This window comes from Kitasatospora sp. NPDC089509, from assembly GCF_044749365.1.
In the GTDB taxonomy this organism is placed as follows: domain Bacteria; phylum Actinomycetota; class Actinomycetes; order Streptomycetales; family Streptomycetaceae; genus Kitasatospora.
Genome location: NZ_JBIVHS010000001.1, coordinates 57,672 through 115,342 on the forward strand (window position 1 = coordinate 57,672; position 57,671 = coordinate 115,342).

The following is a 57,671-nucleotide window of genomic DNA, read 5'->3' on the forward strand; positions in this document are numbered from 1 at the left end:
CGGATCGCCGCCGCGGACCGCCCGCTGGTCGGCCGCCCGCTGCCCAACCTCCGGGCGTACGTCCTGGACGACCGGCTCCAGCCGGTGCCACCCGGCGTCAGCGGCCAGCTCCACCTGGCCGGCGCCCAGGTCGCCCGCGGCTACGCCGGCCGCCCCGGGCTGACCGCCGCCCGGTTCACCGCCGACCCGTACGGGCCGCCCGGCACCCGGATGTACCGCACCGGCGACCTGGCCCGCTGGACCGCCGACGGCCGGCTGGAGTACCTCGGCCGCGCCGACGACCAGGTCAAGGTGCGCGGCCACCGGATCGAGCCCGGCGAGATCGAGGCCGCGCTGCTCGACCTGCCCGGGGTCGCCGCGGCCGCCGTCGCCGCCTGGCCGGACGCCCACGGCCACACCCGGCTGGCCGCCTACCTGGTGCCCGCCGAGGAGGCGGAGCTCCCCGCCGCCGAACTGCGGGCCGCACTGCGCCGGGTGCTGCCCGACCACCTGGTGCCCTCCTCCTTCACCACCCTGGCGGCCCTGCCGCTCACCACCAGCGGCAAACTGGACCGCCGCGCCCTGCCCGCGCCCCGACGGGGGGAGGGCGAGGCCGAGTTCGTCGCCCCGCGGACCCCGGCGGAGCGGACCCTGGCCGAGATCTGGGCCGAGGTGCTGGGCGTGCCGAGGGTCGGCGTCACCGACAACTTCTTCGCGCTCGGCGGCGACTCCATCCTGAGCATCCAGGCCGTCTCCCGGGCCCGCGCGGCCGGCCTGCGGATCGGCTCCCAGGACGTCTTCCGCCACCAGACCGTCGCCGACCTGGCCGCCGCCGCCCGCCCGGAGACCGGCCCCGCCGCCGCGTCGCAGCGGATCGACGGACCGGCCCCGCTCACCCCGGTCCAGGAGTGGTTCCTCGCCACCCACGGCCCGCTGCGCCACTACGCCCTGTCGATGCTGCTCGACCTGCCGCGCCAACTCGACGAGGCCGCCCTGGAATCGGCGCTGCGGGCCCTGCTCACCGCCCACCCGGCGCTGCGCACCCGCTTCACCCGGGACGGGGACGGGGACGGCTGGCGGCAGGAGCCGGTCGACACCCCGCCCACCGGGCTGCTCGACAGAGCCGACCCGGCCCGCGACCGGGCCGAGACCGCCGACGCCGCCCGCGCCGAACTGGACCCGGCCGCCGGCATCCTGCTGCGCGCCGTGCTGTTCCCGCGCACCGAGGACGAACGTCCGCAACTCCTGCTGGCCGCCCACCACCTGGCGGTGGACAGCGTCTCCTGGCGGGTGCTGCTCGCCGACCTGGAACGCGCCTACCGGCAGGCCGAGGCCGGCGCCGAACCCCGACTGGAGGCCGAGCACACCCCGTTCACCACCTGGGCGCACCGACTCGCCGCCCACGTCCGGTCCGGCGGCCTCGACCGGGACCTGCCGTACTGGACGGAGGCCACCCGGCAGCCGGTCCACCCGTTGCCCGTCGACCACCCCGGCACCCCGACCGCCGGCTCCGTCCGCACCCTGCGCACCCGGCTGGACCGGGCCGCCACCGAGGCCCTGCTGCGCAAGGTCCCCGAGGCCTACCGCACCCAGGTCAACGACGTGCTGCTCAGCGCCCTCGGCCGGGCCCTCGCGGACTGGACCGGCACCGGGCGGGTGACCGTCACCCTGGAGGGCCACGGCCGCGAGGAGCTGTTCGACGGCCCCGACCTGGCCCGGACCGTCGGCTGGTTCACCACCCAGTACCCGGTCACCCTCACCCCGGCCGGCCCGGCCGACGCCCCCGACTGGGCCGCCACCCTCAAGCAGGTCAAGGAGCAGCTGCGGGCCGTCCCGCACCGCGGCCTGGGCTACGAGGCGCTGGCCCGGCTGCGCGACGGCGACCCGGCCGCCCGCGCCCTGCGCGAGCTCCCGCAGCCCCAGGTCTGCTTCAACTACCACGGCCAGTGGACCGCCCCCGCGAGCGGCGACTTCGCCCCCGCCGGGCCGGCCCCCGGCCGCGACCACGCCCCCGACGAACCGCTCGACCACCTGCTGGACATCTCCGCCGTGGTCGCCGACGGCGAACTCGAACTGACCTGGCACTACAGCGAACAGGTGCACCGGACCGCCACCGTCCAGGCCCTCGCCGAGGCCGTCGACCACGCCCTGACCGCCGTCATCGCGCACTGCACCGCCCCCGGCACCGGCGGCCGCACCCCCGCCGACTTCCCGCTCGCCGGGCTCGACCAGGCCGCGCTGGACCGGATCGTCGGCGACGGCCGGGACGTCGAGGACCTGCTGCCGCTCACCCCGCTCCAGGAGGGCATGCTCTTCCACCGCCTGGTCGGCGGCCCCGACGACGTCTACCTGGACCAGGCCGCCCTGCTGCTGGAGGGCGTGACCGACCCGCAGGCGCTCGCCCTCGCCTGGCAGCGGGTCGCCGACCGCACCCCCGCGCTGCGCACCTCGGTGCTCTGGGAATCCGTCCCCGCCCCGCTCCAGCTGGTGCGCCGGGGCGTGCGGCTGCCCGTCACCCACCACGACCTGCGGGCGCTCGACCCGGAACAGCGCGCCGACCGGCTGGACCGGCTGCGCGCCGAGGACCTCGCCGCCGGACTGGACATCGCCGTCGCGCCGCTGACCAGGCTCACCATGGTCCAACTGCCGGACGCCCGAATGCAGTTGCTCTGGACCTCGCACCACCTGATCCTGGACGGCTGGAGCCTGGCCCAGGTGCTCACCGAGGTGTTCGAGGAGTACGCCGCGCTCACCACCGGCGCCGCGCCCACCCCGGCGGTGCGCCGCCCCTTCGGCGACTACGTGCGCTGGCTGGCCGGGCAGGACACCGAGGCCGCCCGGGCGCACTGGCGGGCCGTGCTGGCCGGCTTCGCCGGTGCCACCCCGCTGCCCGTCGACCGCCCCCGGCGCGAATCGCACCGGGCCCGCTCGGCCGACAGCCACCGGGCCGGCCTGTCCGAGGAGGTGTCCGAGCGCCTCGCCGACACTGCCCGCCGGGCCGGACTGACCCTGGGCACCGTGGTGCAGGGCGCCTGGGCGCTGCTGCTCTCCCGGTACGCGGGCGAGCCGGACGTGCTGTTCGGCACCACGGTCTCCGGCCGCCCCGAGGAACTGCCCGGGGTCGAGTCGATGATCGGCATGTTCATCAACACCCTGCCCACCCGGGTCCGGGTGGAGAGCGGCCGCACCGCCGCCGACTGGCTGCGCGCGCTCCAGGAGGACCAGGCCGGGGCCCGGCGGCACGCCGCCGTCTCGCTCGCCGAACTCACCGGCTACAGCGGGGTGCCGTCCGGCGGCGCGCTGTTCGACAGCATCCTCGCCTTCGAGAACTACCCCTTCGACGACGCCCGCGCGGCCGGCACCGGGGTGCGCCTGGTCGAGGTCGGCTCGCGGGACGCCACCAACTTCCCGCTGGTGCTGCGCGCCTACCAGGGGGAACGCCTCGGCTTCGACCTCGCCTACGACCCGGAGCTGTTCGACGCCGGAACCGTCCGCGAACTCGCCGGGCGGCTCTGCCTGCTGCTCACCGACCTCGCCCGGGGACTGGACCGCCCGCTGCGCGCGCTGGCCTGGACCACCGTCGAGGAGCGCCGGCGGCTGCTGGCCGAGCACAACGGCACCGCCCAGGGCCGGCCCGACCGCACCCTGGTCGACCTGTTCGAGGCGCAGGCCGCCCGCACCCCGCACGCCCGGGCCGTCACCTGCGGCGCGGAACACCTCGACTACGCCACCCTGGACGACCGGGCCACCCGGCTCGCCCACCGGCTGGCCGGGCTGGGCGCCGGGCCGGAGCGGTTCGTCGCCCTCGCGCTGCCCCGGACGGCCGAGCTGGTGGTGGCCGTTCTCGCCGTCCTCAAGACCGGTGCGGCCTACCTGCCGCTCGACCCGAAGCTGCCCGCCGAACGCCGCGCCGAACTGCTCGCCGACGCCGCCCCGGTGGCCCTGGTGACGTTCTCGGACGAGCCCGCCTCCGTCCCCGTGCTGTCGCCGACCGACTCCGAGCCGACCGACCTCGGCGCGCTCGGCCCCGGCGCGCTCGGCCCCGGCCACCGCCCGCTGCCCGACAGCCCCGCCTACGCCATCTACACCTCCGGCTCCACCGGCCGCCCCAAGGGCGTCGTCGTCCCGCACGCCAATGTGGTCCGGCTGTTCGAACAGACTCGGGAACTCTTCGACTTCGGCCCCCAGGACGTCTGGACGCTGTTCCACTCCTACACCTTCGACTTCTCGGTTTGGGAGCTGTGGGGCCCGCTGCTGCACGGCGGCCGACTGGTCGTGGTGCCCGAGGACACCGCCCGCTCCCCGGAGGAGTTCCTGCGGCTGCTCGCCGACGAGGGCGTCACCGTGCTCAACCAGACCCCGTCCGCGTTCCACCCGCTGGTCCGCGCCGACGCCGAACACCCCGAGCTGTCACGGCGGTTGGCGCTGCGCACGGTGGTCTTCGGCGGCGAGGCACTGGACGCCACCCGGCTCACCGACTGGTACGCCCGGCACCCGCAGGACGCGCCGCGGCTGGTGAACATGTACGGCATCACCGAGACCACCGTGCACGTCACCCACGCCGAACTCGGCCCGGCCACCGCCGCCGCGGGCGGCCCGGCCCCGATCGGCGACGGCCTGGCCGACCTGCGGCTCTACCTGCTGGACGGCGACCTCGCGCCCGTCCCGGCGGGCGCGGTCGGCGAACTGTACGTGGCGGGGGAGGGCCTGGCCCGCGGCTACCTCGACCGCCCCGGACTGACCGCCGGCCGCTTCCTCGCCGACCCGTACGGGCCGCCCGGCACCCGGATGTACCGCACCGGCGACCGGGCCCGCCGCCGGGCCGACGGCACCCTGCACTACCTGGGCCGGGCCGACCAGCAGGTCAAGATCCGCGGCTTCCGGATCGAACCCGGCGAGATCGAGGCCGCCCTGCTCACCCACCCCGGTGTCGGCCAGGCCGCCGTCGGCGTGCACCAGGACCCGGCCGGCACCCGCCGGCTGGTCGCCCACGTCGTCGCCGCGGAGGGGACGGCCGAGCCGCCGTCCGCCGCCGAGCTGCGCGCCCACCTGGAACGGCTGCTGCCCGCCTACCTGGTGCCCGCCGCGTACGTCCCGATGCCGGCCCTGCCGCTCACCCCCAACGGCAAGCTCGACCGGCGCGCGCTGCCCGCGCCCGGCCCCCAGGGCTACGCGACCGCGGCCGGCCGCGACCGCACCGCCCCGCACACTCCGGCCGAGCAGCTGGTCGCCGCCGCCTGGGCGGAGGTGCTGGACACCGCCGAGGTCGCCGCCGAGGACGACTTCTTCGCCCTCGGCGGCGACTCCATCCTCGCCGTCCGCGCCACCGCCCGGCTGCGCGCCGCCTTCGGACGGGCCGACCTGACCCCCCGACTACTGTTCGACCACCCCGTGCTGGCCGACCTGGCCGCCGCCCTCGGGACGCCCGCGGCGGCCCCCGGCGCGGCCGTCATCCCGGTGGTCGACGACCCGGACGCCAAACCGCCGCTCTCCTACGCCCAGCAGCGGCTCTGGTTCCTGGACCGCTTCGCGCCCGGCGACACCGCGTACACCACGCTGTCCGTACTGCGACTGCGCGGAACGCTCAACCGGGACGCGCTGGGCGCGGCCCTGGACGGCCTGGTCGCGCGGCACGAGGCGCTGCGGACCACCTTCGCCGAGCGGGACGGCCGGGCCCGGCAGGTGGTGCACCCGCCGTACCCGGTCGAACTGCCCGTCACCGACCTCGACCCGGCCGACCTGGACGCCCTGCTGGAACGGACCGCCGACACCCCCTTCGACCTGGCCGCCGGCCCGCTGCTGCGCGCCCGGCTGGTCCGCACCGGGGAGCGGGAGCACGTGCTCGTCCTGGCGGTGCACCACATCGCCACCGACGGCTGGTCGATCGGCGTGCTCGGCCGCGACCTCGCCGAACTGTACCGGGCCGCCGTCACCGGCCACTGCCCCGAACTGCCCGAACTCCCGGTCCGCTACACCGACTTCGCCGCCTGGCAGCGCGCCCGCGGCGACCGGGCCGAGGCCGAACTCGACCACTGGCGCGAGCTGCTGGCCGACCTTCCGCCGCTGGAACTGCCCACCGACCGCCCCCGCCCGGCCGTCCGCGGCACCGACGGCGCGCTGGTCACCTTCACCCTGCCCGCCGAGCTGACCGCCCGGCTGCGCGAGCGCGGCCGGGAGGCCGACGGCACCCTCTACACCGTGCTGCTGGCGGCCTGCCAGGTGCTGCTGGCCCGCTGGTCCGGGCAGCAGGACCTCGCGGTCGGCACCGTCACCTCGGGCCGCGACCAGGGCGAACTCCACGACGTGGTCGGGATGTTCGTCAACACCCTGGTGCTGCGCGGCCGGGTCCGCCCGGACCTGCCGTTCCGCGCGCTGCTGGCCGAGGCCCGGGACACCGTGCTGGACGCGCTCGCCCACCAGGAGGTGCCCTTCGAACGGCTGGTGGACGCCCTCCAGCCGGAACGCGACACCAGCCGCACCCCGCTGTTCCAGGTCATGGTGGCCCTGCACAACCTCGGCGCCGAGCCGCCCCGGCTGCCCGGCCTGGAGGCGGAGCCGGTCACCCCGCCGATCCGCCACGCCACCTTCGACCTCTCCTTCGACTTCGTCGAGACCGACGGCGGCCTGACCGGCCACCTGGAGTACAGCACCGGGCTGTTCGACGCCCGCACCGCCGAGCAGCTCGCCGCCCGGCTGACCGTGCTGCTGACGGCCGTCGCCGACGGCCCGGACACCCCGGTCGGCGCGCTGCCGCTGATGACCGCCGAGGAACGGGACCGGGCCGTACGGCTGGGCCGCGGCGAACCGCTGCCCGCGGAACCGGACACCGTGTTCCCCGCCCTGTTCGAGGCCCAGGCCGCCCGCACCCCGCAGGCCACCGCCCTGGTCGCCCGGGACGCCACCCTCGACTTCGCCGCCCTCAACGCCCGGGCCAACCGGCTCGCCCGCCACCTGGTCGCCCTCGGCGCCGGCCCGGAACGGCTGGTCGCCGTCCGGCTGCCGCGCACCGCCGACCTGGTGGTGGCGCTGTTCGCAGTGCTCAAGGCGGGCGCCGCCCTGCTCTTCGTCGACCCGGAGCTGCCCGAGGAGCGCGCCGCGCTGCTGCTCGACGACGCCCGGCCGCACACCGTGCTCACCGAGCAGGACCTGCCCGGGGTGCCCTGGGCGACCCTGCCCGGGCACGACCTGACCGACGCCGAGCGGACCGCCCCGCTGCGGCCGGAGCACACCGCCTACGTCATCTTCACCTCCGGCTCGACCGGCCGCCCCAAGGGCGTCGCCGTCGAGCACCGCCAGCTGGTCCACCTCTGCCGCGACCACCGGCACGGCCTGGTCGCCCCGCACACCGCCGAGGGCGAGCGGCTGAGGATCGCGCTCAGCGCCTCCTTCTCCTTCGACACCAGCTGGGAGGGCCCGCTGCTGCTCGCCCTCGGCCAGGAACTCCACCTGGTCGACGAGGACGTCCGGCTGGACCCGCAGGCCTTCTGCGCCCTGGTCGCCGACCGCCGGCTGGACCTGGTCAACGTCACCCCGTCCTTCCTGCGCGAACTCACCGCCGCCGGGCTGCTCGCCCCCGGCCGCCACCACCCGCGGCTGCTGCTGGTCGGCGGCGAAGCCGTCCCCGCCGCCACCTGGCGGCAACTGGCTTCGGCGAAGCAGGAGTTCGGCGTCACCGCCTACAACGTGTACGGCCCCACCGAGACCACCGTGGACGCCACCTGGGCCCGCTGCGCGGACCACCCCGCCGGCCCGGTCATCGGCCGCCCCGGCCGGGGTCTGACCGCCCACCTGCTGGACGGCGCGCTGCGTCCGGTGCCGCCCGGGATGCCCGGGGAGCTCTACCTGGCCGGCCCGCAGGTCGCCCGGGGCTACCTCCACCGCCCCGGACTGACCGCCGCCCGCTTCCTCGCCGACCCCTACGGCCCGCCCGGCGCCCGGATGTACCGCACCGGGGACCGCGCCCGCTGGACCGCCGCCGGACAGCTGGAGTTCCTCGGCCGGGCCGACGACCAGGTCAAGATCCGCGGCTTCCGGATCGAGCCCGGCGAGGTGGAGGCCGCACTGCTGGCCCACCCGGACCTCGCCGACTGCGCGGTGGCCGCCCGCGAACACGCCGGGCGCACCCTGCTGGTCGGCTACCCGGTGCCGGCCGCCGACCGGGTGCCGCCCGCCGAGGAACTGCGGGCCTGGCTGCGCCGCACCCTGCCCGACCACCTGGTGCCCACCGCCTTCGTCCCGCTGGCCCGGATCCCGCGCACCGCCGGCGGCAAGACCGACCGGCGCGCGCTGCCCGCCCCGCCCGCCCAGCCCGACCGCGCCACCCCGTACGTCGCCCCGCGGCCCGGCACCGAGCAGCGGCTCGCCGCGATCTGGGCCGAGGTCCTCGGGGTGGCGCGGGTCGGCGCCCGCGACAACTTCTTCGCCCTCGGCGGCGACTCCATCCTGAGCATCCAGATCGTCTCCCGGGCCCGGGCCGCCGGGTTGGCGCTGACCACCAAGGACGTCTTCCGGCACCAGAGTGTCGCCGAACTCGCGCTCGTCACAAGGGAAGTGGCGGAACATCAGGAGGAGGCGGAGCCCGACCGGGCGCCGCTCACCCCGATCCAGCGCTGGTACCTGGACGCCCGCCGCCCCGGCGAACCGCTGCGCTTCAGCATGACCCAGCGCCTGGAACTGGCCCCCGACACCGACCCGACCGCCCTGGGCGCGGCCGTTCTCGCCCTGGTGCACCGGCACCCGGCGCTGCGCACCCGCTTCGGCCGGGACGGGTCCGACTGGTACCAGGAGGTCCAGGAGCAGCTGCCCGACGACCTGTTCACGGTGAGCAGCCCGGACCCCGCCGCCCTGGAGGCCGAGGTGCAGCGCGCCACGGACGCGGCCCAGCGCTCCCTCGACCCCGTCCGGGGCCGGCTGATCCGCGCCCTGTTCTTCGACGCCGGCCCGCAGCGGCCCGGCCAACTCGTGCTCACCGTCCACCACCTGGCCGTAGACGGGGTCTCCTGGCGGATCCTGCTGGCCGAGCTGGAGACCGGCTACCGCACCGCCCGGACCGGAGCCGCGATCGAACTGCCGCCGGAGGGCACCTCCTACGCCCGCTGGGCCGCCCGGCTGAGCCGGCACACCCGCGCGGGCGCCCTGGACGGCGACACCGGGTACTGGACCCGCACCGGCGCGGCCCCGGCCGGCCTGCCCACCGACCGCCCCTCGGCCACGACCCCCGGCGCCACCGGCCAGGCCGACGCGGCCACCGTCACCGTCACCCTGGACGAGCCGACCACCGAGGCCCTGCTGCGCGCCGTGCCCGCCGCCTACCGCACCCAGGTCAACGACGTCCTGCTCAGCGCCCTGGGCCGCACCCTGGCCCGCTGGTGCGGCCGGGACACCGTGCTGATCGGCGTGGAGGGGCACGGCCGCGAGGAGATCCTCGACGGACTCGACCTCTCCCGCACGGTCGGCTGGTTCACCGCCGAGTTCCCGCTCGCCCTGCGCGTCGACCCGGCGGCCGGCTGGCACGACACCCTGCGCGCCGTCAAGGAGCAGCTGCGCGCCGTCCCGCTGCGCGGCCTCAGCCACGGCGCGCTGCGCCACCTCCACCCGGACGGCCCGCTCGCCGGGGCGGCCGTCCCGCGGATCGGCTTCAACTACCACGGCCGCTTCGACACCGCCGCCGGCGCCGACGGCCTGGTCCGCGGCCCGCTGCCGCCGGCCGGACGCGACACCGACCCGGACGAGCCGCGCCCCTACCTGCTGGAGGTCACCGGCGCGGTCCAGGACGGCCGGCTCGAACTGGGCTGGACCTACTCCCCGGCGATCCACGACGAGGCCACCGTGCGCGGCCTCGCCGAGGGGATGCGCACCGCCCTGCGCGAACTGGCCGAGCACTGCGCCCGCCCCGACGCGGGCGGCCGCACCCCCTCCGACTTCCCGCTGGCCGGGCTGGACCAGACGCGGCTGGACCGGCTGGTCGGTGACGGCAGCGCCGTCGAGGACGTGCTGCCGCTGACCCCGCTGCAGTCCGGCATGCTCTTCCACGGCCTGGTGGACACCGACGGCGCCTACGTCGACCGGATCGCGGTCCGGCTGGCCGGCGTCGCCGACCCGCAGGCCTTCGCCGCCGCCTGGCAGCGGGTCGCCGACCGCACCCCGGCGCTGCGCTCCGCCGTCCACTGGCGCGGGCTGCCGCACCCCGTCCAACTGGTCGCCCGGCACGCCGCCCTGCCCGTCCGCCACCTCGACCTGCGCCACCTCGACCCGCGCACGGCGGCGCCGGAGCAGCTGGCCGCCGAGACCGAGCGGCTGCTCGCCGAGGAACGCGCCACCCCGCTGGAGCTCACCACCGCGCCGCTCACCCGGCTCGCCCTGGCCGCACTGCCGGGCGAGGAGGTGCTGCTGCTCTGGTCCACCCACCACCTGATCCTGGACGGCTGGAGCACCGGCCAGCTGCTCACCGAGGTGTGCGAGGAGTACGCCGCGCTGACCGGCGGCCCGCAGGCACCCCGACCGGTCCGGCGGCCGTTCGCCGACTTCCTCGGCTGGCTGCGCGAGCAGGACACGGCGGCCGCCGAGGCCCACTGGAGCACCGAACTCGCCGGGTTCACCGCCCGCACCCCGCTGCCGTACGACCGCCGGCCGGCCGAGGCCCACCGGGCCCGCTCCACCGCCGCCGTCCACCGCGAACTGGACGAACCGCTCTCCGCCCGGCTGCGCGAGCACGCCGCCGCCGCCGGACTGACCGTCAACACCGTGGTGGAGGGCGCCTGGGCGCTGCTGCTCGCCCGGCACGGCGGCGGCGAGGACGTGGTCTTCGGCACCACCGTGTCCGGACGCCCGGCCGAACTGCCCGGCGTCGAGGCGATGATCGGCCTGTTCATCAACACCGTCCCCACCCGGGTGCGGCTTTCCCCCGGCGGCGTGCTGCCCTGGCTGCGGGAGCTCCAGGACCGGCAGAGCGAGGCCCGCCGGTTCGACCACCTGGCCCTGCCCCGGATCCAGGCGCTCGGCGAACTCCCGGCCGGGGAGCCGCTGTTCGACAGCATGCTGGTGTTCGAGAACTACCCCGTCGACGAGTCGGCGGCGGACCGGACCGGGGTCCGGGTGGTCGAGGTGCGCGCCGACGACGCCACCACCTACCCCTGGTGCCTGCGCGCCCACCTGGGCGACCGGCTCGGCTTCGACCTGGCCTACGACCCCGCGCTGTTCGACCCGCGCACCGCCCGGGACGCCGCCGACCGGCTCACCCTGCTGCTGACCGGCCTCACCGAGGCCCTGGCCGACGGCCGCGCGCTGGACGCGCTGGACCCGCTCACCCCGGCCGACCGCGCCCTGCTCGCCGACTGGCGGGCCACCGCCCGCCCGGCCGACCCGCGCAGCCCGCTGACCGTCTTCGCCGAGCAGGCCCGGCGCACCCCCGACGCCCCCGCCGTCCGCGAGGGCGACCGCACCCTGACCTACCGCCAGCTCGACGCCTGGTCCGACCGGCTCGCCGCCCGACTGCTGGCCGAGGGCCCGGCCCCCGAACAGCCGGTCGCGCTGGAGCTGGAACGCTCGGCCGAACTGGTCGTCGCCCAGCTGGCCGTGCTCAAGGCGGGCGGCGCCTACCTGCCCGTCGACCTGCGCGCCCCCGAGGAGCGCCGCCGCACCCTGATCGACCGCGCGGGCGCGGTACGGCGGCTCACCGCCGAGGAGATCACCACCGCCCGCACCGACCCGGCGCCCCGCGAGCTGCCGCCCGCCGACCCGGACCGGCTGGCGTACGTGATGTACACCTCCGGCTCCACCGGCGAGCCCAAGGCGGTGGCCGTCCGGCACCGCGACATCGCCTCGCTCGGCACCGACAGCCGGTTCGCCGACGGCCGCTGCGCCCGGGTGCTACTGCACTCCCCGGTCGCCTTCGACGCCGCCACCTTCGAGGTCTGGGCCCCGCTGCTGACCGGCGGCTGCGTCCTGGTCGCCCCCGCCGGACCGGTGGACGCCGCTCTGCTGCGCCGCCTCGCCGGACCGGACGGGCCGACCGCGCTGTGGCTCACCGCCGGACTCTTCCGGCTGCTCGCCCAGGACGCCCCGGACTGCTTCGCCGGCCTGCGCACGCTGTGGACCGGCGGGGACGTGGTGCCCGCCGCCGCCGTCCGCCGGGTGCTGACCGCCTGCCCCGGGCTGACCGTGGTGGACGGCTACGGCCCCACCGAGACCACCACCTTCGCCACCGCCTTCGAACTCGCCGACCCGGCCGCGGTGCCCGACACCGTGCCGATCGGCCGACCGCTGGACGACCGGCGCGTCCACGTCCTGGACCGGCGGCTGCGGCCCGTCCCGCCGGGCTGCGCGGGCGAGCTCTACCTGGCCGGCGAGGGCGTGGCCCGCGGCTACCTCGGCCGCCCCGGCGCCACCGCCGCCCGCTTCCTGGCCGACCCGGACGGCCCGCCCGGCGCCCGGATGTACCGCACCGGGGACCTCGCCCGGCGCCGCCCCGACGGCACCGTGGAGTTCCTCGGCCGGGCCGACGACCAGGTGAAGATCCGCGGCTTCCGGGTCGAACCGGCCGAGGTGGAGGCCGCGCTCGCCGCCCACCCCGGGGTCACCGACGTCGCCGTGGTCGCCCGGACGGACGGGCCCGGCGCCCGGCGGCTGGTCGCCTACCTGGTGGGCGCCGACGGCGCCGTCGACCCCGCGGAACTGCGGGCCTTCGCGGTGCGCACCCTGCCCGACTACCTCGTCCCCGCCGCCTTCGTCCCGCTGGCCGCCCTCCCGCTCAGCCGCAACGGCAAGGTCGACCGGGCCGCCCTCCCCGCCCCGGAGCAGGAGCCCGCCGCCGGACCCGCCGAACGGGTCGAACCGCGCACCGACGCCGAGCGCCGCACCGCCGAGGTCTTCGGCGAGGTGCTGGGCATCCGCCCGCCCGGAGTGACCGCCGGCTTCTTCCAGCTCGGCGGCGACTCCATCCTCAGCATCCGGCTCGCCGGCCGCCTCACCGAGGCCTTCGGCACCGAGCTCACCCCCCGCGCGGTGTTCGACCACCCGACCCCGGCCGGACTGGCCGTGCTGCTCACCGCCCGGACGGCGGACCCGGCCCGCCCGGCCGTCGTCCCGGTCCCCCGGGACACCGCCGCACCGATGTCCTACGCCCAGCAACGCCTGTGGTTCCTGGAGGAGTTCGCGCCCGGCGGCGCCGAGTACGTGACCGCCCTCGCGCTGCGGCTGCGCGGCCCGCTGGACGCCGACGCCCTCGGCGCGGCCCTGCTCGCCCTGGTGGACCGGCACGAGTCGCTGCGCACCACCTTCGAGAGCGTCGACGGGCAGGGCGTCCAACGCGTCCACCCGCCGCGGGAGCTGCCGCTGCCGCGCCACGACCTCGCCGAACTCCCGGAGCAGGAAAGGGATCCGGAACTGCGCCGGCTGCTCGCCGCCGAACGCGCCCGCCCCTTCGACCTGCGCCGCGGCCCGCTGCTGCGCCCCGCGCTGCTCCGACTCGCCGAGGACGACCACGTCCTGGCGCTGACCCTGCACCACATCATCACCGACGGCTGGTCGACCGCCGTGCTGCTCACCGACCTGGCCCACCTCTACCGCGCCGAACTCGACCCCGCAGAACCGCCGTTGGCGCCGCTGCCGGTGCAGTACGCCGACTACGCCCACTGGCAGCGCCGTTCCGACGCCGAGGAACAACTCGACTACTGGAAGCAGCAGTTGGCGGGCGTCGAAGCGCTCCGGCTGCCGCTCGACCGCCCCCGCCCGGCGGTGCGCACCAGCAACGGCGGCACCGTCCGGCTGGAGCTGCCCGCCGCCACCGCCCGGCGGCTGGCCCGGGTCGGCCGGGACCGGGACACCACCCTGTTCACCACCCTGGTCGCCGCCGCCCAGGCCTACCTGGCCCGGCTCAGCGGCGACCAGGACATCGCCGTCGGCACCGTCACCGCCGGCCGCGAACGCCCGGAGACCCAGCAGCTGATCGGCTTCTTCGTCAACACCCTGGTGCTGCGCTCCCGGGTCGACCCCCGGCAGCCCTTCACCGACCTGCTCGCCGAGGTCCGGCAGACCGTCCGGGACGCCTTCGCCCACCAGGACGTGCCCTTCGAGCGGGTGGTCGACGAGGTGCAGCCGGTCCGCGACACCAGCCGCAGCCCGCTGTTCCAGACCCTGGTGGTGCTGCAGAACACCCCGGCGGCCGAACTCGACCTGCCCGGCCTGGCGGTGACGGACGTCGAGACCGACACCACCCGGACCGCCTTCGACCTGGTGCTGGAGTTCGCCCGGGGCGACGACGACGCCCTGCACGGCCTGCTCACCTACAACACCGACCTGTTCGAACCGGCCACCGCCGCCCGGATGGCCGAGCAGCTCGCCACCCTGCTGACCGCCGTCGCCGACGGCCCGGACCGCGCCGTCGGCACCCTCCCGCTGGCCGCCGCCGACCGGCTCGCCGCCGAACTCGACCGGGCCCGCGGCGACTTCCCGCCGGTTCCCGAGAGCACCCTGCCCGAGCTGTTCGAACGGCAGGCCGCCCGCACCCCCGACGCCCCGGCCCTGCTCGACGCCGACCGCACCCTGAGCTACGCCGAACTGGACCGGGCGGCCAACCGGCTCGCCCACCGGCTGGTCCGCCGCGGCATCGGGCCGGAGCGGCTGGTCGCCCTCGCCCTGCCCCGCTCGGCCGCCGCCGTGGTCGCCCAACTCGCCGTCGCCAAGGCCGGCGGCGCCTTCCTCCCGGTGGACCCGGACTACCCGGCCGCCCGCCGGGAGTTCATGGTCCGCGACGCGGGCGCCGCCGTGCTGCTGGACGACCCCGACCAGGTGTGGTCCGCCGACGGCCCGGACACCCCGCCCGCCCGCGCCCTCACCCCCGCCCACCCGGCGTACGTGGTCTACACCTCCGGCTCCACCGGCACCCCCAAGGGCGTCCTGGTCACCCACGCCGGACTCGCCGCCTTCGCGGCCGCCGCCGCCGACCGGTACGCGGTCGGCCCCGGCGACCGGGTGCTCCAGTTCGCCTCGCCCAGCTTCGACGCCTCCGTCCTGGAACTGTGCATCTCCGTGCTCAGCGGCGCCGCGCTGGTCACCGGCGAGGAGGGGCCGCTGGTCGGCGAACGGCTCGCCGAAGCCCTCGCCGGACGGCGGATCAGCCACGCGCTGATCCCGCCGGCCGCCCTCGCCACCCTGGACCGGGAGACCGCGGCCGAACTGCCCGGGCTGCGCACCCTGGTGGTCGGCGCCGAGGCCTGCCCGGCCGACCTGGTCGACACCTGGGCCCCCGGCCGCCGCATGGTCAACTCCTACGGGCCCACCGAGGCCACCGTGGTCGCCACCTGGACCGGCCCGCTGGCCGCCGGCACCGGCGCCGCCCCCGCCATCGGCCGCCCCAGCGGCGCCACCCGCGCCTACCTGCTGGACGCCGCGCTACGGCCCGTCCCGCCCGGCGTCACCGGCGAACTCCACCTGGCCGGCCCCGGCCTGGCCCGCGGCTACCACGGCCGCCCCGGCCTGACCGCCCAGCGCTTCCTGCCCGACCCCTACGGCGCCCCCGGCGACCGGATGTACCGCACCGGGGACCTCGCCCGCCGCGACGCCGACGGCCAACTCCGGTACTGCGGACGGGCCGACGAGCAGATCAAACTGCGCGGCTTCCGGATCGAACCCGGCGAGATCGAGAGCGCGCTGCGCCGCAGCCCGCTGGTCCGCGACGCCGTCGTGACCGTCCGCACCGACGCCCCCGGCGGCGGCCGGCTGGTCGCCCACGTGGTCTACACCGACCCGGCCACCGGCGCCGACGACCCCGCCGCCACCGCCCTGGAACTGCGCGCCCAACTCGCCGAAGCACTGCCGCCGCACCTCGTCCCGGCGGTGTTCGTCCCGCTGGAGCGGCTGCCGCTCACCCCGAACGGCAAGACCGACCGGCGCGCCCTGCCCGACCCCGGACCGGTCCAGGCCGCGGCCGGCCCGCACCGCCCGCCGCAGAACGACACCGAACGACGGATCGCCCGGATCTGGGCCGACGTCCTCGGCCTCGAACAGGTCGGCGCCGACGACAACTTCTTCCTGCTCGGCGGCGACTCCATCCTCAGCATGCAGGTGGTCTCCCGACTGCGCCGGGACGGCCTGCACCTGGCCACCCGGGACCTCTTCACCCACCAGACCGTCGCCGAACTCGCCACCGTGGTGCGCAGCGCCCCCGAACGCGCCGACGACGGCCCGGTCACCGGGGCGGTGCCGCTCACCCCGATCCAGGAGTGGTTCCTCACCACCCCGCGCGCCGCCCACCACCACTTCAACCAGTCCGCGCTGCTCGAACTCGCCCCCGACCCCGACCACACCGCCCTGCGCGCCGCCCTGGACGCCCTGCTGGAGCACCACGACGCCCTGCGCATGCGGTTCACCCGGGACGCCTCCGGCTGGCGGCAGTTCAACCCGCCGCCGACCCCCGGCGAGGACCTGCTCGTCCACCACGACCTGACCGGCCAGTCCGCCGAATCCGCCGACGCGGCCCTCGCCAAGGCCGCCGACGACCTGCACGGCGGCTTCGACCTGGCCGCCGGACCGCTGCTGCGGGCCGCCCTGTTCACCGGCGAGCCGGACCGCCCGCCGCTGCTCCTGCTGGTCGCCCACCACCTGGTGATCGACGCCGTCTCCTGGCGGGTGCTCCGGGACGACCTGGAGAGCGCCTACCAGCAGGCCCGCGAGGGCGGCCCGATCACCCTGGGGGAGCGCGGCACCTCCTTCCGGGACTGGGCGCAGCGGCTCGCCGGGCACGTCGCCGAGGGCGGGCTCGACCACGAACTGCCCCACTGGGAAGAGGCGGTGACCGCCCACGCCGAACTCCCCGGCCACCCCGGCGAAGCGGCGGGCGCCGAGACCGCGACCGTCACCGTGGAACTCGACGAGGCCGACACCGAGGCCCTGCTGCGCGCCGCCCCCGCCGCCTACCGCACCCGGGTCAACGACGTGCTGCTCGCCGCCCTCGCCCTGGCGCTGGCCCGCTGGACCGGGCAGGACCGGATCCGGCTGGACCTGGAGGGCCACGGCCGCGAGGACCTGCTGGAGGGCGTCGACCTGTCCCGCACGGTCGGCTGGTTCACCACCGTCTTCCCGGTCGCCCTGGACGTCCCCGACCCCGAGCGGCTCGACCCCGACCGGGACTGGCGCGCCCTGGTGAAGGCGATCCGCCGCCAGCTGCGCGCGGTGCCCGGCAACGGGCTCGGCTTCGGCGCGCTGCGCACCTTCGGCCCGCCCGAGGTCCGCGAGCGGCTCGCCGCCGGCGCCCACGGCCAGGTGGTCTTCAACTACCTCGGCCAGTGGGACGCCCGGCCGGACACCCCCGGCGACGGCCTGGTCCGGGCCGAACTCGGCTCCTGCGGCCAGGACCACGACCCCCGGGACGGCGGCTCCCACCCGCTGGAGGTGGTGGGCGCGGCCCAGGGCGGCCGGCTCGCCTTCACCTGGCACCACCGCCCCGCCCTCCACGACCCGGCCGCCGTGCGCCGGGCCGCGGCGGACTTCGCCGAGGCGCTGCGCCAACTCGCCCGGCACGCCCGGCAGGCCCGCTGACTCGCTGACCCACCCGCCCCATCCGTCACGAGACCGACCCATCCATCACGAGAAGGAGCAAGTCCATGGACGAGAACACCCGCTACCAGGTGCTGCGCAATGACGAGGAGCAGTACTCGCTCTGGCCGGTCGACCTGGAGGTGCCCGCGGGCTGGCAGTCCGTCGGCCACGAGGGCACCGAGGCCGAGTGCTCCGCCTACGTCGACGAGGTGTGGACCGACATGCGCCCGCGCAGCCTGCGCGAGCGGATGGAGAACGCCGGCGCCTGACCCGGCATGCCTGGCCGCGGCCGCCTGACCACGGCCGCCTGACACCGGACCCCGGACACCGGACCCCGGGACCCCGCACCACCCCAGGTACTTCCCCGAGTACGTCCCCGAAGGAGCCGCCGTGACCCCCGTGTTGCGCACCGAACGCCTGGAGTTCATCCCGTACAGACCCGAGGACGAGGACGCCTTCGTCGGCCTGCTCCGCAACGCGGAGGTGTGCCGCTGGATGGGCCAGGACCTGGTGCCGGAACCGGAGCTGCGCACCCTGTTCCGCGCCATCCTCAGCGAGATCTACCCCCAGCAGCTCTTCGACATCTGGGGCCTGTGGCTGGACGGCGCCTACGCGGGCCACGCGGAGGTGAAGCCGACCGGGAACGTGGACGGCCACGAACTGGTCGCCGCCCTCGTCCCGGAGTGCTGGGGCCGGGGCCTGGGCACCGAGGTGGTCCGCGGCCTGATCCGTTACGCCGGGGACGAACTGGGCCTCAAGGAGGTCTACGGCCTGGTCGGCGCCGAGAACCGGGCGAGCCTGGCGCTGTGCGAGCGGCTGGGCTTCCGCCACCTGCGCGACTCGGTCGGCGAGGACGGCACGGTGGCCAAGGTGGTGGTGGTCTCCACCGCCGAGGCGGGCTGACACCGGCCGGCCCCCGGCGCGTGCGAGCGCGCCGGGGGCCGGTTCGGGTCCGGCACACCCTACGTCGGGCCGTTGCCGACCGTCTTGCAGCTGGGGCCGCCCACGCCGGCCCCGAGCGGGGTGCCGCTGCCGTAGTACCAGTCGCTGTGCCCCTGGCAGATGTTGCCGTTCCAGGAGAGGTAGAAGCCGGCCTGGTAGACCTCGCTGCTGGTGCTGTAGACGCTCTGGCTGCCGGCGTCCCACCAGGTGGCACCGGCCGGGCGGCCGGTGTGCATGCCCGGGTCGTTCGACGCGCCGCTGACGATCCAGACCTGGCTGTTGCCGTCCGCGACCTGCGAGACCCACAGGTCCTTGAAGTGGAACTCGGCGTAGGCCCGCTTCTGGCAGAAGTCGAATCCCTGGTAGAAGGTGCCGAGGTCGTACCCGCCGGTGGTGACGACCTCCATCACGGGACCGACGGTCTCGGTACAGGTGCCCGCCTGCGCAGCGGGCGCCACGGCCAGGCCGACCATCGACCCGGCTGTGAGGGCGGCTGCCGTCAGCGCCGCCCTGATCCTCAACTTCATTTCCCCGCCTAGGTGTTGAAGCTGTAATCGGAGCTTCATGATGGCGGTGCTAGGTCACGTCGGGCAAGGCTCGTGACGATCGCCCCCGGGGCAGTCGCAGTGCCAGCAGCCCGCCGGCCGCCGCGGTGGCGGCCGTGGCCAGGGCGACCGGGGTGAGGGCCGAGCCCGGGGCGGTGCGGCCGGCCACCGTGGTGGCGAGGGCGATGCCCAGCGCCGGGCCGATGTTCATCACCGTCTGCTGGAGGCCGCCCGCGACCCCGGACTGGGCGGCGGGCGCGGCCTGGACGATGGCCGAGGTGGCGGTGGCCATCACCGCGCCCAGACCGCAGCCGAGCAGCAGGAAGCAGCAGCCGATCGCGGTGTCGCCGGAGGCCGGGTCGAGCCGGGCGGTGAGCAGGATGCCCGCCGTGATCAGCGCCATCCCCGCCAGCACGGTCCGGCGCACCCCGTGACGCTTCGCCAGCCAGGCCGAGGCGGGCGCGGCGAGGATCATCGTCAGCGCGAGCGGCGCCGCCCGCAGGGCGCTGCGCAGCGGGTCGAGCCCGAGGACGTCCTGGAGGAAGTAGGTGGCCGGGAAGAGCACGCCGAGCACCGCCGCCGAGGCCGCGAGGAGGACGCCGAGGGCGGGTCCCACGGTGGGGGAGCGCAGCAGGGAGGCGGGCAGCAGTGGATGGTCGGTGCGCCGCTCGTGCCGGGCCAGGGCGAGGGCGGCCAGCGCGGCGACGGCGAGGACCAGGGCGGTGCCGGGCGTCCAGCCGTCGGTGGGCAGGGTGACCAGGGTGTGCACCAGGGCGACCAGGGCCAGGGCGAGCAGCCCCGCGCCCGGCAGGTCCAGGCCGGTGGCGGTCCGGGCGGGTGGCGTGGCGGGCACCGCGAGGGCGGCGAGCAGGGCAGCCGCGGCGGGCAGCAGGCCGAGCAGGAAGACCGCCCGCCAGCCCAGGTGGGTGGTGAGCGCGCCGCCGACCAGCGGTCCGGCGGCGGCGGCCAGGCCGATCGCGGCGGTGCGGGCGGCGATCGCGCCGGGCAGCCGGTCGGCGGGCCGGCCGGCCCGCAGCAGGCCGAGGGTGGCGGGCTGGAGCAGGGCGCCCGCCACGCCCTGGGTGACCCGCAGGGCGATCACCCAGCCGATGCCGGGGGCGACGGCGATCCCGGCCGAGCTCGCGGCGAAGCCCGTCACGCCGAGGACGAACAGACGCCGGTGCCCGTACCGGTCGCCGAGTCGGCCGGCGAAGACCAGCAGGGCGGCGACGGTGACCAGGTAGCCGGTGCTGGTCCACTGGACGGCGGTGACCGAGGCGTGCAGGTCGCGTTGCAGGGTGGGCTGGGCGACGCTCAGCACCGTGCCGTCGAGGGCGACCAGGACGGCGCCGGTGATGCTGGCGGCGAGGGCGAGCCCTTGGCGGTGCCGCGGGTTCACCGGGGGACCGGGCCGAGGTGGGCGTCCAGCGTGGCGCGCAGCAGCGGTTCGAGGTCGTCGCCGCCGGTGGCCAGCCGCAGGCTGCCCCAGCCGCGCAGTTGGGCGAGGCCGTGCAGGTTGGCCCAGAGGGCGGCCGTGGCGGCGGTCGGGTCCTCCAGGTGCGGGTGGACCTCGGCGACCAGTCCGGCGAGGGTGCGGAACAGCGGCAGGGTGGTGCGGCGCAGCTCGGTGCCGCTGCCCTCCAACAGGTCGTGACGGAACATCAGCTCGAACATGCCGGGGTTGGCGGCCGCGAAGCCGAGGTGGGCGCGGGCCAGCGCCTCGATCCGGGTGCGGGCGCCGGCACCGGTGGTGGCGGCGAGCGCGTCGGCGCCGGCCAGGGCGTCGGTGAGCCGGCCGAAGCCGTGCCGGGCGATGGCGGCGAGCAGTTCCCGGTGGGTGGGGAAGTAGCGGCGCGGTGCCCCGTGGGAGACCCCGGCGTGCCGGGCGATCTCGCGCAGGCCGAGCGCCGGCACACCGTCGCGGCTCACCAGCTCGACCCCGGCGGCCACCAGGCGGGTGCGCAGGTCCTGGTCGTTCGCTGTGTCGTTCTCTTGCATAGACACTGTCTACTGGATCACCGTAGACGGTGTCTACTCGCCTCGCCGGGGAGGCGCCGGGCAGAATCGGGGCATGGACGAAGGCGGAGAGTCGGCCTGCTGGCTGGACCGGGTGTGCCCGGAGTGCGGACGGCTGCGGGACCGGCCGGGCCCGGGGCCGTGCGAGAACTGCGGCTTCGACGGCGACGAAGCGCCCGAGCGCGAGGGCGACGACGCACCCGAGGGCCGGGGCCGGCGCTGAGCGCCGCCGGTCCCGGCCGGGCGGGACCGCGACCGCGCGCTACTGCGGCGGCTGGTCGCGGAACTGTTCCTTCAGCTTGTCCTGGGCGGTATCCACCTGGCTGCTGTACTTGCCCTGGGTGCGCTCGTCGAAGGCGTCGCCCGCCTTGTCGATCCCCTTCTCGGCCTGGTCCTCGTGCCCTTTGAGCATCTGCTTGAGCTTATCCAGCATGGACATCTGTTCACCCTCCTGGATGAGACGCCCCCACCCCTCCAGGATCACCGCCGACGGCCGCCTCCGCACCTCGCGGCCGCGCGGCGGCCTTGGCAAGGCGGAGTCGTTCGGGTCCAATCGTGAGTCCACGGACCGTCGGAAGGAGCCGCCTTGCAGTCGCGCACCGCCCGTCCCACCCCCTCCGCCCGCACCCGCACCACCCGAGCCCGCCGTCGTGCGGGCGCCGCGTTGACCGTCACCGCGCTGGTCACCCCGGTGTTACTGGTCGGCGCCGGCAGCGCCCAGGCCGATCCGGACCCGGCCCGCCGGGGCGCCAGGCTGGCCGAGCGCCTGGTCGCGGCCAGCAGCGCCGACTCCGCGCACCGCACCCTGGCCGCACTGCAGCGCTTCGCCGACCGCAACGGCGGCACCAGAGCGGCCGGTTCGAAGGGCCACGACGAATCCGCCCGCTACGTCTACGAGCAGGCCCGGCGGGCCGGACTCCTCGTCTCCCGGCAGGAGTTCGAGTACACCTTCTTCGAGGCCCGCTCGGAACACCTCCAAGTCCTCTCCCCGCAGGCCGAGTCGGTGCCGGTGTCCGCCATGACGTACTCGGTGAGCGGCCCGGAGGCGGGCCTGACCGCCGAGTTGGGCGTCGCCCCGGTCGGCGCGGCCACCGGCTGCACGGCCGCCGACTACCCGGCCGGCTCGATGACCGGCCGGATCGCGCTGATCCGGCGCGGCGGCTGCCCCTTCGCCGACAAGCAGGCGGCCGCGGCGACCGCCGGCGCCGTCGGGGCGCTGATCTACAACAACACCGACGGCGCCCTCAGCGGCACCCTGGGCGAGCCCACCGCCGGGCGGATCCCCACCGGCGGGATCGCCAGGGCGGACGGCGAGGCGCTGGCCGCGAAGGCCGCCGCCGGGCCGGTGCGGGTCACCCTCGACCTGAAGACCGTCATGGAGCCGCGCAAGACCTGGAACGTCATCGCCGAGACCCGCGGCGGGGACCCGGCGAACACCGTGATGATCGGCGCCCACCTGGACTCCGTCCCGGCCGGCCCCGGCATCAACGACAACGGCTCCGGCACGGCGGGCATCCTGGAGGTCGCCCGGAACCTCGGGGTCCGCCCGGTCAAGAACAAGGTCAGGTTCGCCTGGTGGTCCGCCGAGGAGTTCGGCCTCAAGGGCTCCGAGGCGTACGTGAAGTCGCTCTCCGACGCGGATCGGCAGCGGATCCGGCTCTACCTCAACTTCGACATGATCGCATCCCCCAACTACGCGCAGTTCGTCTACAACGGCTCCGGCAGCGCGGGCGGCCCCGCAGGTCCGGAGGGCTCGGCCCAGATCGAACGGGACCTGAACGCGTACCTGGACGGCCGGGGGCTGGCGCACGAACCGACCGCCTTCGACGGCCGCTCCGACTACGGACCGTTCATCGACGCGGGCATCCCGGCCGGTGGCACCGACACCGGCGCCGAGGTGATCAAGTCCCCCGAGCAGCAGGCCCGTTATGGCGGCACGGCGGGCGCCGCCTTCGACTCCTGCTACCACAAGGCCTGCGACGACCTGGACAACCTCGACCCCGGCGTGTTCGACGCCAACATCGACGTGATCGCCCACGCCGTCGGCACCTACGCCTGGGACCTCTCCTCGCTGCGACGGCCGGCGGCGGACGCGCCCGCGGCCCGGCGCCCGGCCGGTCAGCCGGCCGCCGGAACGGGTATGAGCACCCCGGGTCGTGCCGGATCGGGCAGTGCCGGCACGAGCGGCGCCGCAGGTCGTGAGGTGACGGCCTGACGCCCGGGTGGGCCCGCTGCCGTCCTCGGGCGGCGGGCCCACCCGCCCGCCGTGCGCGTTCCGTCCATTCGAACCCTCCCTCCGTCATCGCCCCTGGTGGAGCCGGGTACGGGCCACCGTAACGGGCCCCACTGACAATTCGGCCCGGGCCCGGTACGGTGCCGCCCGGGAGCGTGCCCGCCGGGACCCGGTGGGTGCGCCGAGCCCGGTCCTGACACCATGGGACCGAGATCACGACACAGGGACACCCCCGGAGGAGCCAGCAAGATGAGCACCCACTACGACGTCGTCGTCCTCGGCGCGGGCCCCGGCGGCTACACCGCCGCCGTCCGCTCGGCCCAGCTGGGTCTGAAGGTCGCGGTCATCGAGGCCAAGTACTGGGGCGGCGTCTGCCTCAACGTCGGCTGCATCCCCTCCAAGGCCCTGCTGCGCAACGCCGAGCTCGCCCACATCTTCACCAAGGAGGCCAAGACCTTCGGCATCAAGGTCGAGGGCACGGTGAGCTTCGACTTCGGCGAGGCCTTCAAGCGCAGCCGCTCGGTGGCCGACGGCCGGGTCAAGGGCGTCCACTACCTGATGAAGAAGAACGGCATCACCGAGTACGACGGCTGGGGCACCTTCGTCGACGACCACACCCTCCAGGTCGCGCTCAGCGGCGGCGGCTTCGACGTGGTCACCTTCGACCACTGCGTCATCGCCGCCGGTGCCACCACCCGTCTGCTGCCCGGCACCAGCCTGAGCGAGCGCGTGGTGACCTACGAGGAGCAGATCCTCACCGAGCAGCTGCCGGAGAGCATCATCATCGCGGGCGCCGGCGCGATCGGCGTCGAGTTCGCCTACGTGCTGCACAACTACGGCGTGAAGGTCACCATCGTCGAGTTCCTGGACCGGGTGGTGCCGCTGGAGGACGTCGAGGTCTCCACCGAACTCGCCAAGCAGTACCGCAAGCTGGGCATCGAGGTGCTCACCTCCACCCGGGTCGAGTCGATCGACGACAGCGACCCGAACGCCAAGGTCCGGGTCACCGTCACCAAGGACGGGCAGCAGCAGGTGCTGGAGGCCGACAAGGTGCTCCAGGCGATCGGCTTCGCGCCGCGGGTCAACGGCTACGGCCTGGAGAACACCGGGGTCAAGCTCACCGACCGCAACGCCATCGCGGTGGACGGCCGCGGCCGCACCAGCGTCGACCACATCTTCGCGATCGGCGACGTCACCGCCAAGCTGATGCTGGCGCACGCCGCCGAGACCATGGCCGTGATCGCCGCCGAGACCATCGGCGGGGCGGAGACCATGGAGGTCGACTTCGCCATGATCCCGCGCGCCACCTACTGCCAGCCGCAGATCGCCTCCTTCGGTTACACCGAGGCGCAGGCCCGCGAACTGGGCCACGACGTCAAGGTCGCCAAGTTCCCGTTCACCGCGAACGGCAAGGCGCACGGCCTCGGCCACCCGATCGGCTTCGTCAAGGTGATCAGCGACGCCAAGTACGGCGAGCTGCTCGGCGCCCACCTGATCGGCCCCGAGGTAACCGAGCTGCTGCCGGAGCTGACGCTGGCCCAGCAGTGGGACCTCACCGTCCACGAGGTGGCCCGCAACGTGCACGCCCACCCGACCCTGGGCGAGGCGGTCAAGGAGGCCATCCACGGCCTCGCCGGTCACATGATCAACATGTGACGACCCGCACGACCCGCACGACCCGACCGGGACGACCTGGACGACCGTGGCCCCGCCGGACGCTTGCCGCGTCGGCGGGGCCACGCATGGGCGGGGGCGCCCATGGGAGGAGGGACGGGCCTGCGGGGTCAGGTCCGTCCCCCCGGCTCAGGACCGGCTCGGGACCGGCTCAGGACCGGCCGGTGATCAGGCCGAGATGGCCGTCGAAGCGCCGGTAGAGTACCCGGCCCCGGCCGCCCGCGGGGTGGGCGAAGAACAGGAACGGCAGCTCGGCCCGCTCCAGCCGCTCGACCGCCTGCGGCTCGGTGAGCAGCGGAGCGCCGTGCGGGCTGAGCGTGATCGGCGCCGTCCGGCGGCCGAACGGCCCGGCGGGCCTGGTCCGGGCCAACCGGTAGCCGGTCGGGCCGACCCGGAAGACCACGGCGTCGGTCTCGGTCGCCGGGTCGGTGAAGAGGTGGATGTCGTAGTCCATCGCGTCCATCGTCCGGGCCGCCGCCTCGGGCATGCACCACACCAGCGAGGGCTCCTTGCGGCGGACGATCCGACGCCCTCCGGCGGGCGCCGCCGGGGGAGCCGGCGGCTGCGCCGCGGCCCACGGGCGGGGCGCCCAGGCACCGCTGACGGCCCGGATCCGGCCGAGCAGGCAGTCGGCCAGCAGGTCGAGCGGGTCGCCCGGTCCGGCCGCCGAGCGCTGCACCCGGATCCGCCGCCCGTCCACCTCGGCGTTCACCTGTGCCAGCACCCCGCCGGCCACCGCGGCCAGCCGGATCCGCACCGCCTCCACCAGGGTGCCGGCCGCGCCGGCGACCGCCGCGACGGCGGCGATCCGCCCCCGCGCCTCGGCCCACGCCGGACTCTCCTCGAACGTCCCCACCGTGCCCAACCCGCCCATCGCCCAGGCCCTTTCGCCGTCTCCCGCCGCGTCCCTCCGGCGCGACCGGCGACCAGGATCCCGGCCGGCCCGGGGGCGCGGCCAGGGCCCAACGGCCCCACCGCCCCGGGCCGGTCGGCTCCGGTTCGTCCGGGGTGCGGGACCGGGGCTCAGTGCAGCCGGGCGCGCAGCCAGTCCTTGACCTCCGGGGTGACCTCGTCGGTGAGGTCGGCGAACTCCTGGTGCTTGATCAGGAACTTGGCCACGTAGGGGCAGACCGGCACGATCCGCAGCCCGGCGGCCCGGACGTCCGTCAGCGCCTCCTGGACCAGCTGCCCGGCCAGCCCGCGTCCGGCGAACGCCTCCTCGACCAGGGTGTGGTAGAAGACGCGCTGCCCGTCGCGGTCCAAGTACTCGGTGAACCCGGCGAGTTCGCCGTCGACCAGGATCTCGTAGCGGTGCCGGTCGTCCGACCGCTCGACGACGGTGGTGCCGGGAGTGCTCATCGCGGAGGCCTTTCGTTCGTGGGGCCCGTACGGGCTCGGTGCGGGCCCAGGGTAGCCCGGGGCCGGAACGGCCGAGCGGCCCGGCCCGGCTGGGCCGAACGGGCACGGGGTGCGGGGCACGGACCCGATCGGAGGCTCGCGGCCGGCCGTGGCCCCTAACCTTGGCCGGACGCCCCGCCCCCTCGGCGCGCGGGGACGGGCGGGACGTCGGTGGAACACCGGAGGAGCGGAGGGGCCGTTGCGGGTGCGTACCGCGGAGGCGAGCGGGCGGTCGTGGCCGTGGTCGGGGCCGGGCGGCCAGTTGCCGGTGCTGGTCCGGTACGGCCACCGGTCCTGGCTGATCCCGATGGCGCTGCTGGTGGCGGTGGTGGTCGTGGACGCGGTCACGCCCGAGTGGTTCGCCTCCGCCAGCTGGCTGGCCCTGGTGCCGGTGGTCGCCGCCGGGCTGTGCGGCCCGGTCACCACCGTGGTGTTCGCCTGCCTCTCGATCGCCTGCTACCCGGCGCTGGGCGTCTTCTGGACCAAGTCCCACGGGACGGAGGACTTCCTGCTGGTGGTGGCCGGCTGCGCGCTCGCGCTGCCGCTCAGCGTCTTCCGCGCCCAGGCCGCCGTCTACGTCCGGCACCTCCAGGGCGCCGCCGAGACCACCCGGCAGGTGGTGCTGCGTCCGGTGCCCCCGGACTGGGGCGGGGTCGACACGGCGGCCCGCTACCTGGCGGCGGACGTCGAGGCCCGGGTGGGCGGTGACTTCTACGACGTGGTGGCCAGCCCGTTCGGGGCGCGGGTCATCCTCGGGGACGTCCAGGGGAAGGGGCTGCCGGCCGTCTCCACGGCGGCGGCCCTGGTCGGCTGCTTCCGGGAGGCCGCCTTCCGGGAGCCGGACCTGGGCACCGTCGCCGCCTGGCTGGAGGAGCGGGTGCTCCGGCAGAACCAGCTCGCCGCCCGGCTGGGCGAGCAGGACGAGCGGTACGCCACCGCGGTGGTGGTCTGGTTCCCGGCGGTCGCCCCGGAGGAGATCGTGGTGGTCAACTTCGGCCACGACAGTCCGTACGTCGTGGGTCCGGACGGGGTCCGTCAGCTGCCGCCGGGCGACGGCGCGCCGCTCGGCCTCGCCCAGCTGGCCGGCGGGCTGCCGCCGGTCCGGCGGCTGCGGCTGGGCGCGGACGAGACGGTGCTGCTGGTCACCGACGGGGTGACCGAGGCCCGGGACCGCCAGGGCGTCTTCTTCGACCTGCGGGCCCACCTGGAGGGGCTGGCCGGCGAGCCCGGGGCCGGTCGGCCCGAGCACCTGGTGGCGGCCGTCGCGGCCGGCGTCGTCCGGCACACCGGCGGCCGGCGGACGGACGACACCGCGCTGCTCGCCGTCCGGCACGGCAGGGGCGCGGCCGCCGACTGGACCGGCATCGGGACGGCCTCGGGCTGAACCGGCGTCCGGCCGGTACCGGTGCCCCCGGTCAGGCCCGCAGCCGGGCCACCGCGAGCGAGGGGCGCGGTATCCGGCTGATCACCGAGCCGATCAGGGTGCCGATCGACACCCCGAACACCGCCGACACGGCGGCCAGCACCGACTGGGCCCCGTTGCCGACCTCGATCTGCGCGGTGTTCAGCAGCCCGAAGGAGCCCGGGACCACGATCCAGAACGCCGGGAGGTAGAGCACCTGCCAGAGCGGCCCGCCCGGCAGCCAGTGCACCACGGTGGCCGCGACCGCGGCGCTGACCGCACCGGCCAGGCCGCCGATCGCCGCGCCGTGCACCGAGCCCACCGCGACCTGGACGGTCACGCTGACCGCGATCACCACGAGGATCCACGGGATGGCGGCCGGCGGGGTGCTGACGTTCACCACCAGGCCGGCCGTCGCGACCGCCAGCCCCAGCCCGATCACCCACCAACTCGGCTTGGCGACCTGGACGTTGGCGAGGGCCGAGGCGGGCATGCCGATCGCGGTGGCGGCCGCGGCGACCCCGGCGAGGAAGAGTGCCAGCTGCACCGTGCCGGACACCAGCCGGGCCGTCCCGGCGCTGGCGGCACCGGCCGCGACCTCGGACAGGCCGGTGACCAGCAGCCCGCCCGGCAGCAGGATCGCCAGGGTGGCCACGATGGTGCGCAGCGGCCCGTCCAGCAGCCCGGCCCGGGCGAGCGAGAGGACGAGCAGGGCGACCAGGAACCCGGCGGTGACCGGCAGCAGCGGCCGCAGTCGAGGCAGTCGGCGGGCCAGCATGGTCAGCCCGATCACGATCAGCGAGCCGGCCGCGGCGGCCAGGACGTTCGCGGTCACCGGCTGGAGGAAGATGCAGACCCCGACCCCGACCGGCAGCGCCCCCAGGTCGGCGACCCAGGTGGGCCAGCGGGCCGGGGCCCGGCGGATCCGGTCCAGCTCGGCCAGCGCCTGCCGCCGGTCGAGCCGGCCCGCGCGCAGCCGGTGCACCAGATCGAGGACGTCGGCGGTCTGCTCGAACCGCAGCGCGGTGGCGACCGGCTGGAACCGGGTGGCGTCGTCGGCGGTCAGGGTGACGAACAGCCCGTTGGTGAGGGCGGCCACCCGTACGTCGGGAGCCCCCATCGCCCGTCCCAGCCCGTGGAGCTCCTCCTCGACGTCGTGGACGGGAAGGCCGCCGCCGAGGAGGGCTTCGCCCAGTTCGAGCAGCAGGCGGCGGAGCGGGTCCGGTGGGGCCTCGATGCCCCGGACCGATGGAGACTTGCTAGACATGGCAGGTATCGTCCCATCCCGCCCTGGTCGGTCCGACTCTGCCCCGGTCTGAGCGCGATCGCGGGGCGGAGCGGGCGGCGGAGCGGGGACCAGGGCCGGGACCGGGGTCGGGGCCGGACGGGTCAGTTCACGGTGACCGCCGGGCTGCCGGCCTGGCCGGTGTCCGTGACCGGGCCGTACGCGGCGGAGAAGTAGCCGTCGGCGGGGCAGAGGCCGTCGCCGCCGCTCTTGGCGAAGTGCTCGTTACCGAAGGTCAGGCTGTTGCCGCCGTTGTCGGCGGTGCCGGTGAAGGCGCCGCTGAGCTGGTAGGTGCAGGTGATGGTGCCGAACCAGCTGTTGAGGACGGCGGTGGCCTGGATCTGGCCGGCGCTGCCGCCGGTGAGGGTGACCGGCAGGCCGGCGCCGTCGTCGACGGTGAGGCCGTAGGGGAGGGTGTCGACGCTCAGGCTCTGCACCGAGGTGACGCCGGTGACGTTGGCGGTGCAGGAGTCGAAGGTGAGCCCGGTGAGGGACTCGGTGGCGGTGCCGGGGGCGGTCGGGTTGGTCAGCACGGTGGAGTTGAGCTGGGAGGTGGCGCAGGTGACACCGGTGGTGCTGGTCGCGGTGGAGTAGAAGGTGGCGCTGGCACCGGCGGTGAGCGGCGCGGCGAGGGCGTCACCCACGGCGACGGCGGCGCCGCCCGCGGTCAGCACCGGTCCGGTGGCGTCGGTCGGGGCGGCGGAGGCGGGGGCCGCCGCGACCAGGGCGAGTGCGGCGAGCGCGGCGAGGGCGGCCGGGGCGGTGCGGTGGGGGAATGCGCGCATGGGAAAGCCTCTTCCTCGGTGAGGGGGCGAGAAGACGAACTTTCACTGCTCCCGGGAGGCGGGGAACGGGGAGCTGACTACGTTCTAGGACCGTGTCGGTGCGCCGTCAAGGCGCTGCGGTCAACTTGCTGACTTTTCGTCAACAACACTTGGACGCAACGCCCCGGCCACCGACGACATGACAGCGATCTGCCGGTGAGCTGTGGGTGAGCTGTGGGTGTCCTGACCGTGGCGGACGAAAGACTTCGTGCCGTCCGACCGGATGACTCCGCCGAAACCCTCGGAGGCAGCCGGGCCCTGCGACCCACGAGCGAGCGCCGCCCATGCCCCGACCCCGCCTCACCACCCCCCTCCGCGCCGCGGCCGCCACGGCCGCCGGCCTGCTGCTGGCCGGCCTCACCCCGGCCGCGGCCTCGGCCGCCCCACCCGCCCCACCCGTACCGGCCCTGACCTGGAGCAAGCCCTGCGCGCCCGGCTTCCAGTGCGACACCGCGCAGGTGCCGCTGGACTACCGGGACCCGCACGGCCGCACCGTCGACCTGGCGCTGATCCGCCGCCCCGCCGACGACCAGGCGCACCGGATCGGCACGCTGTTCTACAACCCGGGCGGTCCGGGGATCCCCGGCACCACGGCACTGCCCGCCGCGGCCATGCTGCTCCCCGCGCAGCTGCGCCGGCGCTTCGACCTGGTGGGCTTCGACCCGCGCGGCATCGGCGCCTCCACCACGCTGAACTGCTTCCCCGACCGGACGGGCGACCAGGACGGCCAGGAGGCCGGCGAACAGGCCCTGCTCGGCGGCCTCCCGGCGGGCTACCCGATCGGAGCGGCGCAGCAGTCCCAGTGGGCCGACGCCTACGCGCGGCTGGGCCGGCAGTGCGCCGAGAACGACCGCACCGGCCTGCTCGCCCACCTGTCCACCGCGGACGTCGCCCGAGACCTGGACCTGCTGCGCCAGGCCGTCGGCGACCGCCGGCTGAGCTACCTCGGCACCTCGTACGGGACGTACCTGGGCGCCACCTACGCCAACCTCTTCCCCGGCCGGGTGCGCGCCATGATCCTGGACAGCGCCGTCGACCCGGTCGCCTGGTCCACCGGCCGCACCCCGGCGGACGCCGCCCTGCCGCCCTTCCTGCGCGCCGGCAGCGACCTCGCCTCGGCCCGCTCCCTCGACACCTTCCTGGACCGCTGCGGCGCCGCCGCCCCGGCCGGCTGCGCCTTCTCGGCGGGCAGCCCGGAGGCGACCCGGGCCAGGTACGCCGCGCTGATGGACCGGCTGGAGCGCGGCCCGATCACCGTCGGCACCGGACCGCAGGCCGTCACGTACGACGAGGCCGCCGCCGTCACCACCGTCTCCCAACTGCTGTACGGCGCCCAGCCGGTGGCGACGTTCGGCACCCCCGGCTGGGCCGGCCTGGGCGGCTGGCTGCAGAGCCTGTGGACCGCGCCGGACACCCCGGCGGCGCCGCTGCCGACCGGAGCGCCGGCGCACCAGACCCAGGTCCTCGGCACGCTGTGCGCCGACACCGTCAACCCGCCCGCGGGCGCCGACCGTTCGGCATTCGCCGACCTGGCCCGGGACCGCTCCGGCGAGCTCGGCCCGTCCTGGGTCTGGCCGACCCAGCGCTGCGCCGACTGGCCGGCCGAGGCCGCCCGGGACCGCTACGACGGCCCCTGGGACCGCCGCACCGCCGCACCCGTCCTGGTCGTCGCCAACACCGGCGACCCGGTCTGGCCCTACGAGGGCTCGCGGGCGCTGGCCGACACCCTGGCCCGGGGCCGGCTGCTGACCGTCGACGGCGACGGACACACCGTGCTCGGCAACCCGAGCGCCTGCGCGGCCGGTTACGAGGAGCGCTACCTGGTGGACGGCGCGCTGCCGCCGCGCGGTCAGGTCTGCGCGCCGGACCGGCGGCCGTTCCAGTAGCCGCCCCGGCGCCGGAGCGATCCGTCGTCAGGCGACGAGGTCAGTCCGCGTGCCGGGCGGCGGCCGGCAGCGGCTCGACCCCGACGATCCGGCGGATCCGGGTGGGCTCGACGAACACGGTGACCCGCCGCTCGCCGGGGATGCGCCAGCCGTACCGCTCGACCCCGAGGTACTTCCGGGCGAGGCGGTCCATGTGCCGGTCGGCCGCCTCGCCGGTCACGAACTCGACTGCCCGACCGTGGAGTTGGATCCGGTCGTACGGGTCGGCCGGGGCGGCGCCGGACAGGCAGACACGGGGGTCGCGGCGCAGATTGCGCTCCTTGACCCGGCCGATCGAGGTGTTGAAGAACACCCGGTCGCCCTCCAACCCGAGCCACATGGGGGTGACGTGCGGGGCGCCGTCCGCCCCGGTGGTCGCCACGAACCAGATCCGCGGCTCCTCCGCGACCCGCGCCCGGAGCTCCTCCGTCCAACCGTTCATCGGCCACCTCTCGCCTCGACGCCCGCACCGGTGCCCGGCAGAGTACGCCGCACCGGTCGGCCGGCAGTCCCGACACGAGCGGCTCAGACCCACCAGCGGACGAAGGTGACGACGCCTGGCACGGTGAAGCCCGCCTGCCGGCACCACACGGACCGCGCCAGCCGATCGCCGCCACCCGGTCGAGGGGATCGCCGTACCGGGCCTCGAAGGCCGCCGTCTCGGCCGGATCCCGCTCCTCGTCGAGGTAGCCCCAGCGGCCCGCCTCGGTCGGCTCGCCGTACCGCCGGTAGACCTAGGCGAGCCGTCGCCGGACCGTCAGGTCGGCCGGGTAGGAGACCGCCAGGCCGCGCAGACGCTGCCGGGCCAGGGGTATCCGGCCGGCCCGGAGGTCGGTTTCCCACTCGACCCGGCTTCTTGCGAAGATCCCTGGCATGACCCGAATGTTCGCGGCTGGTTCTGACATCGACGACCCCTTCGCCGAGCTCGGCGACCCCTGCCTGGCCGTCACGGACAAGCGGCGGGGCCTGGTCGCCGTGGCCGGCGCGCGGGAGCACGGCGAGGCCAGGACGGTCGGGCTCTTCCACGTCACCGACCGGGCCCGGCGCCGTTGGCTGCTGGACTCGCCGTACCCCGTGAACGCGATGGCCTTCCATCCGTCCCGCCCCCTGCTGGCCGTGGGGACGGGGGAGTACGACGGCGGCTACCACTTCGAGGGGGAGCTCCTGCTCGTCGATCTGGAGGACGGTACCGTCCGGTCGCTCCTCGACGGCGCCTTCGGCCGTCAGGTGCTCGGCCTGGAGTGGCTGGACGACCAAGAGCTCCGCGTCCTCCTGGCGCCGCACGACGACTACAAGGACGATCTGGCCCATGCGGAAGGGCACATCGCGGTGCTGCGCCGCACCGACTGGACCGTCGCCGGCGCCGGGCCGGTCACCGGCCCCGAGCTGACGGGCCCCCGTGTGCCGATGCCCCGCCCGGACCAGCGCGAGGCCGCCCGTCGGACCGTCGCCCGGCTGAGCGTGCCGCCGACCCGCCGTCACCACACCGGCCCGGGGTAGGGCGACCCCCGCTTCCTTAGCGGAACGTAAGTTCTGGGCGGCACTCCTTGTCGTCGCTCGGCGGGCGGCGGCACGCTCTGGGCACCCGCCCGCCGAGCACGAGCCCCCCCGGAGCCGCCATGTCCCCGTCCCCCCGGCCCGAAGCCGCCACCCAGCCGCCGCCCGGGGAGGAGCGCGCCCGACGGCGGCTCGCCCTGGTCGGCGGATCGCTGGGCAACCTGGTGGAGTGGTACGACTGGTTCGTCTACGCCAGCTTCGCGGTCTACTTCGCCGATGACTTCTTCCCCGGCAGCAACTCCACCGCGAAGCTGATGAACACCGCCGGCATCTTCGCCGTCGGCTTCCTGATGCGCCCGGTCGGCGGCTGGCTGCTCGGCCGGGCCGCCGACCGGCACGGCCGCAAGAGCGCCCTCACCCTGACCGTCACCATGATGTCCGCGGCCGCCGTGCTGATCGCCGTCGCCCCGACCTACGCCGCGAGCGGCTACCTGGGCGCCGTCGTCCTGCTGCTCGCCCGGCTGCTCCAGGGCCTGAGCATCGGCGGCGAGTACGCGGCCAGCGCCACCTACCTCACCGAGGCCTCCGCGCCGAACCGGCGCGGCTTCGGCTCCTCCTTCCAGTACGTGTCGATGACCGTCGGCCAACTCCTCGGCCTGGGCATCCTGATCGTCCTCCAGCACACTCTCAGCAACGCCCAACTGCACTCCTGGGGTTGGAGGTTGCCCTTCCTGCTCGGCGCCGTGCTGGCCGTCGTGGTGCGCTGGTTGCGCCGCCGGCTGCCGGAGACCGAGGCGTTCACCGCCGACCGGGACACCCCGGCGAGCGCCCAGGGCACCCTGCGCGGCCTGTGGGAGCACCGGCGCCAGGGCGCCCTGGTGATGGCCCTCACCCTCGGCGGCACCGTCGCGTACTACACGTACACCACGTACCTGACCAAGTACCTGATCGGCAGCGCGGGCCTGAACAAGAACACCGCCACCCTGGTCAGCTTCACCGCGCTCGCCGTCTTCGCCGCGATCCAGCCGCTGGCCGGACTGCTCTCCGACCGGATCGGCCGCCGCCCGCTGCTGATCACCTTCGCGCTCGGCTGCACCGTCGGCACCTACCCGCTGATGAGCGCGCTCGGCTCGGCCTCCGGCTACTGGTCCGCGCTCGGGCTCTCGCTGGTCGCGCTGCTCATCGTCACCGGCTACACCTCGATCAACGCGGCCGTGAAGGCCGAACTGTTCCCCACCCGGATCCGCGCCCTCGGCGTCGCCCTCCCGTACGCCGTCGCCAACGCGCTGTTCGGCGGCACCGCCGAGTACATCGCGCTCTGGTTCAAGAACGCCGGGCACGAATCCGGCTTCTTCTGGTACGTCTCCGGCTGCGCCCTGGTGTCGCTGGTCGTCTACGTCCTGATGCCGGACACCCGGCACGCCGTGCTCAGCCCGGCCGAGACCCCGGCGGCGCCCGCCCCGGCCGGGACCGTACGGTAGTCCCCTCATCACCGGGGAGGGTTCCGTGCACATGCTGCTGGTCGAGGACGACGACCGGATGGCCCAGGCCCTCGCCACCGCGCTCGCCCGGCGCGGCCACACCGTGCGCCGGGTGGTGCGCGCCGCGGAGGCGCTGCGGCACGCCCGGGAGGCCGAGTTCGTGCTGCTCGACCTCGGGCTGCCCGACCTGGACGGCCTGGAACTGCTGCGCAAGCTCCGGACGGTGTGCGACCTGCCGCTGATCGTGGTCACCGCGCGCGGCGAGGAACGGGACGTGCTCCAGGGGCTGCGGGCCGGCGCCGACGACTACGTGGTCAAGCCGTTCCGGATGGCCGAACTGATCGCCCGGATCGACACCGTGCGCCGCCGCACCCGGCGCACCGCCGCTCCGGAACCGCTCGGCCCGGAGCGGCGGGTGCGCACCGGCGACGTCGAGATCGACCCGGCCGCACGCACGGTGACCGTCGACGGAACCGAGATCCGGCTCACCCGCCGGGAGTTCGACGTCCTCGCCCTGCTCGCCGCCCAGCCCGGCGACGTCCGCTCGCGCGAGGAGATCCTCGACCGGATCTGGGGCGACGCCTTCCTCGCCTCCTCCCGCTCGCTGGACGTCCACGTGGCCGGCATCCGGGCCAAGACCGGCCGGGCCGCCCTGGTCCGCACCGTCCGCGGCTACGGCTACCGACTCGGCACCCCGGACGGCCCGGACGGCGCGAACGGTCCGGACGGCGCGAACCCCCTGAACGGCGCGAACGGTCCGGACGGCCGGTGAGACGCCGTCTGCTGGCCGTGCTCACCGCGCTGATCGGCGCCGCCGTCCTGCTGCTGGCCCTGCCGCTGGCCGACTCCTACGCCCGCGGCCGCACCGAGCACCTGCTGCTGCAGCGCCGCGCCGACGGCGTGCGGTTCGCCGAACTCGCCGACCGGATCCGCACCGACGCCGACCGCCGCGAGCTCGACGCCGAACTCACCCGCTACGCCCAGCTCTACGGCGCCGCGGTGACCGTGGTCGACACCGCCGGGAACACCGTCGGCCGGGCCGGGCCCGCCCCGACCGGCCCGGCCGCGCGACAGGCCGAGGACCGCGCTCTCACCGGCCGCTCCACCGAGGCGCTGCCCACCGTGCTGCCCTGGGGGCCGGACACCGTGGTGCTGGCCGAACCGGTCGGCCAGGACGAACGGGTCGGCGGCGCCGTGCTGGTGACCGTCCCCACCGGCGCCGCGCGGCACGACGTGCTGGTCCGCTGGGCGCTGATCGCGGCCGGTGCGGTCACCGCCTTCGGCGCCGCCGCGCTGGTCGCCGCCGGGCTCGCCCGCTGGCTGCTGCGGCCGGTCCACGAACTCGACCGCGCGGTGGCCACGGTGGCCGAAGGCCGGTTCGAGCTGCGGGTCGCCGCCGACACCGGGCCGCCCGAACTGCGGCGGCTGCGAGGGCACTTCGACGGCATGGCGCAGGCCGTCGCGGAATCGCTGCGCCGCCAGCGGGACTTCGTCGCGGACGCCTCGCACCAGCTGCGCAACCCGCTGGCAGCCCTGGTGCTGCAACTGGAGAACGCCGAGCCGCACGTCGGGCCCGGCCCCGGGCGGCAGGCGCACGCGCTGGCCCTGGACGAGGCCGACCGGCTGGGCGAACTGCTGGACGGCCTGCTGGTGTTGGCCCGGCTGGAGGCGGCCGCGGCGCCGGTGGCGGAGCAGGACGTCACCGCGGCGGTGGCCGGGCGGGTCGCCGCCTGGGCGCCGGTGTTCGAGGCGGGCGGGCTGGAGTTGACGGCCGAGCTCGCGCCAGGACTGCGGGCGCTCGGGCTCCCGGACGCGGCCGGGCGGATCCTGGACGCGCTGCTGGACAACGCCGGCAAGTTCGTCCCGGCGGGGGAGCGGGTCCGGGTGGTGGCCGTCGCCCCGCCCGAGGGGGGTGCGGCGGTCCGGGTGACGGACTCCGGGCCGGGTGTCCCGGCGGAGCAACTCCCGCTGCTGCTGCGGCGGTTCACCCGCTCGCCGGAGCACCAGAACGTCCCCGGCACCGGACTCGGGCTGGCCATCGCGGACGAACTCGCCCGCGCCAGCGGTGGATCGCTCACCGTCGCACCGGCCCGGCCGCACGGGCTGACCGTCGAGTTCCGGTTGCCCGGGGTGTGAGCCGGCTCGGCCGTTCGGCCCGATCGTCGTCCGGCGTGGGGTGGGAGTCAGGCCGGCGGGCAGGGGAGCCAGGCGGCGGTGAGGTCCGCGGCGGTGATCCGCACCGTGCCGCCGATGTGGCCGAGTTCATGGGTGCACCCGTGCGGGTGCGGCAGGACTTCGTCGAGCTGCAGCGGGCCGAGGCGCTCCCGCAGCCCGTCCGGGGCGGACGAGTCGGTCGGCGGTGCGGCCTCGATCAGCAGGGCGGTGACGCCGGTGTACCGGATCACCAACTGCTCGGGCGCCACGTCGTTGAAGGAGCAGCGGAGGACGACCGCGTCCTCCGTCGCCACCAGCGACGCCAGCTTGAGGTCCTTGACGCACCGTTCGGAGGCGAAGTCGTAGTGCGCCGGGTCGGTGGCGAACGCCTCGGCCCCCGACGGCAGTTCGGGCCGGAGGGCGGGCAGTCGCGCCAGGTACGGGCGAGGATCGAGCGCGAAGCCCGTGGCCGTCCGCTCGATCCTCACCAGCTGCATGTCAGCAATCCGTCCCCTGCGTCAGTCCCGGGCGCTTCCAGTCGTCGCCCTTGATGGTATCGCCCGGCTTGATCACCCCGGCCCGGCGCATCCAGTCGACGGAGTACCCCTTGAGCACGGACTCCAGCTGCGGCGGCGGGTTCCGGGGCACGTTCAGTCCGTGCTTGGGGAACCAGCCGGCCGGGCCGTAGAGGCCGTACTCCTTGCCCTTGTAGTAGACGTGGATCTCGAAGCTCGCCCGGCCGGTCGCGGAGGTGAACTGGTCGACGCGGCCGGTGTAGCCGCCGAAGAACGTGAGCGGGTCCTTGTCGCCCGCCGGGACGACCTGCGGCGCGTCGGCGGCACCGGGCCGCGCCTGCCCGGCGGGGGTCGGTGCCCAGCGTGCGGGAGTCACCCGGGTGCCGGTCGCGCGGCCGTCGCCGAGGGCGGCGGGGCAGGGGGCGGAGCTCGCTGGCGGGGGCGGGTTCTGCTTCGCGGTGTCCTGCTCGGCCTGCTCGGCCTGGACCGCCTTGTCGACCTCGGCCTGGACCTGGGCGCGGGCCTCGATCTGGACGGAGGCCTCGTTGTTCAGGGTGTACGGGATCCGGACGCTGTGGCCGGTGGCCTTCGCCTCGGCGTCGGCCTCCGCCTGCTTCTGCGCCTTGATCTGCTGGACGACCGGGGCGATGCCGGGGTCGACGCAGCTGAGCGTCCCGCTGCCGTTGATCGGCAGGGCGGCGGTCTGGGTGCAGTTGCCGGCCGCTTGGCCGTTGACGGTGAGGGTGGCGGTCATCGTCGCCGTCACCGTGCCGGACAGGTTGGCCGGGCGCCGGCTGGTGGTGGAGCTGCTCACGTTCTCGGTGACCGTGCAACTCGCCTCGGAGCACTGGAGGTTGCCGGTCTGGTTGAAGTCGAAGCTGATGCCGACGTCGACCGCCTGGGCGAGCTGCTTGGTCTGGTCGATGAGGTCGCTGTACAGCTGCCCGACGTCGGACGGGGACATCGGGGAGAAGCTGTGCTGTCCCGAGGAGTCCGCGGCGGGCACCGCGCCGGTGAGCGTACGGTCCGACCAGTCGGCGGGCGCGACGGAGGGCGACCCGCTGCCCGTACCGGGGTCGCCGCCCGGGGTGCCCCCGGTCGAGGCGCCCCCGCCCGGCGTGGGCGTGAACCGCAGCACCCGGTACGGCGCTCCGGCCGAGACGTCCAACACGCCCCCGGGCGTGGTGACTTCCAGGGCGGTGACGCCGTCGACCGTGCTGGTCGGCGCGCCGGGGAGGGGGAAGGCGGTGGTCGCGGCCAGGTCCTGCCAGAGCGATCGGGCCAGCTCCGGCGGGGCGCTCAGGTCCTGCGGGAGCAGTGCCGTGAGCCGGTCGTCGCCGGTGATCCAGCGGCCCTGGAGGGAGGTCGCGGAGGAGCCCTTGGACGAGCCGCCCAGCAGGCTCTGCGGTGGCTTGAGATAGGTCCGGTCGCCGACCTTCAGGATCGCCATCTGCTGTCCCGCGATGGTGATCGTCCCGAGCTGTTCGCCGCCGGCGGTCGCCTTGATGTCCCAACTCGTCGTGCCAGCGGCTTGGTTGCCCGCGTAGTGCACGACCGGCTGGTTGGCCAGGGCGGCGACCGCCTGGTAGAAGGGCACCTCGTTGAGCTCCGGCGGCTTCGCGGGCGAGGACGGCCAGAACACCACCGCCGCGGCCACGGCGCCGGCCAGGACGACGACGCCGGTGCCGATGGCCTTGCCCTTCCACTTCCGCGGCGGCCGCGGCTCAGCCGGACCGCCAGGACCGCCAGGACCGCCAGGAGCGCCGGGAGCGCCGGGCCAGGCCGGTGGCGGCGGACCGTAGGCCCCGGGTGGCCCGTACGTCTCGGGTGGTCCGTACGCCTCGGGCGGTCCGTACGCCCCGGGTGGCCCGTAGCCCCCGGGCGGGCCGTACCCCGTGGGCGGGCCCGGTGGCGGCGTGGGTGCGTACGGTGGCGGCGGGGGTATGTACGGCGCCGCGGGTGGCCGACCCGGTTGCTCCGGCGGTCCGGTGGGGTGCGTGAAGTCGCCGTTGTCCGTCACCTGTGGTCCCTCCCCTGAACGCCGGTCCCGGAGTTCCGGGCGGCCGTCGGCGGGCCGGGCCGCTCCCCCGCGGTCGACCGCCAGGAAGCAGGGTAGCCGGGGCCGTCGGCGGAATGGGCGGCTCCGTGTCAACGGTTCGTCATCGGTCGGGGCCGGTTCAGCCGTACACCGAGCGGTAGTAGGCCGCCGCCCCCGGGTGCAGCGGGACGGCGCCGGTGGAGACGGCGAACCGGGGTTCCAGCCGGGCGCCCGCCGTGACGGAGCGCAGCAGGGTCGCCCACTGGTCGAACAGGATCCCGAGCAGCCGTCGGACGGCGTCCTCGGGCACGGCGGGGCGGGCGGTCAGGTAGTTGCCGACGCCGAGGGTGGCGACCGGGTCGGGCAGGCCGTAGGCGCCGGCGGGCAGGGTGACCGCGGTGTAGACCGGGCCGTAGCGCTCCCGCAGCAGGGCGGCGACCGCGTCCAGGGGCACGAAGCGCAGGGGCAGTTCGCGGGCGAGCGCGGACACCGCGGGCGTCGGCACGCCGCCGGACCAGAACACCGCGTCCAACTCGCCGGAGCGCAGCGCCGCCAGGGACTCGGCCAGCCCGAGCGGATGCTGCCGGACGTCGATCCCGGCCTGCCGCAGCAGTCGGCCGGCCGTCACCTGGTTCCCGGAGCCCACCGCGCCGGTCGCCACCCGGCGGCCCGCCAGGTCGGCGAGTCGGCGCACCGGTCCGTCGGCGGGGGCGAGCAGGTGCAGGTAGTTGACGTACACCCGGGCCAGCGCGGTGAGGCCGATCGGGCGGTCGAAGGCGGCGTGGCCGAGCACCGCGTCCTCGGCCACGTCGGCGGTGGTCAGCGCGAGGTCCACCGAGCCGTCGGCGAGTTGCCGGAGGTTGTCCACGCTGGCCGAACTGCCGACCGGGGTGAGGGTCAGCCGACCGCTGTGCGCGACGGCCTCGGTGAAGGAGCGGCCGAAGGCGTTGTACGGTCCGCCCTCGGGCCCGGTGGCCAGCCGGAGCGTGCGCACCGGGTCGTCCCCGGCGGAGCAGCCGGCCGTGGACCCGACGGTCAGGGCCGCGCCCAGGGCGGCGCCCAGCAGGGTGCGGCGGCGCGGGGTGGCGGCGGTCATGGCAGGGAAGGGTAGCCGCCGGGGCGGGCCCGCCGGCACGGCGGCAGTGGAACGCGGACACCGCCGGGCCCCCGAAGGCGGGGCCCGGCGGTGCCGGTGGTGGGGCGTCGTCGCGTCAGGCGCGGGTGCCGCGCTTGCGGCGGGCGACGAACACCGCGCCGCCGCCGACCGCCAGCAGGGCGACGGCCGTGATCGCGATCGGCCCGGTGTTGGAGTTGGCACCGGTCTCGGCCAGCGGCGGGCCGGAGACGCTGCTGGTGGCCCCGGCGACGGCGGTGCTGCCGGTGCCGGTGCCGGTGGACGTGGTGGCCGTGCCGCCCGGGGTGGTGGAGGCGCCGCCGGTGGGCTGGCCGGTCGGGGTGTCGCCGCCGGCGGGCGCGCCGGTGGCCGGGTCCAGGATCAGGGTGGCCGACTGCGGGTTCTTGAAGTCGAACATGCCCTCGATGGAGCCGGCGTGCTCGTCGAAGGAGGTGTCGCCGATCCGGCCGGTCTTCCAGTTGTCCTCGACGAAGCGCAGGATCGAGGACTGGTCGGTCTGGGTGTGGTCGACGAAGTTGGCCTTGGCGTACGGCGAGGCGACCAGCAGCGGCAGGCGCGGGCCGTAGCCGCAGCGGTCGGCGTAACCGCCCCAGCCGGCGTCCTTGCCGCACTGGCCGGCGCCGCTCAGGCTGTCGTTGGCCTTGTCGGCGGAGCCGTTGACGGGCTCGGCGAACTTGTGGTCGTACCAGCCGTCCGAGTCGTCGTAGGCGATGACGACGGCGGTGGAGGCCCAGTCCTTGGACTTCTGCAGCTTGTTCAGGGTGTCGACGACGAAGTGCTGCTCGTCCAGCGGGTCGGAGTAACCCGCGTGCCCGTCCTGGTAGTTGGCGGCCTTGAGGTAGCTGACGGCGGGCAGGTCGCCGTGCTGCAGGGCGGCGTCGAAGTCGGTCAGGTCGTACTGGTGGTTGGCCTGGCCGTCGTGGCCGATCTCCGCCACGTCCTTGGGCGCCAGGTGCTTCGGGTTCGCCGTGGACTTGTAGTACTGGAACGGCTCGTGGTGCGGGTTGTAGTCGGTCTGCGAGGCGCCCACGATGTTGTTGTGCGCGGCGTCGCAGACGGCCTTGCCGTCCTTGGTGCCGGTCGGCTTGAAGCCGCCCTGGAACCAACCCCAGCTGACGCCCTTGGCGTTGAGCAGGTCGCCGACGTTCTTGCCGGTCATGACCAGCTGGTTGTGCGCGGAGCTGGAGCACTCGTCGTAGCCCGGGTCGGGGTCGTTGACGACGGTGCCGACGCCCTTGGCGTCCGGGGAGGCGACCACGTAGGCGTCGGTGGTCTGCGAGCCGTCCTTCGGGTTGACCGGGTAGCCGCCGTGGGTGTTGCCCGAGACCAGGTTGATCGCGCCGGGGGTGGAGGGCCCGTAGTTGGTGCCGAAGGAGTTGTCGCTCATCGCGAAGCGCTGGGCGTAGTTCCAGTAGCCGGTGACGGTGTTGCCGTCGTAGTAGTCCATCACCAGGCCGGGCGCGGTGTACATCGGGGCCTTGCAGCTCTCGATGTCGGTGTGCTCGACGAACTTGTCCATCTTGCCGCCGTCGAAGGCGAGCTGCTCGTCCTTGTAGGTGTGGTCCTGGTCGCAGGTCACGGCCTGGGACGGGGTCAGGCGCACCGGGTTGTTGCGGTTCGGGTTCTTGTGCAGCAGGTCGTCGCTGAGGCCGTCGACCTTCGGGGTGTCGGGCTTGGCGGTGAACTTCACCTTGTCGTCGGCGGTGTTGGCCGCGTTCGGGTAGGTGCCGAAGTAGTGGTCGAAGGAGACGTTCTCCTGGAAGATCACCACCAGGTGCTTGATCGGGGTGGCGGTCTGCGGGCCGTCGGCCGCGAAGGCCGCCGGGGCACCGCCGAAGGCGGCCAGCGAGGCCGCGCCGATCAGGCCGGCACCACGGCGGAGCCACCTGTTGCGGCTGGGAACTGCGTGCATGGTCGGTTCCTCGGACGTCATCGTCATACGTGTCAGAAGTTGGGGCCGTGACGCGCGTAGTGCGAGCGGCGCGGCGGCACGACGCTAGAGCGTAGCGGTGAACACGGTTGACGAGTACACGTGAATGTGAGGTTAATCGCGGGGATACGGAACCATGCGTCAGGGCTGCCGTTCGGCAGACAAGTCCGGTGAATGCCGCGCGAATCCGGCGATTGCCGGACACGATCCGAGGGTTTCAGGCCAGGAAGACCGCCTCCATCCCGGCCAGGATCGCGGTCAGCCCCTGCTCGAAGCCGTGCTCGAAGTCATCGAACATCACCCGGCCCGCCGCGGCGGCCAGCGGGTGTTCGGCGAGCCGCTCGGCCCGGGCCTCGACGTCGTAGCCGGCCTCGCCCCGGAACGGGTCGGGCCCCATCGCCTGTTCCTCGATGACGTAGCCGACGGTGTAGCTGTACGCGGTGTACCAGGCGCGGGCGGCGGCCTCCGGGGTGAAGCCGGCCTCGATCAGGATGCGCAGCGCGGCGTCCAGCCCCGGGGCGTAGGAGGTGTCGGTGAACCGGGAGCCGCTGTACACCCGGGCGCCGTCGCGGTGGCGCAGCAGCTCGGCGCGCAGTGCGCGCATGGTCCCGAGGTAGGCCTGCCGCCAGTCGCCGGCGGGCGGGGCGGCCGCGGCGTACATCCGGCGCATCATCTCGGTCGCCATCTCGTCGAGCAGCGCCTGCTTGTCCTTGAAGTGCCAGTACAGGGCGGGCGCCTTGACGTCCAGTTCGGCGGCGATCGCCCGCAGGGTCAGGCCGTCGAGGCCGACCTCGTCGAGGAGCGTCAGGGCGGTGTCGACGACCAGGGCGCGGTCCAGCTTGGGGGTTCTCTGCGGCGTCACGGTTGACAGTTTAACGCCGTTAAGTGCAAGCTGCGTGCACCGGCTACTTAACAACGTTAAGGGGGTTGTCGTGACCGATCACGACACGGAGGTCCACGAGGTCCGCACGGACGTCCTGATCGTCGGCGCCGGGCCCACCGGCCTCGCGCTGGCCGTCGACCTGGCCCGGCACGGCGTCGCCGCCCGACTCGTCGAACGCGGCGCGGAACTGTTCCCCGGCTCCCGCGGCAAGGGCCTCCAGCCGCGCACCCTGGAGGTGCTGGACGACCTCGGCGTGCTCGCGGAGATCCGCGCCACCGCTGGCCACTACCCGCCCAACCTGTTCTGGCAGGACGGCGAGCCGCACGGCGAACGCCGGATGTACGACCCGACCGAGCCCTCCGAGGCCGAGCCGTACGCCGAGACCCTGATGCTGCCCCAGTGGCGCACCCAGCAGGTGCTGTACGGGCGGCTGCGCGAACTCGGCGGAGAGGTCGCCTTCGGGCGCGAACTGGTCTCCCTCATCCAGGACGGGGACGGCGTGACCGCCGGGTTCGCGGACGGGGGGCGGATCCGGGCGCACTACGCCGTCGCCGCCGACGGCGGGCGCTCCACGGTGCGCCGGCTGCTCGGGATCGCGATGACGGGCGAGACCGTCGACCCGGCGCCGATGCTGGTCGCGGACGTCCGGGTCGAGGGGCTCGACCGCACCCACTGGCACGTGTTCCAGGCCGAGCAGGGCCTGCTGGCGCTCTGCCCGTTGGCCGGGACGGAGGAGTTCCAGTTGGTCGCGGGCTTCCCGACGGGCGAGGTCGTCGCCCCGACCCTGGACGGCATCCGCGCGCTGGTCGCCGAGCGCACCCACCTGACCGCCGACCAGGTCGCCGGAGTGCGCTGGACCTCCGAGTTCCGGCCGCGCGCGGCCCTCGCCGACCGCTTCCGGGAGGGCCGGGTGTTCCTCGCGGGCGACGCCGCCCACGTGCACTCCCCGGCGGGCGCCCAGGGCCTCAACACCAGTGTCCAGGACGCCTACAACCTGGGCTGGAAGCTGGCCGCGGTGCTGTCCGGCCGGGCGGCGGACGCACTGCTGGACAGCTACCAGGAGGAGCGGCGGGCCAACGCGGAGGCGATGCTGGCGCTGTCCACCGGGGTCCACCGCGGCGAGGTCCGCCGCGGCCGGGCCACCCAGCAACTCGGCCTCGGCTACCGGGAGTCCGCGCTCGCGGTGGAGACCCGGCCGGACCTCCCGGCGGACGCCCTGCGGGCCGGGGACCGCGCCCCGGACGGCCGCCGCGGCGGCACCCGGCTGTTCGACGCCTTCCGCGGCCCGCACTGGACGCTGCTGGCCGTCGGCGCCGGTGCCGAACGGGCCGAACTGCCCGAGCTGGGCGTCCCGGTGGTCCGCATCCCGCCCTACGGGGCGTACGGCACCGGGGTGTTCCTGATCCGTCCGGACGGCTACGTCGGCTGGGCCGGCGCGGACGCCGCGGGCCTGGCGGAGTACGCGGCCCGCCACGGGGCCGCGCGGGGCTGAAAGGCAGGGGCGGCGGCCGGCCGGAGCCAGTCGGCCGGAGTCAGCCGGCCGGAGCCGACCGGCCGCCGCCCGTCGGCTGCCGGCTCAGGCGTAGATCGCGATCCGGGGCTCGACCGTCCCCCGGGCGGGCCCGTGGAGCACGGTGAGCCGGTAGCTCTCGGTGAGGGTGTGGCCGGAGTGCAGCACCAGCTTGGCCGGGGTCAGCGAGGTGTAGAGCGTCCCGGTCTGGTTGCCGAGCGGCAGGGTGTGCCAGTGGCCGTCCGTCCCGAGCAGCTCCAGCCGGAAGTCCGACGGGCTGAGGTACGGACCCCGGTCGGGCGACTCCAGCAGGACCTGCGGGGCGATCGTCTGGTCCGTCCGGTTGTCGTTGCGGTACATGAAGGTGATCTCGTGCGGCGCCCGGTCGGTCGGCAGAGCGGATTCGGGCAGGTCCACGAAGCGCACCGGCGCGGCGGGGGCCCGGCCGGCCGTGGCGGCCGGGGGAGCGGAGGCCGGGGGAGCGGAGGCCGGGGGAGCGGAGGCCGCCCGCGCGGGCGCCGTGAGCGCCGCGGCGGGCAGGACGGCGAGGGTGGCGGCGGTCAGCACCAGCACCCGACGCGGGATCGTCCTGGTCGGCATGGCGCCTCCTTCGGTCGAGGGGCGGCTGGGGGCCGGCGGCCCGGCGGACGGTGTCCGCAGGGCCACGGACCGTGGCCGGCCGGGCGGTTCGTACTCCACCACCTTGCACGTGCCCGGCGGATGGCGCATCCGCCGGGCACGTCGCCGCTGTTCCGAAGGGGATCGCCGGAGCTGCGGGGGGGGGGATTACTTGGCGCCGAAGGCCTTCTCGATGTCCTCGACGACCTTCTCCGCCGCGATCGGGCCGGAGCTGCTGCTCCACACCTGGCCGTCCACCCCGGCGACCTGGCCGGCGCCGACCGCCTTGAGGCGGGTGAAGGCGGGCTGGCTGCGGGCCGTCTCCAGGGCCTTCTCGCCCTCCGCGTTCAGGGTGGCGACGAACACCCGGTCCGCGTCGGCCTTGCCCAGGTTCTCCAGCGACAGCGGGTCGGAGTGCGGCTGGGCGCCCAGGTCGTCGGCGATCGGCAGGGTGGCGGCGCCGGCCTTCTTCAGCAGCTCGCCGGGCATGTTGGTGGTGTTCATCACGATCGGGCCGCTGGGCATCCAGCGCATCACCACGGCGGAGCCGGACTTGCCCTCGCCCGCCTTGGCGGCGCGCTTGTCCAGCGCGTCGAGCTTGGCCGTCAGGTCGTCCTTGTGCCCGAGCGCGTCGCCGTACACGCCCAGCACCGAGCGCCAGTCGCCGCTCTTGGGCACCACGGTCGGCGCCACCGCCGCGAGCTGCTCGTACTGGGACTTCTCGACGCTGGAGGAGGTCAGGATGAGGTCCGGGTTCGCCTTCAGGATCGCCTCGATGTTGGGCTCCTTGACCGTGGCCACCAGCGGGATGCCGTCGGCCTTCAGGTAGGCCGGTGCGGTGGTGCCGCCGCGGCTGGAGCTGGTGCCCACCGGGGTGAAGCCGAGCGAGAGCGCGGTGTCCAGCGCGGTGTCGCCGAGGGCGACGATCCGCTTGGCCTCGGCCGGCACCTCGACCCGGCCGAAGGCGGTCTCGATGCCGCGCTTGCCGTCCTTGCCGTCCTTGGCGGCCGAGGAGGACGCGCTGCCACCACCCGCGGAGTCCTTGGAGCCCGAGGAGCCGCACGCGGTCAGGCCCAGGGAGAGGGCGCCGACCACGGCCGCACCGAGCAGGGTCTTGGTAAAGCGGGTGCCAAGCATGGACATTCTCCGAGCAATGGTAGTTTACGGACGAATTGATTATGAGGTTAGCCTAACCAAAGGCAAAACCCTGACGGGGAGAACCGGTGTGACCTTCCGATCACTACTGCTGCGCGGGCTGATACCCGCCGCCGCCCTGCTGCTCGCCGCCGTCCTGGCGAGCCTGTTGCTCGGCGCGGGCGACGTGGGGCCGTCACGGGCCCTCGCCACCCTGCTCGGTGACGGCGACTCCGACTCCCGCTTCACCGTCTTCGAACTGCGCGCCCCCCGCACCGCCGTGGCGGTGGCCGTCGGCCTCGCCCTCGGCGTCGCGGGCACCGTGCTCCAGGCCGCCGCCCGCAACCCGCTGGCCGAGCCCGGGCTGCTCGGCGTCAGCACCGGGGCCTCCTTCGCCGTCGTGGTCGCCATCGTGCTCGGCGCCGGCGCCGCGAGCGTCGGCCCGTACGTCGCCGTGCTCGGCGCCGCGGCGGGCTGCCTGCTCGCCCTGGGCGCCGCCCGGCTGCGCGGCGCCGGTGACGACCCGGTCCGGCTGGTGCTGGCCGGAGCCGCGCTCAGCGGACTGATGAACGCGGGCTCCTCCGTCCTGCTGCTCTCCGACGCCCGGGCCGCCGACGAGATCCGGTTCTGGACCATCGGCTCGGTGGCCGGCCGCGGCACCGACCAACTCCTCTCCGTGCTACCGGTGCTGGTGCTCGGGCTGCTGCTCGCGGCGGCCGCCGGCCCGGCCCTGACCGCGCTCAGCCTCGGCGACGACGTCGCCACCGGGCTCGGCCACAAGCCCCGGCGGGCCCGCGCCCTCGCGGTGGCCGCCGTCGCGCTGCTGGTCGGCGCCGCCACCGCGATCGCCGGGCCGGTCTCCTTCGTCGGCCTGGTGGTGCCGTTCGCCGCCCGGGCACTGGTCGGCCCCGACCTGCGCCGGCTGCTCGCGGTGTCCGCGCTGCTCGGGCCGGTCGTGGTGCTGCTCGCCGACGTGGCCTCCCGGCTGTTCGCCCGCCCGTACGAGATGCCGCTCGGCGTGACGACCGCGCTGTTCGGCGCCCCCGTCCTGGTCGCCGTCGTCCGTTCGCAGAGGATGCCCGCACTGTGACCCCCATCGCTTCCGAATCCCCTGCCGGGCGACCCGTCTCGACCCCGCCCGGCACCCGGCTGCTCGCGCTCGGGGGCCGCTCGGTGCTGCTGCCGGTCCGTCCGCTGCTCGGCGGCCTCGCCCTGTTGGCCGTCGTGGTCCTGGTGACCGCCGTCGCGCTGTCCGTCGGCGAGACCCGGCTGAACCCGGTCGACGCCCTGCGCGCCGCCTTCGGCAGCGGCACCCCGCGGGACGTGCTGCTGGTGGAGCGGCTGCGGCTGCCCCGGGTCGAGGCCGGGCTCGCCGTCGGCGCCGCGCTCGGCGTGGCCGGCTGCCTGATGCAGACCCTCGCCCAGAACCGGCTGGCCACCCCGGACACCGTCGGCTTCAACAACGGCGCCACCGCCTTCGCGGTCGCCTCCGTCACCGGCACGGCCACCCAACTGCTGCCCTCCGCGGCCGCGTTGGTCGGCGCCGCGACCGCCGCCGCGCTGGCCTTCGCCCTCGGCGGCGGGGCCGGCCGCAACGGCTACCGCTTCCTGGTGGTGGGCCTGGGCGTCGGCGCGGTGTTCGGCGCGGTGACCAATCTGATGCTCTCCCGGGCCGCCATCGACTCCGCCAACGCCGCCTACGCCTGGACGGTCGGCACCCTCAACGGCCGCTCCGCCGAGGCCGTCGGGTACCTGCAACTCGGCCTGCTGGTCTGCGTCCCGGCCGGGATGCTGCTCGGCCGCCGGCTCGCCCTGCTGCGCTTCTCCGACGCCGTCGCCACCGGGCTGGGCGTCCGGGTGCGCGGGCTGCGGATCTCCGTGCTGCTGGTCGCGGTGGTCTGCGCGGGCCTGGCGGTGGCCGTCTCCGGGCCGCTCGGCATGATCGCACTGGCCGCGCCCGAGGCCGCCCGCCGGATCGCCGGCCCGCGCTCGGTGCCGGTGCTCACCTCGGCCGCCGCCGGGGCCGCCCTCACCCTGCTCGCCGACCTGATCGGCCGGACCGTTCTGTCGCCGTTGGAGGTGCCGGCCGGGCTGGTCACCGCCGTCGTCGGCGGGCCGTACCTGCTCTGGCTGCTGCTCACCACCCGTCCCCGGAGGACCGCATGACCGCCGCCCGTACCGCCACCGCCCCGGCGCCCCGGCTGGAGACCGCGGGGCTCACCCTCGGCCACGACCGCACCCTGGTGGTGCGCGAGCTGGACCTCCGGCTGCCGACCGGGCAGGTCACCGTGATCGTCGGCCCGAACGGCTGCGGCAAGTCCACCCTGCTCGGCGGCCTGGCCCGGACCATCGCCCCGCGCTCCGGCGCCGTGCTGCTGGACGGCAAGCCGCTCGGCTCGCTCCCCACCCGCGCGATCGCCCGGATCATCGGCCTGCTGCCGCAGTCCGCCACCGCCCCCGACGGGCTGACCGTCCGGGACTTGGTCCGCTACGGCCGCCAGCCGCACCAGGGCCTGCTGCGGCAGTGGTCCGCTGCCGACGCCGAGGCGGTCGAGCACGCGCTCACCGCGGCCGACCTGCACGACCTGGCGGACCGCCCGCTGGACACCCTCTCCGGCGGCCAGCGCCAGCGCGCCTGGATCGCCATGGCCGTCGCCCAGGACACCGACATCCTGATGCTGGACGAACCCACCTCGGCGCTGGACATGGGCCACGCCCTGGAGGTGCTGGAGATGGTGCGCGGCCTGACCGGGCGCGGCCGCACCGTCGTGCTGGTGCTGCACGACCTCAGCACCGCCTGCCGCTACGCCGACCACATGGTCGCGATGCGGGACGGCCGGATCGCCGCCCAGGGCGCGCCGCGTGACATCGTCACCCCGGAGCTGGTGCGCGAGCTGTACGGGGTGGAGAGCGTGATCCTCACCGACCCGGTGCACGGCACCCCGGTGGTCTGCCCGGTCGGCCTGGCGGCCCGGACCGCCTGAGCGAGCTCACCAGGTGACCGGCAGCTCCGCCAGGCCGCCGGTCAACTGGCTCTCCCGCCAGCGCAGTTCGGCCTCCGGGACGGCCAGTCGGAGGCCCGGCAGCCGCCGGAAGAGCTGCTCGAACACCACCTCCAGCTCCAGCCGGGCCAGGCTCGCCCCGACGCACAGGTGCGGCCCGGCGCCGAAGGCGGTGTGCGGCGGCGGCGGGCGGTCCCCGACGAAGCGGTCGGGGTCGAAGCGGTCGGGGTCCGGGTAGGCCGTCGGGTCCAGGCAGGCCGGGCCGTTGGCGAACAGCACCAGGTCCCCGGCGGCGATCCGGCCGTCCGCGGTGTCGACGTCGACCACCGCCCAGCGCCAGACCAGGCCGAGGTCCGGCTGGCCGACCCGGAGCAGCTCCTCCACCGTGGCGGCCAGCCGCCCGGGGTCTGCCGCCACGGCCCGGAGCTGCTCGGGACGGGCGAGCAGCTGGAGCACCCCGGTGCCGATCCTGGTGACCGTGGTGACGTGACCGGCGAACAGCAGGGCCACCGCCCACAGCACCGCGAGGTTCGCGTCGATCAGGCCCTCGTCCTGCGCCCGCACCAGGTCGGTGAGGGCGTCCGCGGCGGGGGCGGCGCGCTTGCGCTCCATCAGCGCCCGCACGTAGTCGTTGAGCCGGCCGAGCGCCGTCCAGACCCGCTCGGGCTCGGCGAGGTAGACCACGTCGGCGGTCCAGGCCTGGAACTCCGCCCGGTCCGTGACCGGGACGCCGAGCAGCTCGCAGACCACGTCGACCGGCAGCGGCTCGGCGAGCAGGGCGTGCAGGTCGGCCGGGGGACCGGCGGCCACCAGGCGGTCGATCCGGTGGGCGGCGAGCGCCTCGATCCGCGGCCGCAGCCGCCGGACCCGGCGGACGGACAGCGAGTTCGCGGTGACCCGGCGCAGGATCCGGAACTCCTCCTCCAGCCGCTCGTGGTCGGTGCCCTGCGGCCCGTAGAACTGCCCGGTCGCGGAGAGCACGGGCGCCGAGGGCGGATCGGGGTGGGCCCGGCCGAAGCGGTCGTCCGAGAGCATCCGGACGACGTCCGCGCGCCGGGTGACCAGCCAGGCCGGGTGCCCGGCGAAGGTCCGCACCCGGGCGATCCCGCCGGAGAGCTGGAGGGCACGGAACTCCGGGGCCACCGCCAGGGGGTCGGGCCGGTGGAAGGGGAGCTGCTTCGGCATGGTCACCAGCCCGGTCGTGCGGTCGCCGCCGCGGCCAGGGTACTGACCGCGCGGGCCGCGCGGTCAGTACGACCGGGGTGTGGCGGGTGTGCGCCCCCGGGCGCCCGGGGGCGGTTACGCGCCCGTCAGCTCAGCGGGCGGCAGAGCAGCGCGTCCGGGACGCCGTACTGCAGCCGGCGCCAGGTGTCGGCCACGCCGGCGACGTACTCGCCGTCGGCGCACTGGCCCTTGTAGGAGCCCGGCGCCCAGTCGCTCGCCGTCGAGCCGCCGCCGGCCGGCCGGTCGTCGCCGTGGTCGAACCAGACGGTGCGGCCGCCGGTGGGCAGGGCGGTGGCGGCCGGGGCGCAGAGCAGGGCGGACATCGCGTTGTCGTGCACGCTGTAGCCCGCCGCGAAGGTGTTGTCGGGGCACTGCAGCTTGTCGTAACCGGAGGCCCAGTCGCCCTCGGTGACGTAGCGCTGGTCGGTGACGGTCACCCAGTCGCCGGCGCCGGGGGCGGGCTGCCCGGCGTCGGTGCACAGGCCGCGGCTGCTGCCGCGGCCCAGGCCGGCCAGCCGCTGGCCGTCCGGGCAGTTCCCCTTGCGGTTGCCGGGGCTCCAGTCGGACTGCGCCAGCATCCGGGCGGACACGTTCTGGTCGCCGTGGTCGAGGTCGAGCATGTTCCAGCGGGCGGCCGGGGCGACCTGGCCGGTGTACGAGGGGGCGTCGACCAGCTTGTGCCAGTCTGCGGCGCGCCAGTCCCCGGGGTCGTCCAGGCCGAGCTGCTGGCCGGTCGCGTCGTAGGAGAGCAGCGCCCAGTTGTCGTTGGGGACGCCGTTGTTCTGCCAGCCGACCAGCGGCCAGATCGCGAAGTCGGTGTCGTCGGCGGCCAGGAGGTCGGTGAAGCGGTCGAACCAGGCCTGCTCCTTGGCGTCCGTGGAGCCCCGCCCGGCCGCGCCGAACTCGCTGACCCAGACCGGGGCGGTGAAGTGCTGGCCGGACTGCGTGACGAACAGCGCCTCCTGGTCCACCACCTGGGCGAGCTGCTCGGGGGTGAAGTCCTCGTAGCGCGGGTCGCCGGTCGAGCCGGGGCTGCCGGCGGCCGCGCCGGTGTTGGCCGGGCCGGTGTAGGCGTAGAAGTGGGCGGCGTAGACCAGCTTGTCGGAGTGGATCAGGGTGTTGGACAGGGTCGCCACCGGGGTGAGCATCGGCCGGCCGTGGGAGAACCCGGCGGCCGGGATGCCGTACCAGTTGATGCCCTCCATGATGACCAGCAGGTCCGGGTCGGCCTGGAGGATCCGGTTCCCGGCCTCCTCGAAGGCGCTGTACTCGTCATGGGCGTCGCCCAGGCCCCAGTTGGGGTCGTCCCAGGTGTCGCGGCGCACCTCGTTGCGCAGGTCGGCGCCGACCACCCGCTTGTTCGCCCGGTAGCGCTGTGCCATGAACACCCAGTCGTCCTCCCACTGCTGGGTGCTCTGGCCGCTGTTCCAGCGCTCGTTGCCGTCCAGGCCGCAGCAGAAGCGGTAGCTGGTGGTGTGGTTGTTGAGGACGACCGCGAAGCCGTCGGCGGTCAGCGCGGCCACCACGGCGTCGTAGACCTGCAGCGGGGTCTTGCCCTTGAGCTGGGGGTTGGCGGCGACGGCGGCGTCCGGGACCGTACTGGTGTCGTGGATCAGCGCGTTGGCGAAGGGCAGCCGGACGGCGTTCAGGCCCAGGCCGTGGAAGCCCGCCAGGATCCGGTCGATCGGCGCCCGGTCCAGGCCGAGCGGGAGGTCGTAGGAGACCTGGCCGGCCTGGTTGTTCGCCGGGTCGGTGGTCGAGCCGCTGCCCTCCCAGGTGCCCTGGGCGCCGGACCAGTTGCCGGCCTTGAGCTTGAAGCGGTCGCCGTCGGCGTCGACCACGTACCGGCCGCGGGTGCTCAGCGGGCCGGTCCAGGAGGCGGCGAGCTGGGCGCCGGTCAGGACCGGCGCGGGGGAGGCGACCGCCTGGGCGGTCGGGGCGGTGCTCAGGAGTGCGGCCAACAGGGCCGCCACCGTGAGCACGGCGGTGCGGGCTCTACGAAGGGGGATCACGGATGCTCCGGCGAGGGTGACAGGGGCAGGGGTTTGTCGACGGTACGTCAAAACAACTGTTCAGGACGAGACCGTGGACCGGTTGAACCCCTTATGACAACGGCATTGACGTGAAACGAACCCACCGGTTTCATGGCTGCACTTCCCCCGCCCCACCCCCCACACCCCCCCACGAGCAAGGCGGTGATCCGTTGGCCTCCACGGTCAAGGACGACACGGGCAGCGGCCCGAGAGCCGGCACGACGCACGGCACCATGCACCGCTCCATCGGCCTGCTGGACGGCGCGGCGATCGCCGCCTCCAGCACGGCCGCCACCAGCAGCATCGGCATCGGTCTCGGCCTGATGGCCGGGGTGGTCGGCCTCCACCTGCCCGCGATCATGCTGCTGGCCTTCCTGCCCGTGCTCGCCATCGCCGGCGGCTACGGGCGGCTGAACGCGGTCGAGCCGGACGCCGGCAGCAGCTACCGCTGGGTCGGCCGCACGCTCAGCCCCTGGCTGGGCTTCCTCACCGGCTGGGTCAACACCGTCGGCACGGTCGTCTTCATGGCCTACACCACCACCGTCACCGGCTCGGCGACCATCCAACTCCTGGGCGAGGCCCACCTGCGCAGTGTCGCCGGGCTGCGGCTGGACGCCGACTCCACCGTCCAGTGCACCCTGCTCGGCCTGGTCGTGCTGATCGGCGCCGCCCTCGTCGCGGTCCGCGGCCTCGACCTCGCCGCCCGGCTGCAGAAGGCCCTGCTGGTCTTCGAGTACGCCGTCCTGCTCGGCTTCTGCGGCTACGGGCTGTTCGCCGGCGACCAGCCGTTCTCGCTCCAGTGGTTCAATCCCTTCGACATCCCCTCCTTCGACGCCGTCGCCCAGGGCATGGTGCTCGCGGTGTTCTGCTACTGGGGATTCGAGTCCGTCTTCAGCGTCGGCGAGGAGGTGCGCGACCCACGGGACGCCTCCCGGGGCGGCCTGCTCGCCCTGGTGGTGATGCTGCTGCTCTTCCTGCTCGCCGGCACCGCCTTCCAACGGGTGCTCCCGCTCGGCGAGTTGGCCGACAACGGCGCCCACGGGCTGACCTACTTCGGCACCCGGCTCGCCCACCAGCCGCTCGCCGCCCTGCCGTTGATCGCGCTGCTGTTCTCCGCCGTCGCCTCGCTGCAGTCCTCGGTCATCCCGACCGCGCGCGGCATGTACGCGATGGGGCGCGACGGCGTCCTCGGCCCGGTCTGGACCAGACTGCACCCCCGGCACGCCACCCCCGCCGTCGGCACCCTGCTGATCACCGGCATCGCCGTGCTGCTCGCCCTCGTCTCGCTCGCCATCCCCACCGTCAACGACCTGATCTCCGCCGCCGTCAACGCGATCGGCATCATCGTCGCCCTCTACTACGCGCTCACCGCCGTCGCGGCCGCCGTCCGCTTCCGCCACCTGCTGCGCACCGACCCGCTCCAGGGCCTGCGCGCCGTGGTCGGCCCGCTGCTCGGCGCCGCCGCGCTGCTCGCCGTCGGCGGCTACCTCGCCTGGAGCTTCTACGACTCCACCGACCACTTCGAACTCTCCGCCGACAACGGCTGGTTCGAGCTGACCGTGGTGGTACTGATGGTCGTCACCGGCCTTCCGGCGGCGGCCTGGGCGCGATGGCGCCGCCGCTCGCCGTACTTCCTCGACCCGACCGGCTGAGCGACTCCCGTACGGCAGCACCCGAACCGCAGCAACGAGAACCACCGCACGAGAACGGAGCACCACCCATGACCGAGGCCGATCTGGTCCTCACGAACGGCCCCGTCCACACCGGCGACGCCGCCCGCACCCGGGCGAGCAGCCTGGCCGTCACCGGCGAGCGGATCACCGCCGTCGGCCACGACGAGGTCCGCGCGCTGATCGGGCCGAACACCGAGGTCGTGGACCTCGCCGGCCGGCTGCTGATGCCCGGGTTCCAGGACGCCCACGTGCACGCCGTGTTCGGCGGCGTCGAGCTGGCCGCCTGCGACCTCTCCGGCACCGTCGGGGTGGCCGACTACCTGGACCGGATCCGCGCCTACGCCGGCGCCAACCCCGGTCAGACCTGGATCACCGGCAGCGGCTGGTCCCTGGAGAGCTTCCAAGGCGGCCTGCCGACGCGGCAGTTGCTCGACTCCGTGGTCCCGGACCGCCCGGTCTACCTCACCAACCGGGACCACCACGGCGCCTGGGTCAACACCCGGGCGCTGGAACTCGCCGGCCTCACCCGGGACACCCCCGACCCGGCCGACGGCCGGATCGAACGCGAACCCGACGGCACCCCGGCCGGCACCCTCCAGGAGGGCGCCACCGCCCTGGTCGCCCGGCTGGTGCCGCCGCCCACCGCCGCCGAGCGGCTGACCGGCCTGCTCCGGGCCCAGCGCCTGCTGCACTCGCTCGGCATCACCGGCTGGCAGGACGCCCTGCTCGGCGAGTTCAACGGCCAGCCGGACCCCTCCGACGCCTACCTGGCCGCCGCCCGCTCCGGCGCGCTGACCGCCCGGGTGACCGGCGCGCTCTGGTGGGACCGCGACCGGGGCGCCGAGCAGATCCCCCAACTCGTCGAGCGGCGAGCGGAGTTGAGCCACGGCCGGTTCCGGGCCGGCTCGGTGAAGATCATGCAGGACGGCATCGCGGAGAACTTCACCGCCGCGATGACCAGCCCCTACCTGGACGGCTGCGGCTGTGCCACCGCCAACTCCGGCCTCAGCTTCGTCGATCCGGCCGCACTGTGCGGGTACGTCACCGAACTGGACGCGCTCGGCTTCCAGGTGCACTTCCACGCGCTCGGCGACCGCGCCGTCCGCGAGGCCCTGGACGCCGTCGAGGCCGCCCGGACGAAGAACGGCCGGCGCGGCACCCGGCACCACCTCGCCCACCTCCAGGTGGTGCACCCGGACGACCTGGCCCGCTTCGCGCCGCTCGGCGCCGTCGCCAACATCCAGCCGCTGTGGGCCGCCCACGAACCGCAGATGGACGAGCTGACCATCCCCTTCCTCGGTCCCGAACGCGCCGCCCGGCAGTACCCGTTCGGCGCGCTCCAGCGGGCGGGCGCCACCCTGGCGGCGGGCAGCGACTGGCCGGTGAGCAGCCCGGACCCGCTGGCCGGACTGCACGTGGCGGTCAACCGGCGGGAACCGGGCGCCGTCGACAGCCGGGTCTTCCTTCCCGAGCAGCGCCTCGACCTGGCCTCCGCCATCGCCGCGTACACGGCCGGCTCCGCCCATGTGAACGGCCATGACGACGCCGGCACCCTGGCCGTCGGGAACCTGGCCGACCTGGTCGTCCTCGACCGCGACATCTTCACCGCCCCGCCCGAGGAGATCGCCGACGCCCGGGTGCTGCGGACGTATGTGGGGGGTGAGGCGGTCCACGTCGCCGACTGAGGAAGACGCCCGCTCCGGGCACCGCCGCCCGCCGACCGCCGCCCTCGGTCGGTGGGCGGCGGATCCGTCCCGTTCAGCGGGCCTCCGCCGGGAGGCGGGCCGCGGCGGCGTCCAGGAGGAGGTCGAGGGCGTACGGGTAGCCGCTGCGGCGCATGTCGGTGGTGAGCAGATGGGCGGTGGCGGCGATGTGGGGGTGGGTGGCGGCGTCGAGGCGGGCGTAGCAGGCCTGCCAGACCTGGAGGTCCGCCGTCGCCGCGGCGGCCGGGAGGGCGAGGGCGGCGGCGTCCAGGGCGGCGAAGCCGAGGCTCTGGTCGACGAAGGCGTGGTAGATCCGGACGGCCTCGCCGTCGGGGAAGCCCGCGGTGCGCAGCACGCCGAGCATGGCCTCGACGGCGGCGGTCTCGTGGCCGCGGCCGGTGGTGCGGTGGGCCGCGAGCAGGGCGGCCTGGGGGTGGGCCAGATAGGCGGAGTGGATCCGCAGGCCGATGGCGCGCAGGTCGGCGCGCCAGTCGCCGGTGGGCCGCCAGCCGTCCTGGGCACGGCCGATGAGTTCGTCGGCGAGGGCCAGCAGCAGGTCGTCGGTGCTGTGGAAGTAGCGGTAGACGGCGCTGGGGTCGGCGCGGAGGGCCGCACCGAGCCGGCGGACGGTGAGGGCTTCGGCGCCGTGCTGTTCGACCAGCCGCAGGGCGGTGTCGATGATCAGTTCCGCCGAGAGCACGATGCCCTGCTTGGTGGGCCGCCGGCGGCGGCGCTGGGGCTCGGGGACCACGCGTTCGCTCATGCCCCGCAGATTATGTCAGCGGTGTTGACGGAGGACAGGGGTCGGCCGCGGATCGCGGGCGAAGGTTGCTCCTGGGGCTGGTGGGTTGGAATGAATAGTGCGCGGTTCTGTGCGGGCTGTGCCGAATTTCCGGGGCATTCGTAGTGCTGTTCGAGGTGCGGTCACCCTCCGCAGTCGAGCGTCTTTGTCGACTTACCGCTTGTTCCGTGTCCGGAGTGTGTCCGGAGCCCGATTCGCGCTGGTCGGACCGGCCGCGCCGTGAGTACCCGCCGAGGGGCTGCGTCATGGAGACGTCTGAGGGATCGTCAAAGTTCCACGTTCTGCCACCCAGTTGGGTGAATTCCCTTTAAGCTCACGTTAACCACGGCGGTTTCAGGCCACGCTGTGGGCCTCCTCAGATAGTCGGGCCATTAGGCCTTTCGGACGATGAGAGCAGGGATGAGAACAACGAATGAACTGATGAACGGCGCCGCATGCGGCCCGGACCGGCCGCGGCCGGGCCGGTCCGGCCGTCGCGCCGTCGGCCGCATCGCGGCGCTCGCCATCGTCGTCGGCGGCAGCTCGCTGGCGGCGGTCCCCTCGGCGGTCTCGCAGACCGGCGACGGTTCGGTCACGGTCCG

The 57,671-nt window shown here is 75.1% G+C and carries 38 protein-coding genes and 1 pseudogene (2 of these 39 cut by a window edge); 19 read left to right on the forward strand and 20 right to left on the reverse strand.

Going from position 1 to position 57,671, the window contains the following annotated elements; translation table 11 throughout:
- From ACIP4P_RS00155 to ACIP4P_RS00165, 3 genes are all read left to right on the forward strand, one after another.
- Nucleotides 1-17,514, forward strand: the 3' portion of a protein-coding gene (locus ACIP4P_RS00155; RefSeq protein ID WP_400913085.1) for a non-ribosomal peptide synthase/polyketide synthase. The gene continues 2,412 nt to the left of window position 1, outside the view; the window shows 17,514 of its 19,926 coding nt (coding positions 2,413-19,926); the start codon falls outside the window, past its left edge; the stop codon is at nt 17,512-17,514.
- Between the two features lie 65 nt (nt 17,515-17,579).
- Nucleotides 17,580-17,783, forward strand: a complete 204-nt coding sequence (locus ACIP4P_RS00160) for an MbtH family NRPS accessory protein (protein WP_350512114.1) — start codon at nt 17,580-17,582, stop codon at nt 17,781-17,783.
- A gap of 121 nt (nt 17,784-17,904) precedes the next feature.
- Entirely contained in the window at nt 17,905-18,417 is a 513-nt protein-coding gene (locus tag ACIP4P_RS00165; RefSeq protein ID WP_400913087.1) for a GNAT family N-acetyltransferase, read from the forward strand.
- 59 nt (nt 18,418-18,476) lie between these two features.
- Here ACIP4P_RS00165 and ACIP4P_RS00170 read toward each other — a convergent pair whose 3' ends face one another.
- From ACIP4P_RS00170 to ACIP4P_RS00180, 3 genes are read right to left on the reverse strand one after another with little or no spacing between them, the layout of a single operon-like run.
- Entirely contained in the window at nt 18,477-18,983 is a 507-nt protein-coding gene (locus ACIP4P_RS00170; RefSeq protein WP_400913089.1) for a hypothetical protein, read from the reverse strand.
- Nucleotides 18,984-19,032: 49 nt separating this feature from the next.
- The gene (locus ACIP4P_RS00175; protein ID WP_400913091.1) at nt 19,033-20,400 is read right to left on the reverse strand and encodes an MFS transporter; all 1,368 of its coding nucleotides are present in this window, start codon (nt 20,398-20,400) and stop codon (nt 19,033-19,035) included.
- Nucleotides 20,397-20,999 carry a TetR/AcrR family transcriptional regulator gene (locus tag ACIP4P_RS00180; protein WP_400913093.1) on the reverse strand — a complete coding sequence of 201 codons (603 nt, stop codon included), beginning with the start codon at nt 20,997-20,999 and terminating at the stop codon, nt 20,397-20,399. Before ACIP4P_RS00180 ends, ACIP4P_RS00175 begins: the two co-directional genes overlap by 4 nt.
- Nucleotides 21,000-21,072: 73 nt before the next feature.
- On the opposite strand from ACIP4P_RS00180, the gene ACIP4P_RS00185 reads away from it, so the two are divergent.
- A complete protein-coding gene (locus tag ACIP4P_RS00185) occupies nt 21,073-21,240 on the forward strand; it encodes a hypothetical protein (RefSeq protein ID WP_400913096.1) in 168 nt (55 codons plus the stop codon).
- 39 nt (nt 21,241-21,279) lie between these two features.
- On the opposite strand, the gene ACIP4P_RS00190 is transcribed toward ACIP4P_RS00185, so the two are convergent.
- Nucleotides 21,280-21,456 carry an antitoxin gene (locus tag ACIP4P_RS00190; RefSeq protein ID WP_350512108.1) on the reverse strand — a complete coding sequence of 59 codons (177 nt, stop codon included), beginning with the start codon at nt 21,454-21,456 and terminating at the stop codon, nt 21,280-21,282.
- 225 nt (nt 21,457-21,681) lie between these two features.
- Between ACIP4P_RS00190 and ACIP4P_RS00195 the strand changes: the two genes are divergently transcribed.
- Nucleotides 21,682-23,232, forward strand: coding sequence for a M28 family peptidase (locus ACIP4P_RS00195; protein ID WP_400914396.1), 1,551 nt, complete (start codon nt 21,682-21,684; stop codon nt 23,230-23,232).
- 267 nt (nt 23,233-23,499) lie between these two features.
- On the forward strand, nt 23,500-24,906 hold the full coding sequence (gene lpdA / locus ACIP4P_RS00200; RefSeq protein ID WP_350512106.1) for a dihydrolipoyl dehydrogenase: 1,407 nt from the start codon (nt 23,500-23,502) through the stop codon (nt 24,904-24,906).
- Nucleotides 24,907-25,075: 169 nt separating this feature from the next.
- Here the strand turns inward: lpdA and ACIP4P_RS00205 are convergent, their stop codons facing one another.
- A complete protein-coding gene (locus tag ACIP4P_RS00205; RefSeq protein WP_400913099.1) occupies nt 25,076-25,798 on the reverse strand; it encodes a sigma 54 modulation/S30EA ribosomal C-terminal domain-containing protein in 723 nt (240 codons plus the stop codon).
- Nucleotides 25,799-25,947: 149 nt separating this feature from the next.
- Nucleotides 25,948-26,283 (reverse strand): GNAT family N-acetyltransferase, encoded by a 336-nt coding sequence (locus ACIP4P_RS00210; RefSeq protein ID WP_400913101.1) that lies wholly within the window; start codon nt 26,281-26,283, stop codon nt 25,948-25,950.
- Between the two features lie 244 nt (nt 26,284-26,527).
- Here ACIP4P_RS00210 and ACIP4P_RS00215 point away from each other — a divergent pair, with 244 nt between their 5' ends.
- Nucleotides 26,528-27,706 (forward strand): PP2C family protein-serine/threonine phosphatase, encoded by a 1,179-nt coding sequence (locus ACIP4P_RS00215; RefSeq protein WP_400914398.1) that lies wholly within the window; start codon nt 26,528-26,530, stop codon nt 27,704-27,706.
- Between the two features lie 31 nt (nt 27,707-27,737).
- On the opposite strand, the gene ACIP4P_RS00220 is transcribed toward ACIP4P_RS00215, so the two are convergent.
- Together ACIP4P_RS00220 and ACIP4P_RS00225 are read right to left on the reverse strand one after the other, a co-directional pair.
- Entirely contained in the window at nt 27,738-28,991 is a 1,254-nt protein-coding gene (locus ACIP4P_RS00220; RefSeq protein ID WP_400913103.1) for a threonine/serine exporter family protein, read from the reverse strand.
- Between the two features lie 122 nt (nt 28,992-29,113).
- Nucleotides 29,114-29,794, reverse strand: a complete 681-nt coding sequence (locus tag ACIP4P_RS00225; protein ID WP_400913104.1) for a Tat pathway signal sequence domain protein — start codon at nt 29,792-29,794, stop codon at nt 29,114-29,116.
- A 323-nt stretch (nt 29,795-30,117) separates the two neighbouring features.
- Between ACIP4P_RS00225 and ACIP4P_RS00230 the strand changes: the two genes are divergently transcribed.
- The gene (locus tag ACIP4P_RS00230) at nt 30,118-31,719 is read left to right on the forward strand and encodes an alpha/beta fold hydrolase (protein WP_400913106.1); all 1,602 of its coding nucleotides are present in this window, start codon (nt 30,118-30,120) and stop codon (nt 31,717-31,719) included.
- Nucleotides 31,720-31,759: 40 nt separating this feature from the next.
- On the opposite strand, the gene ACIP4P_RS00235 is transcribed toward ACIP4P_RS00230, so the two are convergent.
- Complete coding sequence (locus ACIP4P_RS00235) at nt 31,760-32,200, reverse strand: PPOX class F420-dependent oxidoreductase (RefSeq protein WP_400913108.1); 441 nt, start codon at nt 32,198-32,200, stop codon at nt 31,760-31,762.
- Between the two features lie 148 nt (nt 32,201-32,348).
- A pseudogene (locus tag ACIP4P_RS00240) lies at nt 32,349-32,633 on the reverse strand (DUF6584 family protein); the annotation flags it as partial.
- Between ACIP4P_RS00240 and ACIP4P_RS00245 the strand changes: the two are divergent.
- The 4 genes from ACIP4P_RS00245 to ACIP4P_RS00260 all read left to right on the forward strand — a co-directional run bounded on the left by ACIP4P_RS00245 (nt 32,632) and on the right by ACIP4P_RS00260 (nt 36,872).
- Nucleotides 32,632-33,258, forward strand: a complete 627-nt coding sequence (locus ACIP4P_RS00245) for a hypothetical protein (RefSeq protein ID WP_400913110.1) — start codon at nt 32,632-32,634, stop codon at nt 33,256-33,258. The pseudogene ACIP4P_RS00240 and the gene ACIP4P_RS00245 overlap by 2 nt on opposite strands.
- 119 nt (nt 33,259-33,377) lie before the next feature.
- Nucleotides 33,378-34,736: an MFS transporter gene (locus tag ACIP4P_RS00250; RefSeq protein ID WP_400913111.1), complete on the forward strand. Its 1,359-nt coding sequence runs from the start codon at nt 33,378-33,380 to the stop codon at nt 34,734-34,736.
- Between the two features lie 25 nt (nt 34,737-34,761).
- Nucleotides 34,762-35,508, forward strand: a complete 747-nt coding sequence (locus ACIP4P_RS00255) for a response regulator transcription factor (protein WP_400913113.1) — start codon at nt 34,762-34,764, stop codon at nt 35,506-35,508.
- The gene (locus ACIP4P_RS00260; RefSeq protein WP_400913116.1) at nt 35,505-36,872 is read left to right on the forward strand and encodes a sensor histidine kinase; all 1,368 of its coding nucleotides are present in this window, start codon (nt 35,505-35,507) and stop codon (nt 36,870-36,872) included. Before ACIP4P_RS00255 ends, ACIP4P_RS00260 begins: the two co-directional genes overlap by 4 nt.
- Before the next feature lie 47 nt (nt 36,873-36,919).
- Here the strand turns inward: ACIP4P_RS00260 and ACIP4P_RS00265 are convergent, their stop codons facing one another.
- From ACIP4P_RS00265 to ACIP4P_RS00285, 5 genes are all read right to left on the reverse strand, one after another.
- Complete coding sequence (locus tag ACIP4P_RS00265) at nt 36,920-37,387, reverse strand: hypothetical protein (RefSeq protein ID WP_400913118.1); 468 nt, start codon at nt 37,385-37,387, stop codon at nt 36,920-36,922.
- A 1-nt stretch (nt 37,388) separates the two neighbouring features.
- Entirely contained in the window at nt 37,389-39,062 is a 1,674-nt protein-coding gene (locus tag ACIP4P_RS00270) for a hypothetical protein (protein ID WP_400913120.1), read from the reverse strand.
- 520 nt (nt 39,063-39,582) lie between these two features.
- Nucleotides 39,583-40,539, reverse strand: coding sequence for a TAXI family TRAP transporter solute-binding subunit (locus ACIP4P_RS00275; protein ID WP_350512092.1), 957 nt, complete (start codon nt 40,537-40,539; stop codon nt 39,583-39,585).
- Nucleotides 40,540-40,654: 115 nt separating this feature from the next.
- Nucleotides 40,655-42,490 carry an alkaline phosphatase family protein gene (locus tag ACIP4P_RS00280; RefSeq protein WP_400913121.1) on the reverse strand — a complete coding sequence of 612 codons (1,836 nt, stop codon included), beginning with the start codon at nt 42,488-42,490 and terminating at the stop codon, nt 40,655-40,657.
- Between the two features lie 235 nt (nt 42,491-42,725).
- Nucleotides 42,726-43,370, reverse strand: coding sequence for a TetR/AcrR family transcriptional regulator C-terminal domain-containing protein (locus tag ACIP4P_RS00285; protein ID WP_400913123.1), 645 nt, complete (start codon nt 43,368-43,370; stop codon nt 42,726-42,728).
- Nucleotides 43,371-43,440: 70 nt separating this feature from the next.
- Here ACIP4P_RS00285 and ACIP4P_RS00290 point away from each other — a divergent pair, with 70 nt between their 5' ends.
- On the forward strand, nt 43,441-44,883 hold the full coding sequence (locus ACIP4P_RS00290; protein ID WP_400913126.1) for an FAD-dependent monooxygenase: 1,443 nt from the start codon (nt 43,441-43,443) through the stop codon (nt 44,881-44,883).
- Between the two features lie 84 nt (nt 44,884-44,967).
- Here the strand turns inward: ACIP4P_RS00290 and ACIP4P_RS00295 are convergent, their stop codons facing one another.
- Nucleotides 44,968-45,501 (reverse strand): signal peptide protein, encoded by a 534-nt coding sequence (locus tag ACIP4P_RS00295; RefSeq protein ID WP_400913128.1) that lies wholly within the window; start codon nt 45,499-45,501, stop codon nt 44,968-44,970.
- Nucleotides 45,502-45,687: 186 nt separating this feature from the next.
- Nucleotides 45,688-46,662, reverse strand: a complete 975-nt coding sequence (locus tag ACIP4P_RS00300; RefSeq protein ID WP_400913131.1) for an ABC transporter substrate-binding protein — start codon at nt 46,660-46,662, stop codon at nt 45,688-45,690.
- A gap of 82 nt (nt 46,663-46,744) precedes the next feature.
- Between ACIP4P_RS00300 and ACIP4P_RS00305 the strand changes: the two genes are divergently transcribed.
- The 3 genes from ACIP4P_RS00305 to ACIP4P_RS00315 are packed head-to-tail and all read left to right on the forward strand — an operon-like array spanning nt 46,745 to nt 49,637.
- The gene (locus ACIP4P_RS00305) at nt 46,745-47,743 is read left to right on the forward strand and encodes a FecCD family ABC transporter permease (RefSeq protein ID WP_400913133.1); all 999 of its coding nucleotides are present in this window, start codon (nt 46,745-46,747) and stop codon (nt 47,741-47,743) included.
- Nucleotides 47,740-48,819: a FecCD family ABC transporter permease gene (locus ACIP4P_RS00310; RefSeq protein WP_400913135.1), complete on the forward strand. Its 1,080-nt coding sequence runs from the start codon at nt 47,740-47,742 to the stop codon at nt 48,817-48,819. The genes ACIP4P_RS00305 and ACIP4P_RS00310 overlap by 4 nt, the downstream gene beginning before the upstream one ends.
- Nucleotides 48,816-49,637, forward strand: coding sequence for an ABC transporter ATP-binding protein (locus tag ACIP4P_RS00315; protein WP_400913136.1), 822 nt, complete (start codon nt 48,816-48,818; stop codon nt 49,635-49,637). The genes ACIP4P_RS00310 and ACIP4P_RS00315 overlap by 4 nt, the downstream gene beginning before the upstream one ends.
- A gap of 6 nt (nt 49,638-49,643) precedes the next feature.
- Here the strand turns inward: ACIP4P_RS00315 and ACIP4P_RS00320 are convergent, their stop codons facing one another.
- Together ACIP4P_RS00320 and ACIP4P_RS00325 are read right to left on the reverse strand one after the other, a co-directional pair.
- Complete coding sequence (locus ACIP4P_RS00320; RefSeq protein WP_400914399.1) at nt 49,644-50,840, reverse strand: cytochrome P450; 1,197 nt, start codon at nt 50,838-50,840, stop codon at nt 49,644-49,646.
- A 125-nt stretch (nt 50,841-50,965) separates the two neighbouring features.
- Nucleotides 50,966-52,891: a glycoside hydrolase family 5 protein gene (locus tag ACIP4P_RS00325; protein ID WP_400913138.1), complete on the reverse strand. Its 1,926-nt coding sequence runs from the start codon at nt 52,889-52,891 to the stop codon at nt 50,966-50,968.
- Nucleotides 52,892-53,145: 254 nt separating this feature from the next.
- On the opposite strand from ACIP4P_RS00325, the gene ACIP4P_RS00330 reads away from it, so the two are divergent.
- Both ACIP4P_RS00330 and ACIP4P_RS00335 read left to right on the forward strand, forming a co-directional pair.
- Nucleotides 53,146-54,564 (forward strand): APC family permease, encoded by a 1,419-nt coding sequence (locus ACIP4P_RS00330; protein WP_400914401.1) that lies wholly within the window; start codon nt 53,146-53,148, stop codon nt 54,562-54,564.
- Nucleotides 54,565-54,632: 68 nt separating this feature from the next.
- Nucleotides 54,633-56,270: an amidohydrolase gene (locus ACIP4P_RS00335; protein WP_400913140.1), complete on the forward strand. Its 1,638-nt coding sequence runs from the start codon at nt 54,633-54,635 to the stop codon at nt 56,268-56,270.
- Between the two features lie 73 nt (nt 56,271-56,343).
- Here ACIP4P_RS00335 and ACIP4P_RS00340 read toward each other — a convergent pair whose 3' ends face one another.
- Nucleotides 56,344-57,051, reverse strand: a complete 708-nt coding sequence (locus ACIP4P_RS00340; RefSeq protein ID WP_400913141.1) for a TetR/AcrR family transcriptional regulator — start codon at nt 57,049-57,051, stop codon at nt 56,344-56,346.
- Between the two features lie 459 nt (nt 57,052-57,510).
- On the opposite strand from ACIP4P_RS00340, the gene ACIP4P_RS00345 reads away from it, so the two are divergent.
- A protein-coding gene (locus ACIP4P_RS00345) for an SdrD B-like domain-containing protein (RefSeq protein WP_400913143.1) crosses the window boundary here: on the forward strand, nt 57,511-57,671 show its 5' end (the start). The gene runs 2,599 nt beyond the window's last position; only the first 161 of its 2,760 coding nucleotides appear in the window; it begins with the start codon at nt 57,511-57,513; the stop codon falls past the right edge of the window.

What these genes read in the sequence shown, in the direction of transcription:
- ACIP4P_RS00160 (WP_350512114.1), top strand. Translation starts at nt 17,580, where the DNA reads ATGGACGAGAACACCCGCTACCAGGTGCTGCGCAATGACGAGGAGCAG.
- ACIP4P_RS00170 (WP_400913089.1), bottom strand. Translation starts at nt 18,983, where the DNA reads ATGAAGTTGAGGATCAGGGCGGCGCTGACGGCAGCCGCCCTCACAGCC.
- ACIP4P_RS00180 (WP_400913093.1), bottom strand. Translation starts at nt 20,999, where the DNA reads ATGCAAGAGAACGACACAGCGAACGACCAGGACCTGCGCACCCGCCTG.
- ACIP4P_RS00185 (WP_400913096.1), top strand. Translation starts at nt 21,073, where the DNA reads ATGGACGAAGGCGGAGAGTCGGCCTGCTGGCTGGACCGGGTGTGCCCG.
- ACIP4P_RS00190 (WP_350512108.1), bottom strand. Translation starts at nt 21,456, where the DNA reads ATGTCCATGCTGGATAAGCTCAAGCAGATGCTCAAAGGGCACGAGGAC.
- lpdA (WP_350512106.1), top strand. Translation starts at nt 23,500, where the DNA reads ATGAGCACCCACTACGACGTCGTCGTCCTCGGCGCGGGCCCCGGCGGC.
- ACIP4P_RS00205 (WP_400913099.1), bottom strand. Translation starts at nt 25,798, where the DNA reads ATGGGCGGGTTGGGCACGGTGGGGACGTTCGAGGAGAGTCCGGCGTGG.
- ACIP4P_RS00210 (WP_400913101.1), bottom strand. Translation starts at nt 26,283, where the DNA reads ATGAGCACTCCCGGCACCACCGTCGTCGAGCGGTCGGACGACCGGCAC.
- ACIP4P_RS00220 (WP_400913103.1), bottom strand. Translation starts at nt 28,991, where the DNA reads ATGTCTAGCAAGTCTCCATCGGTCCGGGGCATCGAGGCCCCACCGGAC.
- ACIP4P_RS00225 (WP_400913104.1), bottom strand. Translation starts at nt 29,794, where the DNA reads ATGCGCGCATTCCCCCACCGCACCGCCCCGGCCGCCCTCGCCGCGCTC.
- ACIP4P_RS00230 (WP_400913106.1), top strand. Translation starts at nt 30,118, where the DNA reads ATGCCCCGACCCCGCCTCACCACCCCCCTCCGCGCCGCGGCCGCCACG.
- ACIP4P_RS00235 (WP_400913108.1), bottom strand. Translation starts at nt 32,200, where the DNA reads ATGAACGGTTGGACGGAGGAGCTCCGGGCGCGGGTCGCGGAGGAGCCG.
- ACIP4P_RS00245 (WP_400913110.1), top strand. Translation starts at nt 32,632, where the DNA reads ATGACCCGAATGTTCGCGGCTGGTTCTGACATCGACGACCCCTTCGCC.
- ACIP4P_RS00250 (WP_400913111.1), top strand. Translation starts at nt 33,378, where the DNA reads ATGTCCCCGTCCCCCCGGCCCGAAGCCGCCACCCAGCCGCCGCCCGGG.
- ACIP4P_RS00265 (WP_400913118.1), bottom strand. Translation starts at nt 37,387, where the DNA reads ATGCAGCTGGTGAGGATCGAGCGGACGGCCACGGGCTTCGCGCTCGAT.
- ACIP4P_RS00275 (WP_350512092.1), bottom strand. Translation starts at nt 40,539, where the DNA reads ATGACCGCCGCCACCCCGCGCCGCCGCACCCTGCTGGGCGCCGCCCTG.
- ACIP4P_RS00280 (WP_400913121.1), bottom strand. Translation starts at nt 42,490, where the DNA reads ATGCACGCAGTTCCCAGCCGCAACAGGTGGCTCCGCCGTGGTGCCGGC.
- ACIP4P_RS00295 (WP_400913128.1), bottom strand. Translation starts at nt 45,501, where the DNA reads ATGCCGACCAGGACGATCCCGCGTCGGGTGCTGGTGCTGACCGCCGCC.
- ACIP4P_RS00300 (WP_400913131.1), bottom strand. Translation starts at nt 46,662, where the DNA reads ATGTCCATGCTTGGCACCCGCTTTACCAAGACCCTGCTCGGTGCGGCC.
- ACIP4P_RS00315 (WP_400913136.1), top strand. Translation starts at nt 48,816, where the DNA reads ATGACCGCCGCCCGTACCGCCACCGCCCCGGCGCCCCGGCTGGAGACC.
- ACIP4P_RS00320 (WP_400914399.1), bottom strand. Translation starts at nt 50,840, where the DNA reads ATGCCGAAGCAGCTCCCCTTCCACCGGCCCGACCCCCTGGCGGTGGCC.
- ACIP4P_RS00330 (WP_400914401.1), top strand. Translation starts at nt 53,146, where the DNA reads ATGCACCGCTCCATCGGCCTGCTGGACGGCGCGGCGATCGCCGCCTCC.
- ACIP4P_RS00335 (WP_400913140.1), top strand. Translation starts at nt 54,633, where the DNA reads ATGACCGAGGCCGATCTGGTCCTCACGAACGGCCCCGTCCACACCGGC.
- ACIP4P_RS00340 (WP_400913141.1), bottom strand. Translation starts at nt 57,051, where the DNA reads ATGAGCGAACGCGTGGTCCCCGAGCCCCAGCGCCGCCGCCGGCGGCCC.